Origin of the sequence: Streptomyces sp. NPDC020299, from assembly GCF_044387825.1 — a bacterium.
Lineage (GTDB): Bacteria > Actinomycetota > Actinomycetes > Streptomycetales > Streptomycetaceae > Streptomyces.
In genome coordinates this window covers 1-57,671 of sequence record NZ_JBIRWL010000004.1, presented here as the reverse complement: position 1 = coordinate 57,671, position 57,671 = coordinate 1, and the positions used below count along the sequence as shown (strand labels likewise).

46 protein-coding genes (1 of these 46 running past the window's edge) are annotated in these 57,671 nt (G+C 70.5%); 27 read left to right on the top strand and 19 right to left on the bottom strand.

Annotation, left to right across the window (positions count from 1 at the left end; translation table 11 throughout):
* On the bottom strand, positions 1–315 hold the 5' end (the start) of the coding sequence (locus ACH45E_RS11590) for a glycerophosphodiester phosphodiesterase family protein (RefSeq protein WP_361437103.1). It extends 558 nt beyond the left edge of the window; 315 of the gene's 873 nt are visible here — the first part of the coding sequence; the start codon lies at positions 313–315; the stop codon falls past the left edge of the window.
* Between the two features lie 309 nt (positions 316–624).
* Between ACH45E_RS11590 and ACH45E_RS11585 the strand changes: the two genes are divergently transcribed.
* From ACH45E_RS11585 to ACH45E_RS11555, 7 genes are all read left to right on the top strand, one after another.
* Positions 625–1,488 (top strand): MHYT domain-containing protein, encoded by an 864-nt coding sequence (locus tag ACH45E_RS11585; RefSeq protein WP_361437100.1) that lies wholly within the window; start codon positions 625–627, stop codon positions 1,486–1,488.
* A 40-nt stretch (positions 1,489–1,528) separates the two neighbouring features.
* The gene (uvrB, locus tag ACH45E_RS11580; protein ID WP_361437098.1) at positions 1,529–3,685 is read left to right on the top strand and encodes an excinuclease ABC subunit UvrB; all 2,157 of its coding nucleotides are present in this window, start codon (positions 1,529–1,531) and stop codon (positions 3,683–3,685) included.
* Positions 3,686–3,849: 164 nt separating this feature from the next.
* Entirely contained in the window at positions 3,850–4,428 is a 579-nt protein-coding gene (locus tag ACH45E_RS11575; RefSeq protein WP_361437096.1) for a TerD family protein, read from the top strand.
* 47 nt (positions 4,429–4,475) lie between these two features.
* Entirely contained in the window at positions 4,476–6,440 is a 1,965-nt protein-coding gene (locus ACH45E_RS11570; RefSeq protein ID WP_361437094.1) for a TerD family protein, read from the top strand.
* Between the two features lie 222 nt (positions 6,441–6,662).
* Positions 6,663–7,664, top strand: a complete 1,002-nt coding sequence (locus ACH45E_RS11565; RefSeq protein WP_361437092.1) for a TerC/Alx family metal homeostasis membrane protein — start codon at positions 6,663–6,665, stop codon at positions 7,662–7,664.
* Between the two features lie 129 nt (positions 7,665–7,793).
* Positions 7,794–8,096, top strand: a complete 303-nt coding sequence (locus tag ACH45E_RS11560) for a hypothetical protein (RefSeq protein WP_361437090.1) — start codon at positions 7,794–7,796, stop codon at positions 8,094–8,096.
* 110 nt (positions 8,097–8,206) lie between these two features.
* Positions 8,207–9,307 carry an ionic transporter y4hA gene (locus ACH45E_RS11555; RefSeq protein ID WP_361437088.1) on the top strand — a complete coding sequence of 367 codons (1,101 nt, stop codon included), beginning with the start codon at positions 8,207–8,209 and terminating at the stop codon, positions 9,305–9,307.
* Here ACH45E_RS11555 and ACH45E_RS11550 read toward each other — a convergent pair.
* Positions 9,297–10,586, bottom strand: a complete 1,290-nt coding sequence (locus ACH45E_RS11550) for an MFS transporter (RefSeq protein ID WP_361438190.1) — start codon at positions 10,584–10,586, stop codon at positions 9,297–9,299. The two genes, ACH45E_RS11555 and ACH45E_RS11550, sit on opposite strands and share 11 nt — an antisense overlap.
* Positions 10,587–10,680: 94 nt before the next feature.
* Positions 10,681–11,727, bottom strand: a complete 1,047-nt coding sequence (locus tag ACH45E_RS11545) for a S66 peptidase family protein (RefSeq protein ID WP_361437086.1) — start codon at positions 11,725–11,727, stop codon at positions 10,681–10,683.
* Between the two features lie 136 nt (positions 11,728–11,863).
* Here ACH45E_RS11545 and aroQ point away from each other — a divergent pair, with 136 nt between their 5' ends.
* Positions 11,864–12,307 (top strand): type II 3-dehydroquinate dehydratase, encoded by a 444-nt coding sequence (gene aroQ / locus ACH45E_RS11540; RefSeq protein ID WP_361438188.1) that lies wholly within the window; start codon positions 11,864–11,866, stop codon positions 12,305–12,307.
* 26 nt (positions 12,308–12,333) lie between these two features.
* Here aroQ and ACH45E_RS11535 read toward each other — a convergent pair whose 3' ends face one another.
* From ACH45E_RS11535 to ACH45E_RS11515, 5 genes are all read right to left on the bottom strand, one after another.
* Positions 12,334–13,086 (bottom strand): amino acid ABC transporter ATP-binding protein, encoded by a 753-nt coding sequence (locus tag ACH45E_RS11535; RefSeq protein WP_361437084.1) that lies wholly within the window; start codon positions 13,084–13,086, stop codon positions 12,334–12,336.
* The gene (locus ACH45E_RS11530; protein ID WP_361437082.1) at positions 13,083–13,988 is read right to left on the bottom strand and encodes an amino acid ABC transporter permease; all 906 of its coding nucleotides are present in this window, start codon (positions 13,986–13,988) and stop codon (positions 13,083–13,085) included. The genes ACH45E_RS11535 and ACH45E_RS11530 overlap by 4 nt, the downstream gene beginning before the upstream one ends.
* Complete coding sequence (locus tag ACH45E_RS11525) at positions 13,985–14,869, bottom strand: ABC transporter substrate-binding protein (RefSeq protein ID WP_361437080.1); 885 nt, start codon at positions 14,867–14,869, stop codon at positions 13,985–13,987. Before ACH45E_RS11525 ends, ACH45E_RS11530 begins: the two co-directional genes overlap by 4 nt.
* Before the next feature lie 310 nt (positions 14,870–15,179).
* On the bottom strand, positions 15,180–15,836 hold the full coding sequence (locus tag ACH45E_RS11520) for an MBL fold metallo-hydrolase (protein ID WP_361437078.1): 657 nt from the start codon (positions 15,834–15,836) through the stop codon (positions 15,180–15,182).
* Positions 15,837–15,882: 46 nt separating this feature from the next.
* The gene (locus tag ACH45E_RS11515; RefSeq protein WP_361437076.1) at positions 15,883–16,572 is read right to left on the bottom strand and encodes a maleylpyruvate isomerase family mycothiol-dependent enzyme; all 690 of its coding nucleotides are present in this window, start codon (positions 16,570–16,572) and stop codon (positions 15,883–15,885) included.
* 223 nt (positions 16,573–16,795) lie between these two features.
* Here ACH45E_RS11515 and uvrA point away from each other — a divergent pair, with 223 nt between their 5' ends.
* Positions 16,796–19,795 (top strand): excinuclease ABC subunit UvrA, encoded by a 3,000-nt coding sequence (gene uvrA, locus ACH45E_RS11510; protein WP_361437074.1) that lies wholly within the window; start codon positions 16,796–16,798, stop codon positions 19,793–19,795.
* Positions 19,796–19,855: 60 nt separating this feature from the next.
* On the opposite strand, the gene ACH45E_RS11505 is transcribed toward uvrA, so the two are convergent.
* The 3 genes from ACH45E_RS11505 to ACH45E_RS11495 all read right to left on the bottom strand — a co-directional run bounded on the left by ACH45E_RS11505 (position 19,856) and on the right by ACH45E_RS11495 (position 22,832).
* Positions 19,856–20,767: a carbohydrate kinase gene (locus ACH45E_RS11505; protein WP_361437072.1), complete on the bottom strand. Its 912-nt coding sequence runs from the start codon at positions 20,765–20,767 to the stop codon at positions 19,856–19,858.
* Positions 20,764–21,795 (bottom strand): LacI family DNA-binding transcriptional regulator, encoded by a 1,032-nt coding sequence (locus ACH45E_RS11500; RefSeq protein ID WP_361437070.1) that lies wholly within the window; start codon positions 21,793–21,795, stop codon positions 20,764–20,766. The genes ACH45E_RS11505 and ACH45E_RS11500 overlap by 4 nt, the downstream gene beginning before the upstream one ends.
* 86 nt (positions 21,796–21,881) lie before the next feature.
* On the bottom strand, positions 21,882–22,832 hold the full coding sequence (locus ACH45E_RS11495) for a hypothetical protein (RefSeq protein WP_361437068.1): 951 nt from the start codon (positions 22,830–22,832) through the stop codon (positions 21,882–21,884).
* Positions 22,833–23,137: 305 nt separating this feature from the next.
* Here ACH45E_RS11495 and uvrC point away from each other — a divergent pair, with 305 nt between their 5' ends.
* From uvrC to pgi, 12 genes are all read left to right on the top strand, one after another.
* On the top strand, positions 23,138–25,225 hold the full coding sequence (gene uvrC, locus ACH45E_RS11490) for an excinuclease ABC subunit UvrC (RefSeq protein ID WP_361437064.1): 2,088 nt from the start codon (positions 23,138–23,140) through the stop codon (positions 25,223–25,225).
* Positions 25,222–26,217, top strand: coding sequence for an RNase adapter RapZ (gene rapZ / locus ACH45E_RS11485; protein WP_361437061.1), 996 nt, complete (start codon positions 25,222–25,224; stop codon positions 26,215–26,217). Before uvrC ends, rapZ begins: the two co-directional genes overlap by 4 nt.
* Positions 26,214–27,281, top strand: coding sequence for a uridine diphosphate-N-acetylglucosamine-binding protein YvcK (yvcK, locus tag ACH45E_RS11480; RefSeq protein WP_361437059.1), 1,068 nt, complete (start codon positions 26,214–26,216; stop codon positions 27,279–27,281). The genes rapZ and yvcK overlap by 4 nt, the downstream gene beginning before the upstream one ends.
* Complete coding sequence (gene whiA, locus ACH45E_RS11475; RefSeq protein WP_361437057.1) at positions 27,272–28,261, top strand: DNA-binding protein WhiA; 990 nt, start codon at positions 27,272–27,274, stop codon at positions 28,259–28,261. The genes yvcK and whiA overlap by 10 nt, the downstream gene beginning before the upstream one ends.
* A gap of 150 nt (positions 28,262–28,411) precedes the next feature.
* Entirely contained in the window at positions 28,412–31,375 is a 2,964-nt protein-coding gene (locus ACH45E_RS11470; RefSeq protein ID WP_361437055.1) for a M14 family zinc carboxypeptidase, read from the top strand.
* Between the two features lie 252 nt (positions 31,376–31,627).
* Positions 31,628–32,635, top strand: a complete 1,008-nt coding sequence (gene gap, locus ACH45E_RS11465) for a type I glyceraldehyde-3-phosphate dehydrogenase (protein ID WP_361437052.1) — start codon at positions 31,628–31,630, stop codon at positions 32,633–32,635.
* 137 nt (positions 32,636–32,772) lie between these two features.
* Positions 32,773–33,984: a phosphoglycerate kinase gene (locus ACH45E_RS11460; protein WP_361437050.1), complete on the top strand. Its 1,212-nt coding sequence runs from the start codon at positions 32,773–32,775 to the stop codon at positions 33,982–33,984.
* Positions 33,985–33,990: 6 nt separating this feature from the next.
* On the top strand, positions 33,991–34,767 hold the full coding sequence (gene tpiA / locus ACH45E_RS11455; protein WP_361437048.1) for a triose-phosphate isomerase: 777 nt from the start codon (positions 33,991–33,993) through the stop codon (positions 34,765–34,767).
* Positions 34,768–34,875: 108 nt separating this feature from the next.
* Entirely contained in the window at positions 34,876–35,112 is a 237-nt protein-coding gene (gene secG, locus ACH45E_RS11450) for a preprotein translocase subunit SecG (RefSeq protein WP_361437046.1), read from the top strand.
* 223 nt (positions 35,113–35,335) lie between these two features.
* On the top strand, positions 35,336–35,671 hold the full coding sequence (locus ACH45E_RS11445) for an RNA polymerase-binding protein RbpA (protein ID WP_003976875.1): 336 nt from the start codon (positions 35,336–35,338) through the stop codon (positions 35,669–35,671).
* Positions 35,672–35,849: 178 nt separating this feature from the next.
* Positions 35,850–37,118: an MFS transporter gene (locus ACH45E_RS11440; RefSeq protein ID WP_361437043.1), complete on the top strand. Its 1,269-nt coding sequence runs from the start codon at positions 35,850–35,852 to the stop codon at positions 37,116–37,118.
* A gap of 73 nt (positions 37,119–37,191) precedes the next feature.
* Positions 37,192–38,844 (top strand): glucose-6-phosphate isomerase, encoded by a 1,653-nt coding sequence (gene pgi / locus ACH45E_RS11435; protein ID WP_361437041.1) that lies wholly within the window; start codon positions 37,192–37,194, stop codon positions 38,842–38,844.
* A gap of 83 nt (positions 38,845–38,927) precedes the next feature.
* Here the strand turns inward: pgi and ACH45E_RS11430 are convergent, their stop codons facing one another.
* From ACH45E_RS11430 to ACH45E_RS11420, 3 genes are read right to left on the bottom strand one after another with little or no spacing between them, the layout of a single operon-like run.
* Positions 38,928–41,210 (bottom strand): FtsX-like permease family protein, encoded by a 2,283-nt coding sequence (locus ACH45E_RS11430; RefSeq protein ID WP_361437038.1) that lies wholly within the window; start codon positions 41,208–41,210, stop codon positions 38,928–38,930.
* 6 nt (positions 41,211–41,216) lie between these two features.
* The gene (locus ACH45E_RS11425) at positions 41,217–41,969 is read right to left on the bottom strand and encodes an ABC transporter ATP-binding protein (protein WP_361437036.1); all 753 of its coding nucleotides are present in this window, start codon (positions 41,967–41,969) and stop codon (positions 41,217–41,219) included.
* On the bottom strand, positions 41,966–42,481 hold the full coding sequence (locus ACH45E_RS11420) for a PadR family transcriptional regulator (protein ID WP_361437034.1): 516 nt from the start codon (positions 42,479–42,481) through the stop codon (positions 41,966–41,968). Before ACH45E_RS11420 ends, ACH45E_RS11425 begins: the two co-directional genes overlap by 4 nt.
* Before the next feature lie 130 nt (positions 42,482–42,611).
* On the opposite strand from ACH45E_RS11420, the gene ACH45E_RS11415 reads away from it, so the two are divergent.
* The 5 genes from ACH45E_RS11415 (at position 42,612) to ACH45E_RS11395 (ending at position 49,421) form a co-directional block, all read left to right on the top strand.
* The gene (locus ACH45E_RS11415) at positions 42,612–43,883 is read left to right on the top strand and encodes an ABC transporter substrate-binding protein (RefSeq protein ID WP_361437032.1); all 1,272 of its coding nucleotides are present in this window, start codon (positions 42,612–42,614) and stop codon (positions 43,881–43,883) included.
* Positions 43,884–44,038: 155 nt separating this feature from the next.
* Entirely contained in the window at positions 44,039–45,817 is a 1,779-nt protein-coding gene (locus ACH45E_RS11410; protein ID WP_361437030.1) for a glycoside hydrolase family 13 protein, read from the top strand.
* A gap of 63 nt (positions 45,818–45,880) precedes the next feature.
* Entirely contained in the window at positions 45,881–47,206 is a 1,326-nt protein-coding gene (locus ACH45E_RS11405) for an ABC transporter substrate-binding protein (protein WP_361437028.1), read from the top strand.
* Positions 47,207–47,214: 8 nt separating this feature from the next.
* Positions 47,215–48,585, top strand: coding sequence for an ABC transporter permease subunit (locus ACH45E_RS11400; RefSeq protein WP_361437026.1), 1,371 nt, complete (start codon positions 47,215–47,217; stop codon positions 48,583–48,585).
* Complete coding sequence (locus ACH45E_RS11395; RefSeq protein ID WP_361437024.1) at positions 48,582–49,421, top strand: carbohydrate ABC transporter permease; 840 nt, start codon at positions 48,582–48,584, stop codon at positions 49,419–49,421. The genes ACH45E_RS11400 and ACH45E_RS11395 overlap by 4 nt, the downstream gene beginning before the upstream one ends.
* Positions 49,422–49,492: 71 nt before the next feature.
* Here the strand turns inward: ACH45E_RS11395 and pgl are convergent, their stop codons facing one another.
* From pgl to tkt, 5 genes are read right to left on the bottom strand one after another with little or no spacing between them, the layout of a single operon-like run.
* Positions 49,493–50,275 carry a 6-phosphogluconolactonase gene (gene pgl, locus ACH45E_RS11390; RefSeq protein ID WP_361437022.1) on the bottom strand — a complete coding sequence of 261 codons (783 nt, stop codon included), beginning with the start codon at positions 50,273–50,275 and terminating at the stop codon, positions 49,493–49,495.
* Positions 50,272–51,411: a glucose-6-phosphate dehydrogenase assembly protein OpcA gene (gene opcA, locus ACH45E_RS11385; protein ID WP_361437020.1), complete on the bottom strand. Its 1,140-nt coding sequence runs from the start codon at positions 51,409–51,411 to the stop codon at positions 50,272–50,274. Before opcA ends, pgl begins: the two co-directional genes overlap by 4 nt.
* Positions 51,408–52,946 (bottom strand): glucose-6-phosphate dehydrogenase, encoded by a 1,539-nt coding sequence (gene zwf / locus ACH45E_RS11380; RefSeq protein WP_361437018.1) that lies wholly within the window; start codon positions 52,944–52,946, stop codon positions 51,408–51,410. The genes opcA and zwf overlap by 4 nt, the downstream gene beginning before the upstream one ends.
* A 1-nt stretch (position 52,947) precedes the next feature.
* Entirely contained in the window at positions 52,948–54,066 is a 1,119-nt protein-coding gene (gene tal / locus ACH45E_RS11375; protein WP_361437016.1) for a transaldolase, read from the bottom strand.
* Between the two features lie 33 nt (positions 54,067–54,099).
* Complete coding sequence (tkt, locus tag ACH45E_RS11370; protein WP_361437013.1) at positions 54,100–56,187, bottom strand: transketolase; 2,088 nt, start codon at positions 56,185–56,187, stop codon at positions 54,100–54,102.
* Positions 56,188–56,565: 378 nt separating this feature from the next.
* On the opposite strand from tkt, the gene ACH45E_RS11365 reads away from it, so the two are divergent.
* Entirely contained in the window at positions 56,566–57,519 is a 954-nt protein-coding gene (locus tag ACH45E_RS11365) for a heme o synthase (RefSeq protein WP_361437011.1), read from the top strand.
* Positions 57,520–57,671 lie beyond the last annotated feature (152 nt).

Sequence of the window (57,671 nt, the reverse complement as noted above, 5' to 3'; positions counted from 1 at the left end):
CTTCACCTTCCAGGGCGCCCGGCCGGGGAAGACGTCCTCGACGTTCGTGGTGCGGGCGAGGCTGTCGTCGTGGATGACGACCAGTTCCCCGTCCCTGGTGCGCTGGACGTCGTTCTCGACCCAGGAGAAGCCCAGGCCGGCCGCCTTGTCGATGGCGGGCAGGGTGTTCTCCGGGGCGTAGGCGGAGGCGCCCCGGTGGGCGATGACCTCGGGGCGCCCGCCGACATCGTCCGTCCGGGCGTGGGAGGCGGGGGTCAGCAGGGCGGCCGCCCCCAGGAGTGCGGTGGTCGTGGCGGCGACTGCGCGCGCGTGCATGCGTACTCCTCGCGTCGAGGCGGATGCCGATGAATGCCGATGAATGCCGATCAATCCAGACAGCACCAGCCTGACAGCAGAGGGTCAACAGTGGCGGCGTGTTCGACGGTCACAGATCGAATGGACTTGTCCAAGTCCGCTCACCGGTGCCGCACAAGTGGGGCAAGGCTGTGTTTCTTTGCCGGAAAATCGTTCGACCATTCCGGTGGGGGTCATACTCTCAGCGACACCCCTGGGCGCCGGAGCGGTCCTGGGCGGGGGCGCTTGTCAAACATTCCGGGACGCAAGAGGGCGGAAGGGCAGCCGCGCATGCAAGGCACGGTCGACGGTTTCAGCTACGGGGTCGTCACCCCCCTGGTCGCCTATCTGATGGCGTGCCTGGGCGGCGCCCTCGGCCTGCGCTGCACCACACGCTCGATGCTGGTGGCCCACTCCTGGCGCCCCGCCTGGCTGGCCCTCGGCTCGGCCGCGATCGGTTCCGGCATATGGACCATGCACTTCGTCGCGATGATGGGCTTCAGCGTCAAGGAGACGCCGGTTCACTACGACAAACCGATGACGTACGCGAGCCTCGGCCTCGCCATCGTCATGGTCGGCGTCGGGATCTTCATCGTCGGCTACCGCGGCGCCACCGGCACGGCCCTGTTCACCGGCGGCACGATCACCGGTCTGGGCGTCGCCTCGATGCACTACCTCGGCATGGCGGGCATGCGCCTCAACGGCACGCTCGAGTACAACACGCTCACCGTCGCCGCCTCCGTGGTGATAGCGGTCGTGGCCGCCACCGCCGCCCTGTGGGCCGCCGGACAGGTCCGGGGATTCCTGTGGAGCGTGGGCGCGAGCCTGGTCATGGGCCTCGCGGTCAGCGGCATGCACTACACCGGCATGGCCGCCCTCAGCGTGCACCTGCACGGCACCGCCGGGACGCCCGGGGGCGAGTCGCCCGCCGCTCTGCTCGCGCCCATGCTGATCGGACCCCTCGCCTTCCTCCTCCTCGCGGGTGTCGTCGTGATGTTCGACCCGCTGATGATCATGGGCAAGCCCGACTGGACCCGCGTCGAGCACAAGCCGGGCGTCCCGGCCGGCGCCATGGCCTCCCCGGCCCACCGCCCGCCGCACCGTCCGGTCCGCCCGCAGGGCCACCGAAGCTCCCGCGTCCCGCAGAACCGCTGATCAGCCCCCGTTGTCAGTGCGGGGTCGTACGGTTGGTTCCATGCGGCCCGTTTCCCACATCGAACGCACGGTGGCGCCCTTCGAGGTCGTCAGCCCCTACCAGCCGAGCGGCGACCAGCCCACGGCCATCGCCGAGCTGGCCAAACGCATCGAGGCCGGTGAGAAGGACGTCGTCCTGCTCGGCGCGACCGGCACCGGCAAGTCCGCCACCACCGCGTGGATGATCGAGAAGCTCCAGCGCCCCACGCTCGTGATGGCACCGAACAAGACGCTGGCCGCCCAGCTGGCCAACGAGTTCCGCGAGCTGCTCCCGAACAACGCCGTCGAGTACTTCGTCTCGTACTACGACTACTACCAGCCCGAGGCCTACGTCCCGCAGTCGGACACCTACATCGAGAAGGACTCCTCGATCAACGAGGAGGTCGAGCGACTGCGCCACTCGGCGACCAACTCGCTGATCACCCGCCGCGACGTCGTCGTGGTCGCCTCGGTGTCCTGCATCTACGGCCTGGGCACCCCCCAGGAGTACGTGGACCGGATGGTCCCCCTCCGGGTCGGCGACGAGATCGACCGGGACGAGCTGCTGCGCCGCTTCGTGGACATCCAGTACACGCGCAACGACCTGGCCTTCACCCGCGGCACCTTCCGGGTCCGCGGCGACACCATCGAGATCTTCCCGGTGTACGAGGAGCTGGCCGTCCGCATCGAGATGTTCGGCGACGAGATCGAGGCGCTCTCCACGCTCCACCCGCTCACCGGCGAGATCATCAGCGACGACCAGCAGCTGTACGTCTTCCCCGCCACCCACTACGTGGCCGGCCCCGAGCGCATGGAGCGGGCCGTCAACGACATCGAGAAGGAACTCGGGGAGCGGCTGGCCGAGCTGGAGAAGCAGGGCAAGCTCCTGGAGGCCCAGCGCCTGCGGATGCGCACCACCTACGACATCGAGATGCTCCGCCAGATCGGCAGCTGCTCCGGTGTGGAGAACTACTCGATGCACTTCGACGGCCGTTCGCCCGGCTCGCCGCCCAACACCCTGCTGGACTACTTCCCGGAAGACTTCCTGCTCGTCATCGACGAGTCGCACGTCACGGTCCCGCAGATCGGCGCCATGTACGAGGGCGACGCGTCCCGCAAGCGCACCCTGGTCGACCACGGCTTCCGGCTGCCCTCCGCGCTGGACAACCGCCCTCTGAAGTGGGAGGAGTTCCAGGAACGCATCGGGCAGACCGTCTACCTGTCGGCGACCCCGGGCAACTACGAGCTGTCGCGCGGGGACGGCGTCGTGGAACAGATCATCCGCCCCACGGGCCTGGTCGACCCGGAGGTCGTCGTCAAGCCCACCGAGGGCCAGATCGACGACCTGGTGCACGAGATCCGCAAGCGCACGGAGAAGGACGAACGCGTCCTGGTCACCACGCTCACCAAGAAGATGGCCGAGGACCTCACGGACTACTTCCTGGAGCTCGGCATCCAGGTGCGCTACCTGCACAGCGACGTCGACACGCTGCGCCGCGTCGAGCTCCTGCGCGAGCTGCGCTCCGGCGAGTTCGACGTCCTGGTCGGCATCAACCTCCTCCGCGAGGGCCTCGACCTGCCCGAGGTGTCCCTGGTGGCGATCCTGGACGCAGACAAGGAGGGCTTCCTGCGCTCCGGAACCTCCCTGATCCAGACCATCGGCCGCGCGGCGCGCAACGTCTCCGGCCAGGTCCACATGTACGCCGACAAGATCACCCCGGCGATGGAGCGGGCCATCGAGGAGACCAACCGCCGCCGGGAGAAGCAGGTCGCCTACAACAAGGCCAACGGCATCGATCCGCAGCCGCTGCGCAAGAAGATCAACGACATCGTCGCCCAGATCGCCCGCGAGGAGGTCGACACCGAACAGCTGCTCGGCTCCGGCTACCGCAAGCTGAGGGACGGCAAGGGTGCCAAGGCCCCGGTGCCGGCGCTCGGCGACAAGGCGGCCAAGGGCACGAAGCCCGCCAAGCCCGCCAAGTCCGCGAAGGGCAAGGCCGAGGACGCGGTGCCCACCGACCGTCCCGCGGCCGAACTCGCCGAGCAGATCGAGGAGATGACCGAGCGTATGCGCGCCGCCGCCGCGGATCTGCAGTTCGAGATCGCGGCCCGGCTGCGTGACGAGGTCTCCGAGATGAAGAAGGAACTGCGCCAGATGAAGGAGGCGGGCCTGTCCTGAGCCCGGGCCGCCTCGTCCGGCCCCGGTCTCCGCGCGAAGTGCGCTGTGTTGCAACACCGACACAAAGCGCGGGGCGGGGGTCGGCACTGTCAGCGCCCCTGCGTAGGGTTTTGGTCAACCGCGCGCTCCGCGGCAACAGGGGAAATCCGAGAGGGGAAACCGCCGTGACCGTCAACATGACCAAGGGTCAGGCCATCAGCCTGGAGAAGAAGGACGGGGGCAGCCTGACCGCGGTTCGTATGGGTCTCGGCTGGCAGGCGGCTCCCCGACGCGGTCTGTTCGGCTCGCGCACCCGGGAGATCGACCTGGACGCCTCCGCGGTCCTCTTCGCCGACAAGCAGCCCGTGGACGTCGTGTTCTTCCGCCATCTGGTCAGCGACGACGGATCAGTGCGGCACACCGGCGACAACCTCGTCGGCGGTGTGGGCCAGGGCGGCGACGACGAGGCCATCCTCGTCGACCTTCAGCGCATCCCGGTCCACATCGACCAGATCGTCTTCACCGTCAACTCCTTCACCGGCCAGACCTTCCAGGAAGTGCAGAACGCCTTCTGCCGCCTGGTCGACGAGACCAACGGCCAGGAGCTGGCCCGCTACACACTGGCGGGCGGCGGGGCGTACACCGCCCAGATCATGGCCAAGGTGCACCGGTCGGGTTCGGGCTGGACGATGACCGCCCTGGGCACCCCGTCCAACGGCCGCACCTTCCAGGACCTGATGCCGGCCATCCTGCCGCACCTGTAGGCCGGCCCGACGACCTGCGCACGACATACGACCAGGGGGGACAGGCGATGACGGCCGAGCTGGTGCGGGGGCAGAACCACCCGCTCTCGCAGGTCCGGCTGGAGATCCGGATCGCGGGCGGGGTGCCGGTCGTGGCCGGGGCCACGCTCAGCGACGACAGCGGCAAGGTGCGGGGCGTCGAGTGGGTCGCCCACCCGGGCGCCCCCACCCTGCCCGGCCTGGAGGTGTCCCGTCAGGCAGCCGCCGAACACCGCCTCGCGGTGGACCTGGCCGCCATGCCCGAGCAAGTGCACCGCGTCGATGTGCTGCTGGCCCTGCCGACGGGGACGGGCGGGCCGCTCCGCTTCGGCGCCGTCGCCACCCCCTCCGTCGCAGTCACCGACCTGGACGGCACTCAGGTCGCGCGCTACACGATCACCGGCCTGGACGCGGAATCGGCCGTCGTCGCCCTGGAGCTGTACCGCAGACAGGGCGCCTGGAAGGTGCGTGCCGTCGGCCAGGGCTACGCGGGCGGCCTCGCCGCGCTCCTCACCGACCAGGGCCTGCCCCAGGCCGACGAACTCGCCGGCAGCATCCAGGAGGCGGTGGCGCGAGGCCTGGCCCGTTCCATACCGGCCCCCGAGCCGCATACGGCGGACGGGGACCGTTCGCGGCAGGCGGCCACTCCCGCGCCCGGCTTCGACCAGTCCGCCCCGTCACCCCAGGGCGCCCCGGAGGCGGTGCCGCCGTGGACCCCGCGGCCCTACGACGGCCAGACGCCGGCCGCGGGTGCCGACCCGTCCGGGTCCTCCGCCAACCTCATCGACTACACGCATCCCGGGCGCCACGCGACCCCGCCGCCTCCCGCACCCGAGCCGCCCCCTGTCCCGTCGGGACAGCCCGCGGTGCCGGTCGCGGGTGACGCGGTCGGCTGGTCCATGGACGAACGGCTCTACAACCAGGTCTGGGGCATGTTCGAGGACCTGGCCCGTACCACGGCCGCCTACCGCAGCGCGGTCGACTTCGCCGACGCGCGCCTTGAGAAGGAGTTCGACCAGGTCCTGTCCGATCCGCGCAGCCGGCTCGGTTCGGCGGGCGACGCGGCACGCGAGGCGGCCCGCGCCAAGCGCGACGGGATCGTCGACCAGGCGCGGGAGGCCCTCGACCGCGACCTCGACCAGCTCACCGCCGAGGCCGAGGTCGTCGAGCCCGCCCTCCCGCCGGCCTACGCAGCCTGGGACAACCCCGTCTGGCACGGTTACCAGGTTCCGACAGAGCAGCCGCTCGCCCTGCGCCTGGGCGACCTCCACCTGCCCGAGAGCGCCCCGCTGCGCGTTCCGATGCTGGTCCGGCTGCCGCTGGAGCGCGGCCTGTGGATCGACAGCGGCCGAATGACGGCACTCGACGGCACGGTCACCGAGCCGGACGAACTGCGGCACCTCGCCATGGAGGCGGCGGTGGCGCTCGCGACGCGGCTGCTCGCCGTGCATCCGGCGGGGGAGTTCGGCGTCCAGGTGATGGATCCGGCCGGTTCGGCGGCCCGGGCGCTGGTCCCGTTGGTGCGCAGCGGTGTCCTCGCCGCTCCGCCGGCGGCCGGTGCCGCGGGAGTGACGGCCGTCCTGGAGCACCTCACCCGGCGTGTCGACCTGGTGCAGATGGCGTTGCGCGGTGGCGCGGCCGAATCACTGCCGCCCGATCTGGACACGGCCCGGCAGCTGCTGATCGTGACCGACTTCCCGCACGGCTTCGACGACCGGGCAGTGACCGCCTTGCGTTATCTCGCGGACGAGGGCCCGGCCGTCGGAGTGCACCTGCTGGTGGTCGCCGACCGCGAGGACGCCGCCGCCTACGGCCCTTTGCTCGACCCGCTGTGGCGTTCCCTCATGCGACTTACCCCGGTGCCCGACGACCATCTCGCGGATCCCTGGGTCGGTCATGCCTGGACGTACGAGCCGTCGCTGGTGCCGCCGGGCAGCGAGGTGCTCCACCATGTGCTCACCAAGGTGGCAGCAGCTTCTCCCAAGCGTAGGTAAAGGGCATCTGGCCAGGGATTTTGATCCTTTCTTTGCCAATCGCTTTACTATTCCTTGGTGATTGGGGTATTGTCTTCCGTACGGAGGGGAGTACTCCCTGACTGCGGCGTACCCGTCAATACGGATCGGACGAGATCCCGGGGCGTCGGCCCATCGCGGGTGGAAGAGACCTCCGACAGCGATGACGCTGACCCTTTGCCGTTACGTACTGCCGGAGGCGCAGTGGAAGTTTCCGCCACCCTGTGGGCCCTGACCATCGTCGGCCTCGCCGCTCTCATCGCGGTCGACTTCTTCATCGGGCGCAAGCCCCATGACGTGTCCATCAAGGAAGCCGGCATCTGGACCGTCGTCTGGATCGCCCTGGCCGGGCTCTTCGGCGTCGGCCTGCTCGTCTTCGGCGGCGGACAGCCCGCCGGAGAGTTCTTCGCCGGCTTCATCACCGAGAAGTCGCTGAGCGTCGACAACCTCTTCGTCTTCGTCCTGATCATGGCGAAGTTCGCCGTGCCCTCGCAGTACCAGCAGCGGGTGCTGCTCGTCGGAGTGCTCATAGCCCTGGTCCTGCGGGCCATATTCATCGCCGCCGGAGCGGCTATCCTCGCCAGCTTCTCGTGGGTCTTCTACCTCTTCGGCGCCTTCCTGATCTGGACCGCCTGGAAGCTCATCCAAGAGGCCCGGGCCGACGAGGATGACGAGGAGTACGAGGAGAACAAGCTGCTCAAGGCAGTCGAGCACAAGTTCGGCGTGGCCGACCGCTACCACGGCACCAAGCTGTGGATCCAGCAGAACGGCAAGCGCGTCATGACGCCGATGCTCGTCGTGATGCTCGCGATAGGTACGACGGACGTGCTGTTCGCTCTGGACTCGATCCCCGCGATCTTCGGACTGACGCAGGACCCGTACATCGTCTTCACGGCCAACGCCTTCGCCCTGATGGGTCTGCGCCAGCTGTACTTCCTCATAGGCGGCCTGCTGAAGAAGCTGGTCCACCTCTCCTACGGTCTGTCCGTCATTCTCGGCTTCATCGGCGTGAAGCTGGTGCTCCACGCGCTGCATGAGTCCGGGGTGCACGTCCCGGAGATCAGCATCCCGGTCTCGCTCGGCGTGATCTGCGCGGTCCTGGCCGTCACCACCGCCACCAGTCTCATGGCGTCCAGGAAGCAGGCGGCGCTCGGGACGGCGCAGGCAGACGGCGAGAGCGCTCCGAAGGACAGCATCGACGCCTGACCTCGTCGGACGTAGGAACAACCAGCACGGGGAGGGGTGCGTGGCGCATTGCCGACCATCGCTCCCGGTGCTTCGTTGGGTGCTGAGCGCGTCCCCGGCCGGGGACGCCGTTGCCCGGCGGAGGCGTCCGTGAAGTTCGTTCAGATCATCGAGTTCGAGACCGACCGCATCGAGGAGATGAGGCAGCTTTCCGACGACATGGAGAACCGCTCTGCGAGCCGCGAGGGTGGCCCCGCCCGCCGGCTCGTCCTCGGAGACCGCAATCAGCCGGGCCGCTACCTCGCGGTGATCGAGTTCGACTCGTACGAGGAGGCCATGCGCAACAACGACGATCCCGAGACAAGCAAGTTCGCCGAGCAGATGGCCGCCCTGTGCACCCGGCCGCCCTCCTTCACCGACTGCGATGTCGTGGACAGGAGCGAGTTTGGGTGACCGACGCGCCGTACACCCGGTCCGCCGGGGGTTCGTACCGCGTCGGCAGCGGCCCCCGGCAACGAAAGGACTGGAATGCGAACCCTGTACATCTCTGCCACCATCACCGCATGATCGCTCGGCTCAGGTCGCTCACCACCCAGTGGACGTTCCTCGTGCCGGTGCTCGCGGTCGTCATCCTCGTTCTGACCTGGGGCAGGAGCCTGCCCGGTGCGGTCGTCGCGCTGGTCACCGTGGTCCTCGCCGGGTCGGTGCTGGCCGCGGTGCACCACGCCGAGGTGGTCGCCCATCGCGTCGGTGAACCCTTCGGCTCCCTCGTCCTCGCCATAGCCGTGACGGTCATCGAGGTCGCCCTCATCGTCACCCTCATGATCGACGGCGGCGACAAGAGCGCGACGCTCGCCCGGGACACGGTCTTCGCAGCCGTGATGATCACCTGCAACGGCATCGTCGGCCTGTGCCTGCTGGTCGGCTCGCTGCGGCACGGCACGGCGGTCTTCAACCCCGAGGGCGCCGGTGCCGCCCTCGCGACCGTGGCCACCCTGGCCACGCTCAGCCTCGTGCTGCCGACGTTCACCACCAGCAAGCCCGGCCCGGAGTTCTCCTCCGTGCAACTGACCTTCGCCGCGCTGACCTCGCTGATCCTCTACGGCCTGTTCGTCGCCACCCAGACCGTGCGGCACCGGGACTACTTCCTGCCCATCGCCCGGCAGGGCGGGGTGATCGAGGCGGACGACCACGCCGACGCGCCGACCGCCCGTACCGCGTGGCTCAGCCTGGCCCTGCTCGGCCTCGCCCTGATCGGCGTGGTGGGACTGGCCAAGGGGGTGTCGCCGACCATCGAGTCCGGCGTGGCGGCCGCCGGTCTGCACCCGGCCGTCGTCGGTGTGATCATCGCTCTGCTCGTGCTGCTGCCCGAGACGATCGCCGCCGTCCGCTCGGCCCGCCGCGACCGCGTGCAGACCAGCCTCAACCTCGCCTACGGCTCGTCGATGGCCAGCATCGGTCTCACCATCCCCGCCGTCGCCCTCGCCTCCGTCTGGCTCTCCGGTCCGCTCGTTCTCGGCCTGAGCGCGATCCACATGGTGCTGCTCACCCTGACGGTGGTGGTCAGTTCTCTGACGGTGGTGCCGGGCCGGGCCACACCGTTGCAAGGCGGCGTCCACCTGGTGTTGTTCGCCGCCTACCTGGAGCTGGCGATCAACCCGTAGCGGGCCGGCCGGTGACCGGCTCCACCGCCCCGGTCAACGGCACCGGACGTGTCTCGGGCAGCAGCGCGAAGCATCCGAGGCTGAACAGCGCGACACCGGTCAGATAGGCGCCCACGCCCCAGGGCACCCGACCCGAGTGCTCGGCGAGGGCGGTGGCCACGATGGGGGTGAGCGCGCCGCCGAGCACCCCGCCGAGGTTGTAGCCGACCGCGGCGCCGGTGCAGCGCACCCTCGGCTCGTACAGTTCGGGCAGGTACGCGGCGATCACCGCGAACATGGTGATGAACGCGAGGAGCGCCCCGAGGAAGCCGAGGAACATCAGCGCGGGCGCGCCGGTCGCCAGGAGAGCGACCATCGGGAACATCCACAGCGCCGTCGCCGTACACCCCGCCAGGCACAGGGGCCGCCGCCCGAACCGGTCGCCGAGCAGCGCCATCACGGGGGTGAGCGCCCCCTTCACCGCCACGGCGGCCATGACGCAGGTCAGCATGACGGTGCGGCTCACTCCCAGCCGTTCCGTCGCGTAGGCCAGGGACCAGGTCGTGACGGCGTAGAACACCGCGTAGCCGACCGCGAGCGCGCCGGCCGTCAGCAGCACCAGCCGCCCGTGGTGACGTACGACCTCGACGAGCGGCACGCGCGCGTGGTCCTCGATCTCCAGGAACCGGGGGCTCTCGGCCAGTGAGGAGCGCAGCCACAGCCCGGCCACGGCCAGCGCCCCGGCAGCCCAGAACGGCACCCGCCATCCCCACTGCGCGAACTGCGCGTCGGACAGCAGCGCCGACAGCGCCAGCATCAGGCCATTGGCCAGCAGGAACCCCAGGGAGGGCCCCACCTGCGGGAAGCTCGACCACAGCGCGCGCCGCCCGGGCGGCGCGTGCTCGGCCGTCAGCAGCACCGCCCCGCCCCACTCCCCGCCGAGCCCCAGCCCTTGCAGGAAGCGCAGGATCAGCAGCAAGAGGGGTGCGGCCACGCCGATCGTGCCGTACGTCGGCACGCAGCCGACCGCGACCGTGGCGGCGCCGGTCAACAGCAGTGAGGCGACGAGGACCGGCCGGCGCCCGTGCCGGTCCCCGATGTGCCCGAACAGCACCGAGCCCAGCGGCCGGGCCACGAATCCCACCCCGAAGGTCGCGAAGGCCGCCAGCGTCCCGGCCAACGGGGAGAACGTCGGGAAGAACAGCGGCCCCAGGACGAGGGCGGCTGCCGTTCCGTAGGCGAAGAAGTCGTAGAACTCGATCGCCGTCCCGGCGAGCGAGGCGGCCCCGAGCCGCAGCATGGAGGGCGCCCTTACGGTGCGTACGTCGTGCATGCCGCGTCAACTACCCACGGTGACGGGTGGTTACGGGGGTGTGCGGGGGCGTGTCCCTGTGTCAGTAGGTGACCGTGATGCGCCGGGCGGGGCCGTCGACGCGGACGGTGCCCCCGTAGGGAATGACGAGTTGGGGATCCGTGTGCCCGAGGTCCACGTCGAAGACGACCAGCGTGTCCGGGGCGTACGCGCTCAGCGCGCGCCGCACGGCCTCGCGCTGCTCGGCGGCGTACCGCGCGCCCTCCTCCGGACTGTTGGGGTGCTCGAAGGACCAGGTCTTCGCCCGGCCCATCAGGAGCGCCGGGAAGCGCCGCAACAGGCCGCGCTCGCCCATGCCGCGCAGGATCCGGAAGACCTCCGTGGCACTCGGCAGCTCTTCCGAGGTCTCCAGGAACAGCACGCCGCCGTCGTACACGGACAGGTCGTGCGACACCTCCCGGTCGGCCATCAGCAGCCAGGAGAGGATCTCCAGGTTGCCGCCCCAACTCCGGCCCTCCATTATGCGGTCGGCGCCCTGCCAGGTCCATCCGGTGCCCGGCCGGGACGCCGGTTCCGCCTCGAAGGTCGCCGGGTCGGCCCAGTCGCGGTCGACGTCGTTCCAGCGCTCGGCGGGCCGCAGTTCGTACGGACCCGAGGTGAACAGCGCCGCCCGCAGGGAGTCCACGGTCCGCGGGTGCATGGCTCCGGGACGGCCCAGTTCGCACATCACCCTCGCGCCGTGGTAGGCGACCACTCCGGCGTCGTACAGGAACGCGAGCAGGTTCGTGTTGTCGCTCATCCCGAAGAAGGGCTTCGGGTTGGCCCGCAGCAACTCCCGGTCCAGCAGCGGCAGGACGGTGATCTGGTCGTCGCCGCCGATCGACGCGATGACCGCCTTGACCGACGGGTCGGCGAAGGCCGCGTGGATGTCATCGGCCCGCTCCTGGGGTGTGGTGCCCATCTTCCGCGTTGTCGGGTACTCGACCGGTTCGAGGCCGAACTCCTCGCGCAGCCGTTCCAGGCCCAGTTCGTAGGGGCGCGGGAAGAGCTCGGGCAGGCCGCCGGAGGGCGAGACGACGGCTATAAGGTCGCCGGGCGAGGGCTTGGGAGGGTACGAGGGCGTGGTCATGCTCGGGAGCGTAGGGCCTGCGTCCCTGTCGTTTCACCGTGATAAACCGGGGGTGAGCAGCGGTCCCCGGTGGGCCGCGCACGCCGAACGGACCGGAGGAACCGTGACCACCCGCACCCTGGCCAACGCCCCGATCATGATCCTCAACGGGCCCAATCTGAACCTGCTCGGCCAGCGCCAGCCCGAGATCTACGGCTCCGACACGCTCGCCGACGTCGAGGCCCTGTGCGCCAAGGCGGCGGCCGCGCACGGCGGCACGGTCGACTTCCGGCAGTCCAACCACGAGGGGGAACTCGTCGACTGGATCCACGAGGCGCGGCTCGGCCACTGCGGGATCGTCATCAACCCCGGCGCCTACTCGCACACGTCGGTCGCGATCCTGGACGCGCTCAACGCCTGTGACGGCATGCCGGTGCTGGAGGTCCACATCTCCAACATCCACCAGCGCGAGGCTTTCCGGCACCACTCGTACGTCTCCCTGCGCGCCGACGGCGTCATCGCCGGATGCGGCGTGCAGGGCTACGTGTTCGGAGTGGAGCGGGTCGCGGCGCTGGTGGGGGCGGCGCGGGCCGAGGCGTAAGCCCCGAGCGCCATTGCGCCCGCCCCTTACAGGCGGCCCGCCTCCACGATCCGCCGCAGGAAGCGCCGCGTGCGCTCCTGCTGCGGATCGCCGAAGACCTGCTCGGCGGTGCCGCGCTCCAGCACGACCCCTCCGTCCAGAAAACAGACCTGGTCCGCGACATCACGGGCGAAGCCCATCTCGTGCGTCGCCAGCACCATGGTCATGCCGTCGTCCTTCAGATCGCGCACCACGGTGAGCACCTCGCCGACGAGTTCCGGGTCGAGGGCCGCGGTGATCTCGTCGAGCAGCAGCAGCCGGGGACGCACCGCCAGGGCACGCACGATCGCCACCCGCTGCTGCTGACCGCCGCTCAGCCGGTCCGGGTACGCGTCCGCCCTGCCGCCCAGCCCGAGCCGCTCCAGCAGCTCCCTGGCGCGTTCCTCGGCCTCCGCACGGGGCACGCCGTGCACCCGGCGCGGGGCGAGCGTGATGTTCTCCAGCACCGTCATGTGCGGGAAGAGGTTGTACGCCTGGAAGACCACGCCGATACGGCGCCGGACGGCGTCCTGGTCGGCCCGCGGGGCGGTGATCTCCTCGCCGTCCAGCCAGATCGCGCCGTCGTCGATCTCCTCCAGCAGGTTGGCGCACCGCAGCAGCGTGGACTTGCCGGAGCCGGAGGCACCGATCAGCGCGGTCACCGTGTGCGGGGCGACCTCGAGGCCGACGTCCCGCAGCACGACCGAGCCCCCGAAGGTCTTGCGGACGGACTCCATCCGCAGGACGGGCGCGTCGCTCATACGGCTCCTCCCTGGGCCCGCTGCCGGTCCATCCTGGCCGTCACCCAGTCGGTGAGACGGGTCATCGGAATGGTCAGCGCCACGAAGACCAGCCCGGCGACGATGTACGGCGTGTAGTTGAGGCTGCGTTGGGCGATGATGTCGGCCGCCCGTACGGCATCGATCGCGCCGCCGATCGAGACGAGCCCGGTGTCCTTCTGGAGCGACACCAGGTCGTTCAGCAGGGGCGGCACCTGACGGCGTACGGCCTGGGGGAGCACCACGTACCGCAGCGCCTGCCGATTGGTCAGACCCAGCGAGCGGGCCGCGGCGCGCTGCGAAGGGTGCACGGACTCGATGCCCGCGCGGAACACCTCGGCGACGTACGCGGAGTACGTCAGCGTCAGCGCCGTACCGCCCAGCAGCACGGGATCGACGGTCACGCCCTGGAGGCGCAGCGCGGGTACCCCGAAGACCACGATCATCAGGTTGATGATCAGCGGCAGACCGCGGAAGAAGTCCGTGTACGCCGCCGCCAGCACCCGCAACGGGAAGAACACCGGCCCCGGCAGTGTGCGTGCGACGGCGATCAGCATGCCCAGGACGAGCACCAGTACGCCGCAGATCAGCAGCAGCCGGACGTTGAGCCACAGACCGTCGAGAACCTTGGGGAAGGCCTCGCGCGCGTAATGCCCGTCGAAGAAGGTCTCCTTGGTGCGCTGCCAGCCCGGCGCGCTGACCACGACCACGTACAGGACCACGGCCGTGACCAGAGTCGACAGCGCGGCGATCGCGGTCGCGCGGCGGGAGCGGGCGCGCTTGTGGCGCTCCCGCTCCAGCCGTCGCTCCGAGGGGACGTAGGTGTCCCCTCGCATGTCGTCGTTGCCGGAGTCCTCTCCGGCCTCTTCCTTCGTGACCGTCACTTGAGCACCGGAGCGTCGACGGCGTCCGACAGCCACTGCTTCTCCAGCTTCGCCAGGGTGCCGTCCTCGCGCAGGGCGTCCACGGCCGACGTCACGCAGGAGGTGAGGCCGCTGCCCTTGTCCAGGACGAGCCCGAACTGTTCGGGCGTGCCGCCCTGGTTCTCGAACTGGCCGACGATCTCGGCACTCGTCACCTGGGCCGCGGTGACGTAGAAGGCAGTCGGCAGGTCGACGACGATCGCGTCCACCTGGCCGTTCTTGAGCGCCGAGACGGCCTGGTCGTTCTTGGAGTACGCGGCCGCCTCCTGAGACGGCTTCACCACGTCGTCGATGTAGTCGAGGCTGGTGGTGCCCACCTGGGCGCCCAGCTTGAGGTCCTTGAGGTCCGCGATGCCCGTCGCCTTCGCGGCCTTGCTGCCCTTGAGCGCGATGACGGCCTGGCGGACGTCGTAGTAACCGGAGGAGAAGTCCACGGCCTTCTTGCGCTCGGCGCTGATCGACACCTGGTTGATGTCGAAGTCGAAGGTCTTCACACCGGGCGCGAAGGCCTTGTTGAAGGGGACGCGCTGCCAGACGACGGCGCTCTTGTCATAGCCGAGCTGCTGCGCCACGGCGTAGGCCACCGCCGACTCGAAGCCCTTGCCGTTGGCGGGCTTGTCGTCCTTGAACCAGGGTTCGTACGCGGGCTCGTCGGTGGCGATGGTCAGCTTGCCGGAGGTCTTGGTGGCCAACTTGCCCTTCGCACAGCTCTTTCCGGCCGATGCGGACGGAGCGGCGGCTGCCTTCTCCTCGGGCTGCGGGGCGCAGCCGACAGCGGTGGCGAGCAGGGCTATGGCCGCGGAGGCGACGGCGCGGCGCAGTACGCGAGGGGCGGGTTGCATGGCGGGAGAGTGGCAGCACGACGCCCGTTTGTCGAGGTCAAAGCGCCAACTGTCCGCATATTGGGAGCGGGTGTTGCATTCGCGTGAACACGTCGCCGTGAGGGGCGCCCGGGCCGCCGGTCGAGGGCGGGGAAAGGTAGACCGGCGGCCCGATCCGCGCGGGTGCCGTCTTCCCGCGCGTGGCTCTTACCAGTTGAGCGCGCAACAACGCGCCCCGCGACCGCGCACGCGCCGTCAGCACGTGTGCGCGATTCACACGGGGCGCGCAAGAGGCCCGCGCGAGACGCTCGTACGCACGCGCGCGGGGGTCTCACCACCCGCGCGCGTGCCACTCCGGCAGATGCGGTCGCTCGGCGCCCAGGGTGGTGTCGTTGCCGTGGCCCGGATAGACCCAGGTCTCGTCCGGCAGCACGTCGAAGATCTTCGTCTGCACGTCGTGGATCAGGCTGGCGAACGCCTTCGGGTCCTTGCGCGTGTTGCCCACGCCGCCCGGGAAGAGGCAGTCGCCGGTGAAGACGTGCGGGTGGCCGTGCGGGTCGTCGTAGACCAGCGCGATGGAGCCCGGAGTGTGCCCCACCAGATGGCGTGCGGTGAGTTCCACGCGCCCCACCCGGATGGTGTCGCCGTCGCCGACGAGGACGTCCGTCGGCACGGGGATGCCGGCGGCGTCCTCACGGCCCGCGTACGTCCGGGCGCCCGTGGCCGCGACGACCTCGGCGAGCGCCTGCCAGTGGTCACCGTGCTGATGCGTGGTGACGACGGACGCGATGCCGTCGTCACCGATCATCCCCAGCAGCGTCCGCGCGCCGTTGGCGGCGTCGATCAGCAGCTGCTCGTCCGTGGCCCGGCAGCGCAGCAGATAGGCATTGTTCTCCATGGGACCCACCGCGATCTTGGTGATCATCAGGTCCTTGAGCTCGTGCACATCGGCCGGTCCGCCGACCGTCACCTCTCCGCTGTACGTCATGACGATCAGCCTATAGCGGGGAAGCGGTTCACCGGTCGCTCAGGCGCTACAGCGGGGGCAGCGACGGCAGTGCGCCGCCCTTCACCGCGAGCCCGGAGCCGTCACGGCGGCCGGCGAGCCAGCCGAGCAGATCGGCGGCCGAGCCCTCGATCTCGATCGGGCCTCCCTCGGCGCCGCCGCCGGTGGTCCAGATCCGGCCGTCGTCGGTACGCAGACCGGTCGAGGGCACCTCCTTGTGCCCGCCGAAGCGCTCCGCGAGGAAGTCGATCTCCCGCTCCGTGAACTCCGCCGGAAGGCCCTCCAGCTCGTATCCGATCCCGAGGTCCACATGGTGCAGCTCGACCTCGATCCAGCGCCGGAAGGGCACCCGGGCCGCGGAGTCGGTGACACCGTTGCGCAGCTCCACCGTGCGCGACCAGTCCGCGGGCGCGGCCCCCGTCGCCTGGAAGCGGGCGGCCGTCGCGCGCAGGTCGGCGAGCTGGACGTCCAGGGGGCGCGGGGCGTCCCGCTCGATGTCGGCGTCCCGGGCGGTCGCCGACTCGTACATGGGGCGGCCCTCCAGGACGTTGACGAGGGCGTCCGCGTTGCGGGCGAGGTGGGCCAGGATGTGGCCCCGGGTCCAGCCGGGCAGCCGTGACGACCCGGTCACAGCAGCGTTGTCCAGTCGGGCCGCTGCGGTGAGGAGCCGCTCGGTCGCCTCCTGTACAGAGGCCAGGTCACGCGCGTGATCAATCATGCTGCTGACCCTAGCCCCGCCACCCGTTCGGGTGAAGGTGGTGAAGCTGTGCCGTAAATCGAATGTGCGTGCTATATGGTCGTGGGTGGCGTCGGGCATGCTGGATGGCCGGGGATTGTTATGCAACCTGGAATCCGACCGGCGTTGTCAGTGGCTCCCCCTAGTCTGAAGAAGCACGGGGGCCCCGCCCCTGTCACTTCTCTCAAGAAAGGTGCGGACCGGCGTGGCCGACCGTCTCATCGTCCGTGGCGCGCGCGAGCACAACCTGAAGAACGTCTCGCTCGACCTGCCTCGGGACTCGCTCATCGTCTTCACGGGCCTGTCCGGGTCGGGCAAGTCCTCCCTGGCCTTCGACACCATCTTCGCCGAGGGCCAGCGGCGGTACGTGGAGTCGCTCTCCTCGTACGCCCGCCAGTTCCTCGGCCAGATGGACAAGCCGGACGTCGACTTCATCGAGGGTCTCTCCCCGGCCGTCTCCATCGACCAGAAGTCGACCTCGCGCAACCCGCGCTCGACGGTCGGCACCATCACCGAGGTCTACGACTATCTGCGTCTGCTGTTCGCGCGCATCGGCAAGCCGCACTGCCCCGAGTGCGGCCGCCCGATCTCGCGCCAGTCGCCGCAGGCCATCGTCGACAGGGTCCTCGAGCTGCCGGAGGGGAGCCGCTTCCAGGTGCTCTCGCCGCTGGTGCGCGAGCGCAAGGGCGAGTTCGTCGACCTCTTCGCCGACCTCCAGACCAAGGGCTACAGCCGCGCGCGCGTGGACGGGCAGACCATCCAGCTCTCCGAGCCGCCCACGCTGAAGAAGCAGGAGAAGCACACCATCGAGGTGGTCGTCGACCGCCTCACGGTGAAGGACAGTGCCAAGCGCCGGCTCACCGACTCCGTGGAGACCGCCCTCGGGCTGTCCGGCGGCATGGTCGTGCTCGACTTCGTCGACCTCCCCGAGGACGACCCCGAGCGCGAGCGCATGTACTCGGAGCACCTGTACTGCCCGTACGACGACCTGTCCTTCGAGGAGCTCGAACCCCGCTCCTTCTCCTTCAACTCGCCCTTCGGCGCCTGCCCCGAGTGCACCGGCATCGGCACGCGCATGGAGGTCGACCCGGAGCTGATCGTCCCGGACGAGGACAAGTCCCTCGACGAGGGCGCCATACACCCCTGGTCGCACGGCCACACCAAGGACTACTTCGGCCGTCTGGTCGGCGCCCTCGCGGACGCGCTGGGATTCCGGACGGACATCCCCTTCGCCGGCCTGCCGCAGCGCGCCAGGAAGGCCCTGCTGTACGGCCACAAGACGCAGATCGAGGTCCGCTACCGCAACCGGTACGGGCGCGAGCGCGTGTACACCACCCCCTTCGAGGGCGCCGTCCCCTTCGTCAAGCGCCGGCACAGCGAGGCCGAGAGCGACGCCAGCCGCGAGCGCTTCGAGGGCTACATGCGCGAGGTGCCCTGCCCCACCTGTGAGGGCACCCGCCTGAAGCCGATCGTCCTCGCGGTCACGATCATGGAGAAGTCGATCGCCGAGGTCTCCGCCATGTCCATCAGCGACTGCGCGGACTTCCTGGGCGAGCTGAAGCTGAGCGCACGCGACAAGAAGATCGCCGAGCGCGTGCTGAAGGAGGTCAACGAGCGGCTGCGGTTCCTGGTCGACGTCGGCCTGGACTACCTCTCGCTCAACCGCGCGGCCGGCACCCTCTCCGGCGGAGAGGCCCAGCGCATCCGCCTGGCCACCCAGATCGGTTCCGGCCTCGTCGGCGTCCTGTACGTCCTCGACGAGCCGTCCATCGGCCTGCACCAGCGCGACAACCACCGGCTGATCGAGACCCTGGTCCGGCTGCGGGACATGGGCAACACGCTGATCGTCGTCGAGCACGACGAGGACACCATCAAGGTCGCCGACTGGGTGGTCGACATCGGCCCCGGCGCCGGCGAGCACGGCGGCAAGGTCGTGCACAGCGGCTCCCTGAAGGAACTGCTCGCCAACGCCGAGTCGCAGACCGGCCAGTACCTGTCCGGCAAGAAGTCGATCCCCGTGCCGGACATCCGCCGCCCCCGCGACCCCTCGCGGCAGCTCACCGTGCACGGTGCCCGGGAGAACAACCTCCAGGACATCGACGTCTCCTTCCCGCTCGGCGTGTTCACGGCCGTCACGGGTGTGTCCGGCTCCGGCAAGTCGACGCTGGTCAACGACATCCTGTACACGCACCTGGCCCGCGAGCTGAACGGCGCGCGCAACGTCCCCGGGCGGCACACGCGCGTGGACGGCGACGACCTGGTCGACAAGGTGGTGCACGTCGACCAGTCGCCCATCGGCCGCACCCCGCGGTCGAACCCGGCGACGTACACCGGCGTCTTCGACCACGTCCGCAAGCTGTTCGCGGAGACGACCGAGGCGAAGGTCCGCGGCTACCTGCCCGGCCGCTTCTCCTTCAACGTCAAGGGCGGCCGCTGCGAGAACTGCGCCGGTGACGGCACGATCAAGATCGAGATGAACTTCCTCCCGGACGTCTACGTCCCGTGCGAGGTCTGCCACGGTGCCCGGTACAACCGGGAGACCCTGGACGTCCACTACAAGGGCAAGTCCATCGCCGACGTCCTGAACATGCCGATCGAGGAGGCCACGGACTTCTTCGAGGCCGTCCCGGCGATCGCCCGGCACCTCAACACGCTGAAGGACGTCGGCCTCGGCTACGTCCGTCTCGGGCAGTCCGCGACCACCCTGTCCGGCGGTGAGGCACAGCGCGTGAAGCTCGCCAGCGAGCTGCAGCGCCGCTCCACCGGCCGCACGGTCTACGTGCTGGACGAGCCGACCACCGGCCTGCACTTCGAGGACATCAGCAAGCTGCTCAAGGTCCTCTCCGGTCTGGTCGACAAGGGCAACACGGTCATCGTCATCGAGCACAACCTCGACGTGATCAAGACCGCCGACTGGATCGTGGACATGGGCCCCGAGGGCGGCGCCGGCGGCGGCCTCGTCGTCGCGGAGGGCACCCCCGAGCAGGTGGCCGGCGTTCCGGCCAGCCACACCGGCAAGTTCCTCCGGGACACCCTGCAGCCGGAGACGATCAGCGACGCCACGCCGCCGGTCAAGGCGACGGCGAAGAAGACGGCCACGGCCCGGACCGCCAAGGCCGCCAACAACACGGCGACCGGCAAGGCCGCCGCGACCACGAAGAAGGCGGCTCCCGCGAAGAGGACGACGCGGGCACGCAAGGCCTGAGAGTGACGCAAGAAGCGGTGCCCCGCGGCGACTTTCCGCGGGGCACCGCCCGTTCCACCGTCAGACGTCCCCCAGCTCGGCGGCGAACGGCGGCTCGGCTCCCGCCCGTGAGCAGGTGATCGCCGCCGCGCGCGCCGCGTACCGCAGCAGCCGCGTCCAGCCGTCCGCGCCGAGGGCGGCGACGGCCCCGGGGGAGAGGGCGCCCTGGCCGGCCAGACCGTGCAGCAGGGCGGCGTTCACCGTGTCACCGGCGCCGATGGTGTCCACGACGTCGACCTTCACACCCGGTACGGAGTGCTCCGCCCCCTCCCGGGTGAAGACGGTGAGACCGTCGCCGCCCCGGGTGATCACGACGGCCGAGGGGCCCGCGGCCAGCCAGTCGCCCGGGGTGCCGCCCAGCCACCGGGCGTCCTCCTCGGAGAGCTTGAGCAGGGTCACCGACGGCAGCCAGCTCTTGAAGCGCGCCCGGTAGGCGTCCGCGTCGGGGATCAGACCCGGCCTGATGTTCGGGTCGAGCGCGGTGAACAGGCCCTGCCCGGCCGCTGTCCGCATCAGCTCCTCGTAGGAGCTCGCCCCCGGTTCCAGGACGAGGGAGCAGGTGCCGAACGACACCGCGCGGGTGCCGGCCGGAAGGCGGGCGGGAGCCGTGAACAGGCGGTCGGCGGTGCCCTCGACGTAGAAGGAGTAGGCGGCCGAGCCGTCGGCGCCGACGGTGGCGACCGCCAGGGTGGTCGGTTCCGTGCCGCGCTGCACTGCCGAGACGTCCACCCCTGCCTGCCGCAGCCCGTCGAGCAGGGCCTCGCCGAAGGCGTCGAGGGAGGTGCGGGAGCAGAAGGCGGTGGGGGAGCCGAGGCGGCCCAGCGCCACGGCCGTGTTGTAGGGGCCGCCCCCGCGCGCCGGCTGCAGCCCCGCGAGGGGCCCCGGGCCCCGCGGTACCAGGTCGATCAGTGCCTCACCGGCGACGACGATCACGAGTCGGTTCCTTTCTCGGGGCACCCGCACGACGTGCGATGGATGAAGGAGCAGGGCAGCCGGACGGTCCGGGCGGGACCGTCCGGTGCGGTGAGGCGGTCGAGGAGCACCCGGACGGCCCGCGCCCCGATGTCCCTGCTGGGCTGGGCGACCGCGGTGAGCCGCGGGGAGAACAGATCGGCCCACGCGAATTCGTCGAAGCAGCACAGGGCGATGTCGCCGGGCACGGACAGACCCCGCGCGCGCAGGGCGCGCAGGGCGCCGATGGTCATCGCGTTGTTGGCGGTGACGAGCGCCGTGGGCGCGGGGGTGAGCGCCAGCAGGGCCGCGGTGGCCCGCTCGGCGCCCGCCGACTCGGAGTTGCCGCGGACCTCGAGGCGTTCGTCGCGGGCCAGCCCGGCGGCGGCCAGGCCGTGCCGGTAGCCGGCGATCCGCTCACTGGTGGTGCTCAGCCCGGGCAGTCCGGCGACCAGTCCGATCCGGCGGTGGCCGAGTTCGGCGAGGTGGGTCACGAGCCGGGTCATCGGTTCGGTGTTCTCCGCGCAGACCTGGTCGAAGCGCGGGCCGGTGCCGGCACCGTCGTCGATCACCCGGTCCAGGAACACCGCCGGTACGCCGTGCCGGCCGAGATAGGCGACGAGCTCGCGAGGGTCCGCGGACGGGGCGACGATCATGCCGTCGACGCGGCGCTCGTGGAGGAGCTGGACGACCTTGCGTTCGTGCGCGGGGTCGTCGTGCGGATCGGCGATGAGGAGGCTGTATCCCTCCTCCAGGGCGGCGGCCTCGACGCCCTGGAGGATCTCCGTGAAGTACGGGTTGCTGATCGCCGACACCGCGAGCCCGATGGAGCGGGTACGGGAGGTCACCAGGGAACGGGCGAGGGTGTTGGGCGTGTAGCCGAGCTCGTCGACGGCGTCCAGGACGGCCCGGCGCGTGTGCGGCAGCACCGGGCGCGTGCCGTTGAGCACGTGCGAGACGGTCGCCACCGAGACTCCTGCACTCCGGGCGACGTCGGCCATGGTGGGCATGGGACGGGTATATCCCAACCGGCCGCCTGACGTAAACGCTTGCGCAAACGCTTACGTCCCCACGCGTTCACGTAAGAGGCCGGCACTCAGCCCCAGTCCCAGCAGATGCCCACGATGCCCGGCCGGGTCCGCGGCTCGACCAGGTGCACCGAGCGGTGCAGCCCGCTGAGCGGCAGCTCCTGCCGCCCGCCGCGCGGGGCCGCCGTCGAATGCTGGGTGAACCGGTGGCACCGCACCGGCACCGCCCCTGCGGCGAAGCGCACCTGGAGGGCGTACTGGCCGCCGGGGAAGCCGAAGCCGCGCGCGTACTCGCGGGACATTCCGGCCGTGCCGTCCTCGACGCCGTACCGGAAGAGGAAGGTGTCGCCGGACCGCAGCCGGGTGTCGAAGAGCAGCTCGGCGACGAGCAGCCCGCTGTCCCGGTCCCAGCGGATCCGGCCGGTGCGGCAGTTCTCCAGGGCGTGCATCGTCATGCGCTGCGGCGCGCAGCCCGGGTCCCCGTGGTGGACGGCCACGAAGCGGTCCACGCCGTCCCGGTGGGCGCGCACGATGTGGTGCGACTCGCGTCCGGCCAGTTCACGGCGCGCGCCGATCCGTATCCGCTCGTGGTGGCCGAGGGTGTGCAGCCCGCCGTCGAGGGCCCAGCCCAGGTCGGCCTGGAGCCGGTCCAGGACGTCGGAGGCCTCGACCAGGGAGCGGTACGACCGGGCAGCCGCCGGGCGTGCGGCGGCCCGGCTCTCCTCGGACTCGGCGAGCAGCCGGATCAGCGACTCGTCCGGCAGCTGAAGGATCTCCTCCAGGGCCCGCACGGCGCGCAGCGACTCGGGGCGCTGCGGGCGCCGGGCGCCCTGCTGCCAGTAGCTCAGGCTGGTCACGCCCACCTTGACCCCGTGGCGCGAGAGGTGGTGCTGCACGCGCTGGAGCGGAAGCCCGCGGGCGGCGATCGCGGCGCGCAGGGCGACATGGAAGGGGCCGCCCCGCAGGGCCGTGTCCAGTTCCGCGGTGGCGACGTCCGCGCGCTGTGTGACGTGCGGCATGCAGAGGGGCCTTTCTGTGAAGGTTCACTACGGCTGGTCAGACCGTGCGCAACAGGCCCTCGGGCCCGGTCGGGGCCACCCCGTCGGCGCCGGTGCGTCCGCACATCTGTACGCCGTATCCGTGCGCCGTCGTTCACGGTCCCCGAGTTCCCCCGCATTGAAGCGTGTTGACCTTGCTCCGACAACACCTCGCGTTCGGCCGCCGTACATACCTGGCCGAGGCGCGACCCCCGGGCGGACGGGAGGCGCACGGCGTCGTCCACAGGCCCGTCGCGGTGTCGGTCCTCGCCAGTAGGGTGTGAGACATGGCCGACCCCTCCAGCTACCGCCCCACCCCGGGAGACATCCCGGACACTCCCGGGGTCTACAGGTTCCGAGACGAGCACCGCCGGGTGATCTACGTCGGAAAGGCGAAGAGCCTGCGCCAGCGCCTGGCGAACTACTTCCAGGACTTGGCGAACCTCCACCCCCGCACCAGGACGATGGTCACCACCGCCGCGTCCGTGGAGTGGACCGTGGTGTCCACGGAGGTCGAGGCGCTCCAGCTGGAATACTCGTGGATCAAGGAGTACGACCCCCGGTTCAACGTCAAGTACCGCGACGACAAGAGCTACCCGTACCTCGCGGTGACGATGAACGAGGAATTCCCCCGGGTGCAGGTGATGCGCGGTCACAAGAAGAAGGGCGTCAGGTATTTCGGCCCGTACGCGCACGCGTGGGCGATCCGTGACACCGTCGACCTGCTGCTGCGCGTCTTCCCGGTGCGCACCTGCTCGGCCGGCGTCTTCAAGAACGCCTCCCGCACCGGCCGTCCCTGCCTGCTCGGCTACATCGGCAAGTGCTCGGCCCCCTGCGTCGACCGGATCTCCGCCGAGGAGCACCGCGAACTGGCCGAGGAGTTCTCCGACTTCATGGCCGGCCGCACGGGCACGTATCTGCGCCGTCTGGAGAAGCAGATGATGGCGGCGGCCGACGAGATGGAGTACGAGCGGGCCGCCCGCCTGCGCGACGACATAGAGGCCCTGAAGAAGGCCATGGAGAAGAACGCGGTCGTGCTGGCCGACGCGACCGACGCCGACCTGATCGCCGTGGCCGAGGACGAGCTGGAGGCGGCCGTCCAGATCTTCCACGTCCGCGGCGGCCGGGTGCGCGGCCAGCGTGGCTGGGTGACCGACAAGGTCGAGGAGGTCACCACCGGCGCCCTGGTCGAGCACGCCCTCCAGCAGCTCTACGGCGAGGAGAGCGGCGACGCGGTCCCCAAGGAGGTCCTGGTCCCCGCCCTGCCCGAGCCGGTCGAACCGGTCCAGGAGTGGCTGACCGGCCGCCGCGGCTCGAACGTCTCGCTGCGCATCCCGCAGCGCGGCGACAAGAAGGCGCTCATGGAGACCGTGCAGCGCAACGCCCAGCAGGCCCTCACCCTGCACAAGACCAAGCGCGCCTCCGACCTCACCACCCGCTCCCGCGCCCTGGAAGAGATCGCCGGGGCCCTCGAACTGGACAGCGCCCCCCTGCGGATCGAGTGCTACGACATCTCGCACCTCCAGGGCGACGACGTTGTCGCCTCCATGGTCGTCTTCGAGGACGGCCTGCAGCGCAAGAGCGAGTACCGCCGCTTCCAGATCAAAGGCTTCGCGGGGCAGGACGACGTCCGTTCCATGCACGAGGTGATCACCCGCCGCTTCCGGCGCTATCTCGCCGAGAAGGAGCGGACCGGCGAGTGGGTCGACGAAGGCTCCGAGGACGGCATCACGGGCGACGGAGCCATGGGGAACGGCGACGTCAGGGAGGGACTCAAGGACGACGACGGCCGCCCCAGGAAGTTCGCCTACCCCCCGCAGCTCGTCGTCGTCGACGGCGGGCAGCCGCAGGTCGCGGCCGCCCAGCGGGCCCTGGACGAGCTCGGCATCGACGACATCGCTGTCTGCGGCCTCGCCAAGCGCCTGGAAGAGGTCTGGGTGCCGGGCGAGGACGACCCGGTGGTCCTGCCCCGCACCAGCGAAGGCCTTTATCTGCTCCAGCGCGTCCGCGACGAGGCGCACCGGTTCGCGATCACCTACCAGCGGACCAAGCGCGCCAAGCGGTTCCGCGCCGGCCCCCTCGATGAGGTGCCCGGCCTCGGTGAGACCCGCAAACAGGCGCTGATCAAGCACTTCGGCTCGGTGAAGAAGCTGCGGGCCGCCACCGTCACGCAGATCCAGGAGGTGCCCGGCATAGGCCGCAAGACGGCCGAGACCATCGCCGCGGCACTCGCGCAGGCGGCCCCGGCCGCACCCGCCGTGAACACGGCGACCGGAGAGATCATTGAAGACGAGGAACCCGAGACGACGGCGGGTGACTCGGGGGAGCCCGTGCCCGCGGGCGCCCCGGACGAACGACGGGGGCAGGAGACATGAACGAGCACGACGCACAGCCCACAGCGGACCGAGATCCGGCACACAAGGACACCGGTGAGGATCAGCAGCAGGTCCAGGACAACGGAGCACAGGTGAGTACGGGCAGCGAGACAGCCGGGGCCCCCGACACGGCCATCCCCGAGCTGGTGATCATCTCCGGCATGTCCGGAGCCGGCCGTTCGACGGCCGCCAAGTGTCTGGAGGACCTCGGCTGGTTCGTCGTCGACAACCTCCCGCCCGCCCTGATCCCCACCATGGTGGAACTCGGCGCCCGCTCCCAGGGCAACGTGGCGCGGATCGCGGTCGTCGTCGACGTACGCGGCCGGCGTTTCTTCGACAATCTGCGCGAGTCCCTCGCGGACCTCGACACCCGGGGCGTCACCCGCCGGATCGTCTTCCTGGAGTCCTCCGACGAGGCCCTGGTGCGCCGCTTCGAGTCGGTGCGCCGCCCGCACCCCCTCCAGGGCGACGGCCGGATCGTCGACGGCATCGCCGCAGAGCGGGAACTGCTGCGCGAGCTGCGCGGTGACGCCGACCTGGTGATCGACACCTCCAGCCTCAACGTGCACGAACTGCGCGCCAAGATGGACGCCCAGTTCGCCGGTGAGGAGGAGCCCGAGCTGCGGGCCACCGTGATGTCGTTCGGCTTCAAGTACGGCCTCCCCGTCGACGCCGACCTGGTCGCGGACATGCGCTTCCTGCCCAACCCGCACTGGGTTCCGGAGCTGCGCCCGTACACCGGCGTCAACGAGGAGGTGGCCGCGTACGTCTTCAACCAGCCCGGCGCCAAGGAGTTCCTCGACCGGTACGCCGAACTGCTGCGGCTCATCGCGGCCGGCTACCGCCGTGAGGGCAAGCGCTATGTGACCATCGCGATCGGCTGCACCGGCGGCAAGCACCGCTCGGTCGCCATGTCGGAGAAGCTCGCCGCGCGTCTCGCGGCCGAGGGCGTGGAGACGGTGGTCGTCCACCGGGACATGGGACGGGAATGACGGAACGTACACCGCGGCTGAGCAGGCTGCGCCGGATGGTGCCCGAGGCCAGGGCCGGCCGGCCCGCGGAGGTCCGCGGCGGCCGGCCGCGGCGCCGCGGCACCCAGCCCAAGGTCGTCGCCCTCGGCGGCGGCATGGGCCTGTCCGCCTCGCTCGCCGCGCTGCGCCGGATCACCGGCGACCTCACCGCCGTCGTCACCGTCGCCGACGACGGCGGCTCCAGCGGGCGCCTGCGCGACGAGCTGGGCGTGCTGCCGCCCGGCGACCTGCGCAAGGCGCTGGCCGCGCTGTGCGGCGACGACGACTGGGGGCAGACCTGGGCCCGGGTCATCCAGCACCGCTTCCAGTCCCAGGGCGACCTGCACGAGCACGCGGTCGGCAACCTGCTGATCGTCGCCCTGTGGGAGCAGCTCGGCGATCATGTGCAGGCCCTGGACCTGGTCGGCAAGCTGCTGGGCGCGCATGGGCGCGTGCTGCCCATGTCCGCCGTGCCGCTGGAGCTCCAGGCCCTGGTCAAGGGACACGACCCGGAGCGCCCGGAGGAGGTCGACACCGTGCGCGGCCAGGCCACCGTCGCCCTCACCCCGGGCGAGGTGCAGTCCGTGCACCTGGTGCCGCACGACCCGCCCGCCGTCCCGGAGGCCGTCGCCGCCGTCCTGGACGCCGACTGGGTGGTGCTCGGCCCCGGCTCCTGGTTCTCCTCGGTCATCCCGCACCTGCTCGTCCCCGAACTCCTGGACGCGCTCACGGAGACGAAGGCACGCCGGGTACTCTCGCTGAACCTCGCCCCGCAGCCCGGAGAAACCGAGGGCTTCTCTCCGCAGCGTCATTTGGAGGTTTTGGGGCGACACGCCCCTAAACTCGCCCTGGACGTGGTGCTGGCCGACGAGGCCGCCGTGCCCGACCGCGACTCGCTCACCGAGGCCGCCAAGCGGCTGGGAGCGGCGGTCGAGCTGGCGCCCGTGGCCCGGACCGACGGGACCCCGAGGCACGACCCGGAGCTGTTGGCCGCCGCGTACGACCGTATTTTTCGGATGCATGGAAGGATCGGCCCATGGCGATGACGGCAGCGGTGAAGGACGAGATCTCCCGGCTCCCCGTCACCCGGACCTGCTGCAGGAAGGCGGAGGTCTCCGCCATTCTGCGGTTCGCCGGCGGCCTCCACCTGGTGAGCGGGCGCATCGTGATCGAGGCGGAGCTGGACACTGCGATGGCGGCCCGCCGCCTCAAGCGGGACATCCTGGAGATCTTCGGCCACACCTCCGAGCTGATCGTGATGGCGCCCGGCGGGCTGCGCCGCGGCTCGCGGTACGTCGTGCGGGTGGTCGCCGGCGGCGACCAGCTGGCCCGGCAGACCGGTCTGGTGGACGGCCGGGGCCGCCCGATCCGCGGCCTGCCCCCGCAGGTGGTCTCCGGCGCGACCTGCGACGCCGAGGCGGCCTGGAGAGGGGCCTTCCTGGCGCACGGCTCGCTGACCGAGCCCGGGCGTTCCTCCTCCCTGGAGGTGACCTGCCCGGGGCCGGAGGCCGCGCTGGCGCTGGTCGGCGCCGCTCGCCGGCTGTCCATCGCCGCCAAGGCCCGCGAGGTCCGGGGCGTGGACCGGGTGGTCGTCCGTGACGGCGACGCGATCGGCGCCCTGCTCACCCGGCTCGGTGCGCACGAGTCCGTGCTGGCCTGGGAGGAGCGCCGGATGCGCCGCGAGGTGCGGGCCACCGCGAACCGGCTCGCCAACTTCGACGACGCCAACCTGCGCCGCTCGGCCCGTGCCGCCGTCGCCGCCGGTGCCCGCGTCCAGCGGGCCCTGGAGATCCTCGCCGACGAGGTCCCCGAGCACCTCGCGGCCGCCGGGCGGCTGCGCATGGAGCACAAGCAGGCCTCCCTGGAGGAGCTGGGCGCCCTCGCGGACCCGCCGCTGACCAAGGATGCCGTCGCCGGCCGTATCCGCCGTCTGCTGGCGATGGCCGACAAGCGCGCCTCGGACCTCGGCATCCCGGGGACGGAGGCCAACCTCTCCGAGGAGCTGGCAGACAACCTGGTCGGGTGATTGACGACTTGTCAGATCGCCGGTGTCCGAGCCCACTTGGGTGATCGGCACCGGCGTTTTGCTGTCCGTGTGGCGCCCTTGACTCGATCATGATGTGTCATGAGCCTGGCAGATGTTCGCCGCTGTGGCGGACCACGGCAAGGGGGGTTCATGAGTCACAGAGCGAGATCGATCCTCGCTGTCGGCGCGCTCCTCATCGGCGGAGCGAGCCTCGCACCCATCGCCCAGGCACAGAGCGGCACCCCGACCAAAGCTGACGCCAACAGCGACAACGAGGTCAAGGTGTTCCGCGCCGAAGTCACCCAGAAGCAGGTGCCGCTGCTGCTCGCGGCCGGACAGGACGGCAACGAACTCGGCGAGCAGACGGCCGGGCCCGGCAAGCACACCGTCGAGGTCTATCTCACCGACCAGCAGGCGAAGAAGCTCGAGAAGCAGGGCGTCGACCTCACCGAACACACACTTTCCGCCAGGGCCGCGACCCGCGTCGAGGACGCGGCCCAGGGCGTGTTCCGCCCCTACGGCGGCAGCGGCGGACTGAAGGAGGAGATCCTCCGGACCGCCCAGCAGAACCCCGGCCTCGCCAAGGTCGAGTCCATCGGGAAGACCACCAACGGCCAGGACATCCTCGCGCTCAAACTGACCAAGAACGCGAAGAGGTCCAAGGACGGCTCCAAGCCCTCCGTGCTGTATATGTCCAACCAGCACGCGCGCGAGTGGATCACGCCGGAGATGACCCGTCGGCTGATGCACTACTACCTCGCCGGCTACAAGACGGACAAGCGGATCAAGAAGATCGTCGACTCGACCGAGCTGTGGTTCGTCCTCTCGGCCAACCCCGACGGCTACGACTACACCTTCAAGAACTCCGCCACCCGCCTGTGGCGCAAGAACCTGCGGGACGTCAACGGCGACGGGGTCATCACCACCGGCGACGGCGTCGACCTCAACCGCAACTTCGCCTACAAGTGGGGCTATGACGACGAGGGTTCGTCCCCCAACCCCACCAGCGAGACCTACCGCGGCGCGAGCCCCGAGTCCGAGCCCGAGACCAAGGCCCTCGACGGCTTCGAGAAGCGCGTCGGCTTCACGTACGCCATCAACTACCACTCCGCCGCCGAACTGCTCCTCTACGGCGTCGGCTGGCAGGTCGCCACCCCGACCCCGGACGACGTCCTCTACAAGGCACTCGCCGGAACCCCCGACCACTCCGCGATCCCGGGCTACCACCCGCAGGTCTCCTCGGAGCTGTACACCACCAACGGCGAGGCTGACGGCCACGCCTCCAACGTCAACGGCATGGCGATGTTCACCCCCGAGATGTCGACCTGTCAGACCGCGTCGAACCTCGACCCGAACGACGCCTGGAAGGCCTCCGACTGCCAGTCGGTCTTCAACTTCCCCGACGACGAGAAGCTGATCCAGCAGGAGTTCGCCAAGAACATCCCGTTCGCGCTCTCCGTCGCCGAGACCGCCGCCCATCCCGACAAACCGGCCTCCTCGGTCGGGCTGAGCGCCGCCGACTTCACCCCGGCGACATTCCCGGCGTCGTACTCGCGCGGCGCCGACCAGCAGGTCTCGGTCGTCGTCCGCAAGTCCGTGCGCGACAAGGAACTCAAGTACCGCGTCAACGGCGGCCGCACGAGGGACCAGGCGCTCAGGCACTGGAAGGGCGGCGACACCTACGGCGGTGAGGACAACCTCTACTTCGACGAGTACCGGGCCAAGGTCCAGGGCGGCAAGCCCGGCGACAAGGTCGAGGTGTGGTTCACCGGCAGGGCGAGGGACGGCAAGCGCACCTCCAGCACGCACTTCACGTACACGGTGGCCAAGCGGCCCGCGGCGGACACCCTCGTGGTCGCCGAAGAGGGCGCTGCCGCCACCCAGGCGCAGAAGTACGTGGACGCGCTGAAGGCGGCCGGCCGCAAGGCGATCGTCTGGGACGTCGCCACGCAGGGAGCGCCCGACGCGCTCGGCGTGCTGAAGTACTTCAGCACGGTCGTGCACTACTCCGGCACGACCGGCCCGGGCAACGCCACCCAGCTCCAGCTGCGCGCCTACCTCAACGAGGGCGGCAAGCTGATCGAGGCCGGTGAACTGGCCGGCGGCAGCGTCGCCCTCGCCGACGGCACCCCGTCCGACGACTTCAGCCAGTACTACCTCGGCGCCTACTCGCGCACGTCGCTCACCGGGGCCACCGGCTTCACCGGCTCCGGCGCGCTCGGCGGCTTCACCGGCTCCCTCGGCGACGCGCCCGGCAACCCGCTCGACAAGGCCGGCACCTACTCCGTCACCTCCGACGAGCTGTCCACGGCCGCCTACCCGCAGTTCGCCAGCGCGGGGGCGGGCCAGTTCGCCGGGACCGTCAACCCGTACGGGCCGTACACGGGCTCGTACATGGCCGCGGCGGTGCACACCGACGACGCCTACAAGCGACTCACCCGCACCATCGACCTCACCGGTGTCAGCGCGGCCGACAAGCCGACGCTGCGCACCCGCCTGCTGTGGGACACCGAGCCCGGCTACGACCACGCGGTGGTCGAGGCGCACACCACCGGCGCCGACGACTGGACGACGCTCCCGGAGGCGGGCGGCGCCACCTCCACGGCGGTGCCGGCCGAGTGCGAGGCCGGGTTCCTGGTCAGCGAGCACCCGTGGCTCAAGCACTATCTGACCGTCGCGGCCGGCGGCTGCACGGCGACCGGCAGCAGCGGCTCCTGGAACAGCCTCACCGGCAGCTCGAACGGCTGGCGGTCGGTCGGCTTCGACCTGAGCGCCTACGCCGGGAAGTCCGTCGAGCTCTCGATCGCCTACATCACCGACCCGGGCACCGGCGGACACGGCGTACTCGCCGACGACGCCTCGCTCGTCGTGGGCGGCACGGCCAAGGAGACCGAGGGCTTCGAGACCTCGCTCGGCGCGTGGAAGGCCTCCGGACCGCCTCCGGGCAGCCCCGCGGTCCTGAAGGACTGGACGCGCACTGGAGCCTTGTTCAAGACGTACGGAGCGGTCACCACGGACCGGACCGTGCTGCTCGGCTTCGGCCTGGAACAGGTCCCGGCGGCGGCCGACCGGAAAGCCCTGGTGAAGAAGGCCCTCGCGGCACTCGACAAGTGAGCCGACGCGCTCACGAACGAGTGATCCGGGCACCCGGCCGGCACTGACACTCCCTGACGAAACGGGGTGATCCCGGCGCAGAACCGGGGCGGTCCGTACCCCTACTGGCGGGTACGGACCGCCCTGCCGTGTATGAGGCATCTGGATGTCACCACCGGGGCCCCAGGGAGGTAGGGTCGGGGGTGGTCGGGGACATCCCAAACACAGCTCGCCGGCACCGCATGGCCGGCGTACCAACGAGGAGATCGGTTCGTGACGATCCGCGTAGGCATCAACGGCTTCGGCCGCATCGGACGTAACTACTTCCGCGCGCTGCTGGAGCAGGGTGCAGACATCGAGGTCGTGGCTGTCAACGACCTGGGTGACACCGCGACCACCGCCCACCTGCTCAAGTACGACACGATCCTGGGCCGCCTCAAGCAGGAGGTCTCCCACACCGCCGACACGATCACCGTCGACGGACACACCATCAAGGTGCTCTCCGAGCGCAACCCGGCCGACATCCCGTGGGGCGAGCTGGGCGTCGACATCGTCATCGAGTCGACCGGCATCTTCACCAAGAAGGACGACGCCGCGAAGCACATCGCCGGCGGCGCGAAGAAGGTCCTCATCTCGGCCCCGGCCAAGGACGAGGACATCACCATCGTGATGGGCGTCAACCACGACAAGTACGACGCGGCGAACCACCACGTCATCTCCAACGCCTCCTGCACCACCAACTGTGTGGCGCCGATGGCGAAGGTCCTCGACGAGAACTTCGGCATCGTCAAGGGCCTGATGACGACGGTGCACGCCTACACGAACGACCAGCGCATCCTGGACTTCCCGCACAAGGACCTGCGCCGCGCCCGTGCCGCCGCCGAGAACATCATCCCGACCACCACGGGTGCCGCCAAGGCCACCGCGCTGGTCCTGCCGCAGCTCAAGGGCAAGCTGGACGGCATCGCGATGCGCGTCCCGGTCCCGACCGGCTCGGTCACCGACCTCGTCGTCGAACTCGGCCGTGAGGTCACCAAGGAAGAGGTCAACGCCGCCTTCCAGAAGGCCGCCGAGGGCGAGCTGAAGGGTCTCCTCGAGTACACCGAGGACGCGATCGTCTCCTCCGACATCGTCAACGAGCCGGCCTCCTGCACCTTCGACTCCTCCCTGACCATGGTCCAGGAAGGCAAGAACGTGAAGGTCATCGGCTGGTACGACAACGAGTGGGGCTACTCCAACCGCCTCGTCGACCTGACGGTCTTCGTCGGCAACCAGCTCTGATCGCCGAAGCAGGCATCTCGGTGTGAGGACAGGGCTCGGGCAGCGCACAGGCGCGCTGCCCGAGCCCTGACTCACGTACGGAACAGGCCCTCTTTACGATCACGAGCATCACGAGCCCTCCTCTAGGAGTCCCCTCAATGAAGACGATCGACGAACTTCTCGCCGACGGCGTGGACGGCAAGCGGGTCTTCGTCCGCGCCGACCTCAACGTGCCGCTCGCCGACGGCACCATCACCGACGACGGCCGTATCCGGGCCGTCCTGCCCACCGTCAAGGCCCTCGCCGACGCGGGCGCCAAGGTGGTCGTCGCCTCGCACCTGGGCCGCCCCAAGGGCGCCCCGGACCCGGCCTTCTCGCTGCTGCCCGCCGCCGAGCGGCTCGGTGAACTCCTCGGCGCGCCGGTCGCGTTCGCCCAGGACACGGTCGGCCCCGCCGCCCACGACGCCGTGAACGGCCTCCAGCCCGGCCAGGTCGCGGTCATCGAGAACCTGCGCTTCAACCCCGGCGAGACCTCCAAGGACGACGCCGAGCGCGGCGAGTTCGCGGACCGGCTCGCCGCCCTCGCGGACGTCTACGTGGGCGACGGCTTCGGCGCGGTCCACCGGGGGCACGCCTCCGTGTACGACCTCCCGGCCCGCCTGCCGCACTACGCCGGCTACCTCATCGCCACCGAGGTCGGCGTCCTGAAGAAGCTCACCGAGGACGTCAAGCGCCCCTACGTCGTCGCGCTCGGCGGCGCCAAGGTCTCCGACAAGCTCGCCGTCATCGACCAGCTGCTCGGCAAGGCCGACCGCCTGCTCATCGGCGGCGGCATGGCCTACACCTTCCTCAAGGCCAAGGGCTACGAGGTGGGCGTCTCCCTCCTCCAGGAGGACCAGATCCCGGCCGTCAGCGAGTACCTGGAGCGCGCCGAGAAGCAGGGTGTCGAGCTGGTGCTCCCGGTCGACGTCGTGGCTGCCCGGGAGTTCCCGGACCTGAAGGCCAAGGCACCCACCGAGCACACCGTGGTCGACGCGGACAAGATCCCCGCCGACCACCTGGGCCTGGACATCGGCCCCAGGTCCGGCGAGCTCTACGCCGCGAAGCTCGCCGACGCCGCGACCGTCTTCTGGAACGGTCCGATGGGCGTCTTCGAGCACCCCGACTACGCCGAGGGCACCAAGGCGGTCGCCCAGGCCCTCGTCGACTCGAACGGCTTCTCCGTCGTCGGCGGCGGTGACTCCGCCGCGGCCGTGCGTACGCTCGGCTTCGACGAGAACGCGTTCGGCCACATCTCGACCGGTGGCGGCGCCTCCCTCGAATACCTCGAGGGCAAGACGCTCCCCGGCCTCGCCGCACTGGAGGACTGACCCCGCATGACCACTCGCACGCCGCTGATGGCGGGCAACTGGAAGATGAACCTCAACCACCTCGAGGCCATCGCCCACGTCCAGAAGCTCGCCTTCGCCCTCGCGGACAAGGACTACGAGGCCGTAGAGGTCGCCGTCCTGCCGCCCTTCACCGACCTGCGCTCGGTCCAGACCCTGGTCGACGGCGACAAGCTGAAGATCAGGTACGGCGCCCAGGACATCTCGCAGCACGACTCCGGCGCCTACACCGGAGAGATCTCGGGCCCGATGCTGGCCAAGCTGAAGTGCACGTTCGTGGTCATCGGCCACTCCGAGCGCCGGCAGTACCACAACGAGACCGACGAGCTGGTGAACGCCAAGGTCAAGGCCGCCTACAAGCACGGCCTGACCCCGATCCTGTGCGTCGGCGAGGAGCTGGACGTCCGCGAGGCCGGCGACCACGTCTCCCACACCCTCGCCCAGGTCGAGGGCGGTCTGAAGGACCTCCCGGCCGAGCAGGCCGAGTCGGTCGTGATCGCCTACGAGCCCGTCTGGGCCATCGGCACCGGCAAGGTCTGCGGCGCGGAGGACGCCCAGGAGGTCTGCGCCGCCATCCGCGGCAAGCTCGCCGAGCTGTACTCGCAGGAGGTGGCCGACCAGGTCCGCATCCAGTACGGCGGCTCCGTGAAGTCCGGCAACGTCGCCGAGATCATGGCCAAGGCCGACATCGACGGCGCCCTGGTCGGCGGCGCGTCGCTGGACGCGGACGAGTTCGTCAAGATCGTGCGTTTCCGCGATCAGTGAGCCCGGCCGTGAGTAGGCGGTAGCGGCGATCCGTCGTACTCTTGCGGGGGCACGGCCAGTGCGCCGTGCCCCCGTCGTCCATCCGAATCCGAGGAAGTTGGTCCAGCCGTGGTTTTGGGGTTCTCGATCGCCCTGATCGTCTTCAGCCTGCTGATGATGCTGCTGGTGCTGATGCACAAGGGGAAGGGCGGCGGCCTCTCCGACATGTTCGGTGGCGGCATGCAGTCCTCCGTCGGCGGCTCCTCGGTCGCCGAGCGCAACCTCGACCGGATCACGATCGTGATCGGTCTGCTGTGGTTCGCGTGCATCGTCGTCCTCGGCCTCCTGATGAAGTCGAACAGCTGATCCCAGCTGATCGGCGCCTCACAAGCACACATATTCCGTACGCAAGGCCCCATGTTGGGTACGCGCTCCAGAGTGCGGCCTATCATGGGGCTTGCGTCTGCAGAGCGGGGCTCTTGTAACTCCAATCACTGGACGCGCGTTGGGCCTTACGTAAACTGAGGCGCTCGCAGCGAAGCGAAACGCCGACTCGCTTCGCGGCACCATCACGCAGGGAGTTACGACCGTGGCAAGTGGCAACGCGATCCGAGGTAGCCGGGTCGGGGCGGGGCCGATGGGCGAGGCCGAGCGCGGCGAGTCCGCGCCGCGTCTGCGCATCTCCTTCTGGTGCTCCAACGGGCACGAGACACAGCCCAGCTTCGCCAGCGACGCGCAGGTGCCCGAGACCTGGGACTGCCCGCGTTGCGGCTTCCCGGCCGGTCAGGACCGGGACAACCCGCCGGACCCGCCGCGCACCGAGCCCTACAAGACGCACCTCGCGTACGTCAGGGAGCGGCGCAGCGACGCGGACGGCGAGGCGATCCTCGCCGAGGCGCTCGCCAAACTGCGGGGCGAGATCTAGGAGTTGAGAACCGGCCGGGTGCCTGCGGGCGCCTGGCCGGAGCTGTTTCTCCTGCCGGTTCATCCGCCGTTTCCTCCGCCGGTTCCCCGCCGGTGCTTCGTCGGTCCTCCCTCTGCCGACGGCCGATTGTCAGTGGTGCCCTCTACGGTTTGTGTCAGGCCAGCCGTGAGGGGGAGTCGTGACGACGGTCGAGAGTGCGGGCAAGGCCGCGCCCGCGTGGCGTGGGGGCTTCGGGCGGCTGTGGACGGCCGCCGTCGTGTCCCGGTTCGGGGACGCGTTACGGACGGCAGCGCTGCCCCTGCTCGCCGTGCGCCTCAGCGACGAGCCGCTCGTCGTCGCCTCGGTGACCGCCTGCGGGTACGTCCCCTGGCTGCTGTTCGGGCTGCTGGGCGGCGCCGTCGCCGACCGAGTGGACCAGCGGCGCGCCATGTGGGTGGTGGACACGGCACGCGGCCTGATCGTCGCCGGTTTCGCCCTCGCCGTGGGACTCGGGCATGCCTCGATCCCCCTGCTGCTGGCGCTCGCCTTCGCGCTGACCACCCTCCAGACCCTCTTCGACAACGCCTCCACGGCCCTCCTCCCGTCCCTGGTGGACAAGGAGGCCCTGGGCGCCGCCAATGCCCGCCTGATGACCGGGCAGCAGCTCGCCGGCGGCCTCCTGGCGGGCCCCTTCGTGCCGCTGCTGCTCACCGCGGGGGCCTTCATGCCGTTCGCGGCCGACGCGGGTACGTACCTGGTGGGCGCCGCGCTCGTGGCCTCCCTGCGGATACGGCCGGCCGAGCGGGAGCCGCGCCCGTCCGGCAGCACCCTGCGCGCGGAGATCGGCGCAGGCCTGCGCGCCCTGTGGCGGGACCGGGCGCTGCGCGCGGTCTGCGTGGCCACGCTGCTGTGCAACATCGGCATGGGCGCACTGATCGCCACGCTGGTGCTGCACGTGACCCGCTGGCTGGACGCGGGCAACGCGGGATACGCGGCCGGGATGACGGCCTACGCGGCCGGAAGTCTGCTCGGCGGCTTCGCCGCCCAGCGGATCGCGCGGCGCACCGGGCGGGTCGGGGCGCTGCTGGTCGCGGGCGTGGTGCAGACCTCGTCCCTCGTCCTCATCGGCACCGTCCGGCACCTAGGCGCCCTCCTCGCCGGGATGCTGCTGCTGGGCGCGATGAACATGGTGTGGAACGTCAACCAGGTCACGCTGATGCAGCAACGCAGCCCCGCGGCGATGGTGGGGCGCGTCGCGTCCGCCTTCCGCACCGCCTCGACCTCCGGCGCGCCGCTCGGCGCCCTGCTCGGCGGCGCCGTGGCCCGGGCCTGGGGGCTGAACGGGCCCGCCCTGTTCGCGGCCGTGCTCTTCGCGCTGGCCGTCACCTCGTTGATACCGGCGCGTCGGCCGGACGTACCTGTTGTTGCGGCGGACGACGGTGCGACGACCGCTCACGTCACTCGCTGATCAACTAGGTTGGAACCGGCAGCGGGGCAAGGTACGCAGCAGGGACGGGTAGGAAAGAAGGCTGAAGTCCGAAATGAACGCAGACGGCCGTACCAGGCTCAACCAGACGCCCGAGTGGACCGCTCTCGCCAAGCACCGGGAGGAACTCACCGACACCCATCTGCGGGACCTGTTCGCCGCGGAACCGGGGCGTGGCGCGGGGTACACCCTCCAGGTCGGTGACCTGTACGTCGACTACTCCAAGCACCTGGTCACCGACGAATCGCTGCGGCTGCTGCGCGAGCTGGCCGCCGCCACCGGCGTCTTCGGCCTGCGGGACGCCATGTTCCGCGGCGAGAAGATCAACACGACCGAGGACCGGGCGGTCCTGCACCTGGCGCTGCGGGCCCCGCGCGACGTGGTGATCGAGGTCGACGGGGAGGACGTCGTCCCCGCGGTGCACGCCGTGCTCGACAAGATGAGCGACTTCGCCGAGCGGGTCCGTTCGGGTCAGTGGACGGGGCACACCGGCAAGCGCATCAAGAACGTCGTCAACATCGGCATCGGCGGCTCGGACCTGGGTCCGGCGATGGCCTTCGAGGCGCTGCGCGCCTACACCGACCGCGGCCTCACCGTCCGCTTCGTGTCGAACGTCGACGGGGCGGACCTGCACGAGGCCACGCGTGATCTGGACGCGGCGGAGACGCTGTTCATCATCGCCTCCAAGACCTTCACCACCATCGAGACCATCACCAACGCCACCTCGGCCCGCGCATGGCTGCTGAGCGAGCTCGACGCCGGCCAGGACGCCGTCGCCAAGCACTTCGTGGCCCTGTCGACGAACGCCGGGAAGGTCGGCGAGTTCGGCATCGACACGGTCAACATGTTCGAGTTCTGGGACTGGGTCGGTGGGCGGTACTCGTACGACTCGGCGATCGGGCTGTCCCTGATGATCGCCATCGGCCCGGCCCGGTTCCGGGAGATGCTGGACGGTTTCCGGATCGTCGACGAGCACTTCAGGACCGCGCCCGCGGAGTCCAACGTGCCGCTGCTGCTGGGGCTGTTGGGCATCTGGTACAACAACTTCTTCGACGCCCAGTCGCACGCGGTGCTGCCCTACAGCCACTACCTGTCCAAGTTCACCGCCTACTTGCAGCAGCTGGACATGGAGTCCAACGGCAAGTCCGTGGCGCGGGACGGGCAGGAGGTCGAGTGGCAGACGGGGCCGGTGGTGTGGGGGACGCCGGGCACCAACGGGCAGCACGCCTATTACCAGTTGATCCACCAGGGTACGAAGCTGATCCCGGCGGACTTCATCGGCTTCGCCGAGCCGGTCGCGGAGCTGCGTGACGAGCTGAAGGCGCAGCACGATCTGCTCATGGCCAACTTCTTCGCCCAGACCCAGGCGCTCGCCTTCGGCAAGACGGCGGACGAGGTGCGGGCCGAGGGGGTGTCCGAGGAACTGGTGACGCACAAGACCTTCCAGGGCAACCGGCCGACGACGACGATCCTCGCGCGTGAGCTGACGCCGTCCGTGCTCGGTCAGCTCGTCGCGCTGTACGAGCACAAGGTGTTCGTACAGGGGGCGGTGTGGAACATCGACTCCTTCGACCAGTGGGGCGTGGAGCTCGGCAAGGTCCTCGCCAAGCGGATCGAGCCCGCGCTGACGGAGGGGGCGGAGGTGGCGGGGCTGGACGGGTCGACGACGGCGCTGGTCGCCAAGTACCGGGCGCTGCGGGGGCGCTGACGCTCGTCTGGGCGGGGTCCGTGGGCTCCGCCCAGCCTGCTGCACCCCCGGCTGGGGTTCGCCCCGGACCCCGGCAGCCTCCCTCAGGCCACCGCGCTCAACGTGTCCGCCAGCCTCCGGCGAGCCGCGCGGGCAGCCGGGAGGGTGGACAGGGTGGCGGCGCCCAGGACTGCGGCCAGTGCGAAGGGCAGGAGGAGCAGCGCGGACGGAGTCTGCGCGATGCCCGCGCCGATGCCGCTGGAGCGGCCCTGGGTGTTGATCAGCCAGTGGGCGAGGGGGAGGCCCAGGGCTGTGGCGGTGAGGACCGCGGCCAGGGCCGTGCAGCTGGTCGCGGTGACGGTGATCGCGGTGATCTGGCGCGGGGACATGCCGATCGCCTTGAGCGCCAGCAGGTCCCGCTCGCTCTCACGGACCGTGCCGCCGATCGCGGTGAGCAACTCGATGAGGCCGATCAAGGCCAGGACGGCGATCAGCCCGACCACGACTCCGCGCAGCGGGGACAGCCCGTCGGCCGGGTTCGTCACGGCGTGCACGTCCAGGTGGCCGAGTCCGGCCGACGCGAGGGCGGTGGCGACGTGGAGCGGGTCGGCGCCGGGGTTCAGCCGCAGCTGGTAGAGGGTCGGGGCCAGAGCGGGGTCGTTCTCGCGGAGGGTGTCCAGGGAGGTGGAGATGACCCGGCCGGCGTTCTCCGGCTCGATGCTGCGGCCCACGATGTGCAGGATCTGCGGCTGGTCGCCGACCGTCATCCGCACCCAGTCGCCGACGCGCACGTCCAGCAGGTCCAGCAGGCCCTGGCCGGCCACCGCCTCGTCGGGGCCGGTCGCGGGGCGGCCCGCGGCGAGCGCGTACGGGTAAGGGTCGTGGCGGGTGCCGAGACCCCGTAGGGCGATGGTGGCGGTCTGGCCCGGGACGAGGGCGGCCACCTCGACGCCCGGGTAGACGGCGGCGACCCGGGGGTCGTGGTCCAGCAGGGCCCGGGCCTCCCCGTCGCTGATGCCGCTGTCCGAGCGGACGGTGAGCGCCGCGGGGAGGCCCATCCGCTCGGGGCTGCGGTGGAAGCGGTCGATGGTGGTCCAGGCGCTCATCGCGACCACGATCAGCAGCAGGGGCAGGGCAAGTCGCCCGACCGTGGCGAGCGTGCGCGGACGGCGGGTGAACGCCTGGTGCCAGCCCAGGACGAGCGCCGGTGGCAGGCGTAGGCCCAGGGCCCGGCGCGCCAGGCCCGTCAGACGTCCCCCGGCCGGAGCGGCGGGCCGGGGCACCGGCACCGGGGGCACCCGTCCCGACCGCCAGGCCGCGAGCCCGGTGACCGCGCCGATGAACAGCACCGCGCCCACCGGCACCGCGACCAGGGCGACCGTGTGCCCGGGCAGCCCCTGCCACACGCCGATCGCGTCGCCGAGCCGGCCGGGGATGGCAGTGCCCAGCGCCTGGATCAGCCCGGCGGCGGCCACGGCGCCCAGCAGGGCGTACGCGACGTGCTGGAGCAGGAAGATCCGGACGACCTGGGCAGGGGTGAAGCCGATCGCCTTCAGCACCGAGATGTCCCGCAGATGACCCCGGATCCGGGTGCCGATCGCGCCGTGCACCGCGAAGCCCGCGGCGAGCAGCGCGCCGAGGCCGAACAGGCCCAGCACCTGGCCGAGCAGCCGGTTGTCGCCCTGCGCCTCGGCCCGCGCCTGCTGCCAGGTGGAGACCTCGCCGACCGCACCCGCGCCGAGCACGGTGACGGCACGCTGGACGGCGTAGTCGGTGTCGCCGGGGTCGGTGAGGCGAAGCCCGATCACCCGGCCGCCCGGTCCGCGCAGGGCGGACGGCGGGGCCCAGACCAGTCCGGGCTGCTCGCCCGCCCGGTAGCGGGGCTCGGCGCTGTCGGCGACGCCCACGACGGTCAGCTTCCGGGAGGTGCCGGGCAGGGTGAGCGTGTCCCCGGGCTCGGCCAGCAGCGCACGGGCGAAGCGGCTCTCCAGGACGACACCGTCGGGGTCGCCGGGGTCCAGCCAGTGGCCCGAGGTGAGCAGCGGGCGGCCCACGGAGGGCTTCCCCGACGTGGCACGCAGTTCCACGGAGGCGCGGGTGCCGCGCGAGGAGACGGTGGCGGACTCGGTCCGGTAGGGACCGGCGACGGATGCCACGCCGTCCAGTGAGGCGAGGCGGCCGGTGTCCGCGGACCGTACGGTGTGGATCCACACATGGGCGCCGCGGGACTGGGTGAAGACCCGCTGCCAGGGGTTGGTCGCATAACCGAACAGCGCCGTGGCCAGCAGCAGCGCGCCGACGATGCCGGCGGTGGCCAGCACGATGAACAGCGCCTCACCGCGATGCGTGCGCAGATCCGAGTGCGCCCAGCGCAGGGTGGCTCGCACGGGTGGTCAGTCCTTCAGTTCCAGCACGCCGGCCGTCCCCGGACGACGGCGCGACGGTGTGCCGTCCAGTTCCGCGTCGTCGGCGATCCGCCCGTCGAAGAAGCTGATCACGCGGTCGGCGGCGCTCGCCAGCCGGGCGTCGTGGGTGACGAGTGCGATGCTCTGCCCGCGCTGGTGGAACCGGGACAGCAGCCGCATCACCTCACGGGTGCCCTTGCTGTCCAGGCTGCCGGCGGGCTCGTCGGCCAGCAGCATCGGGGGATGGTTGACCAGGGCGCGAGCGAGCGCGACCCGCTGCTGCTCGCCGCCGGACAGCTCGCCCGGCATGCTGCGCTCCTTGCCCTCGAGGCCCAGCTCGGCGAGCAGCTCCTCCCGCTCGGCCCGCGCCTGCTTCGGCGAGCGGCCGACGAGCAGCGCGGGCAGCTCGACGTTGTCGGCGACCGACAGATTGGAGACCAGGTTGAAGAACTGGAAGACGATCCCGATCCCTTTCCTGCGCTCCTCGGCCCAGCGCGCCTCGCTGTAGCCGTCCGTGCACCGGCCGTCCAGCCAGATGCTGCCCTCGTCGGGCCGTTGAAGCCCGCCCAGCAGGTGCAGCAGCGTCGACTTGCCGGCCCCGGACGGGCCGGTGATCGCCACGAACTCGCCCTGCCGCACGGTCAGGTCGACCCCGCGCACGGCCCGGGCGGGCGCGCCCTCGCCGTAGTGGGTCTTGACCAGGCCCTCGGCACGCAGCAGCGGAGCGGGACTCTCGCTCACTCCAGCTCCTCCAGTTCCTCCTGGCACCGTTCCAGCCAGTCCAGGTCGGCCTGCAGGTGCAGCATCGCGCCCTCGATCAGCAGTTGGGCGATTCGGTTGTCCCGGCTCTCGGCCGCGGCCAGCTTCGACAGATCACGCATGGTGTTGAGGTACTGGCGCCGCTGCTTGTTGATGAGGGCGATCTGGTCGGCGAGACCGGCCTGCGGGGCGAGGGCGAGTTTCATGAAGAACTCGTCCCGCACCCGCGGTTCGTCCTCGGGCTCCTCGAACCAGACGCGCAGCGCCTCACGCCCGGCTTCGGTGAGGCGGTAGACCTTTTTGTTGGGCCGGCTGGACTGCTCGACGTCCTCGCCCTCGATCAGTCCCGACTTCTCGAGGCGGCCGAGTGTCACATAGATCTGGCCGACGTTCGGCTGAGGGTACGCGGAGCCCAGCAGTTGCTCAAGGCCCTGCTTCAGCTCGTAGCCGTGGGCGGGACGGCGCGCGAGGAGTGCCAGGAGGGGCAGGCGCACTCGTGCTCTCCTCCTAGTCTGCGTAATGTGCTCCAGGCCCTAGTATCGCCCATACCTAACAGGTATACATGGCCTCTGACCCAACGGCGAGGATGCCTTTGGGCCGGTGTACGTGTTCAGGGAGGAACCTATGCGGTGGATACGCGCCGCCGGTAGGGGCCTTCTCGTCCTCGTCGTGGTCATGACCGGGTACACCGTCTCGGGTGCCCGCTCCGACGAGGGCGGCACCGGTGGTCGCGGCCCGCTCACCCTGGCCACCGCCGGTGACCTCACCGGCTATCTCGGGCCTCTCCTCGAGGGCTGGAACCGCACCCACCCCGGCGAGAAGGTCAAGCTGGTCGAGCTGCCGGACTCCGCCGACGAGACCCACGCCCAGATGACCACCGACCTGCGCGGCGGCGACCGCAGCCGGTTCGACGTGCTCAACATCGACGTCAACTGGACCTCGGAGTTCGCCGCCGCCGGCTGGATCCGGCCCCTGCCGAGAGACCGCTTCCCCCTCGGCACCTTCCTGAAGCCGGTCGTCGGCACGGCCACCTACGACGGGCAGCTGTACGCCGTCCCGTACGTCACCAACGCCGGCCTGCTCCTGTACCGCAAGGACATCCTGGACAAGGAGGGCGTGCCGCCGCCGCGCACCTGGGCCGAGCTGGAACACGACGCCAAGACCATCGCGCCGAAGTACGGGCTCGACGGGTACGCGGGCCAGTTCCTGCCGTACGAGGGCCTCACGGTCAACGCGGCCGAGGCCGTCTACTCGGCGGGTGGGAGCATCCTCGGCGGCGAGGGCACCCGCGTCACCGTGAACTCGGCGGCGGCCCGTGAGGGCATCGGGTTCCTCGCCCGCGGCTTCCGTGAGGGCTGGATCCCGAAGCAGGCGCTGACGTACAAGGAGGAGGAGTCCAAGGACGCCTTCCAGGACGGCCGGCTGCTCTTCCTGCGCAACTGGCCCTACGCGTACGCCGTCGCCTCGGCCAGGGGCTCCAAGGTCGCCGGGAAGATCGGTGCCGTACCGCTGCCCGGACCGCACGGGCCCGGAACGAGTGTCCTCGGCGGCTCCAACCTGGCTGTGAACACCCACGCGCAGCACCCCGACTCCGCCGCGCGCCTCATCTCATACCTCACCAGCGAGCCCGTCCAGCGCCAGGTCCTCACGCGCGGTTCGCTGCCGCCCGTACGCGCCGCGCTGTACAAGGACCCCGAGCTCGTACGGAAGTTCCCGTACCTGCCGACGCTGCGTGCCGCTCTGCGCGACGCCGAGCCGCGCCCCAAGAGCCCGCGCTACGACCAGGTCTCCCTGGTGGTGCAGGCGGTCGTGCACGACGCGCTGACCGGGCAGGAGACGCCCAGGGCCGCGGTGCGGCGGCTGGCGCGGGAACTCGACGCCGTCGCCCGTCGATAGTCACTCGGACACTCGGTCACTTAGTTACTTGTTAGGTAACGCGGACGTCTCATCTGGGTTCATTGCGCCCCGATAAGTCCGGATTTCAGCCACCAACTCCTCAGTAGCCTCTGTTCTTTTCATTGACACCTCTGTGAAGCGCCTACCTAACATGCATGCATAACTGCTGCCCTTCACAGAGACAGGCCCCAGGGTTGAACAGGCATCATTGGTGGCGTGACGCGGTGATCTACCAGGTCTACGTCCGCAGCTTCCTCGACAGCACCGGCGACGGCATCGGCGATCTGGCCGGCGTCCGGGCCGGGCTGCCGTACCTGAAGAAGCTCGGCGTCGACGGCATCTGGCTGAGCCCCTTCTACCCCTCGCCGCAGCACGACCACGGCTACGACGTGGCCGACTACTGCGGGGTCGACCCGCTCTTCGGTGACCTGGTCGAGTTCGACCTGCTGGTGGCCGCGGCCCGGCGGCTGGGCATCAAGGTGCTCCTCGACATCGTCCCCAACCACTGCTCCAGCGATCACCCGTGGTTCCGCGAGGCGCTGGACAGCGCACCCGGCAGCCCGGCCCGAGCCCGCTTCCACTTCACCGACGGCCGTGGCCCGGACGGCGGCGAGCCGCCCAACAACTGGCACGCGATGTTCGGCGGCCCGGCCTGGACCAGGGCCGGCGACGGCCAGTGGTACCTGCACATGTTCACGCCCGAGCAGCCCGACTGGAACTGGCGCGACCCCGAAGTGCCCGCCGAGTTCGACCGGGTCCTGCGCTTCTGGCTGGACCGGGGCGTCGACGGCTTCCGTATCGACGTGGCCGCCGGCCTGTTCAAGCACCCGGACCTGCCCGACTCCGACGACCCGGAGGCCGACGCCCGCACCCGCGACTCCGTCAACCCGCTCGCCTGGAACCAGCCCGAGGTGCACGACGTGTGGCGGCACTGGCGGTCGGTCTGCGAGGAGTACACGGCACGCGACGGCCACGAGCGCCTGCTCGTCGGCGAGGTCTCGGTCCCTTCCGCCCGCGAACACGCCCAGTACGTCCGCCCCGACGAACTCCACCAGGCCTTCTTCTTCGACCTGCTCAGCGCCCCCTGGGACGCCGAGGCCTTCCGCAAGGTCATCTCCGAGGCCATGGCGGACATCGCCGGCACGGGCTCCACGGTCACCTGGGTCCTCAACAACCACGACCAGGTCCGCACCGTCACCCGCTACGGCGAACCCGCCATCGGCGGCAGCGGCCCAGGGCCTGCGTCGGAAGTGGCGCCTGCCGGGCGACGCCTGGCACGCTCCCCCAGCCTTCGGCCGGGGGGACCCCCATCGCCGCCGCCCGGCCCGCCCTTCGGGCGGACGACGCCACTTCCGACGCAGGCCCTCGGCCCCGCCCGCGCCCGCGCCGCCGCGCTGCTGATGCTGGCGCTGCCCGGAGCCGCGTACATCTACCAGGGCGAGGAGCTGGGCCTGCCCGAGGTCGTCGACCTGCCCGACGACGTGCTCACCGACCCGATCTTCCGGCGCACCGGCAGCCGCGCCCGCATCCGCGACGGCTGCCGGGTGCCGCTGCCCTGGTCCGGGCAGGCCTCCCCGTTCGGCTTCACGCCGGGAGCGGAGAGCGCCAAGCCCTGGCTGCCGCAGCCCGAGTACTTCGCCGAGTACGCCACCGACCGCGCCCTCGCCGACACCCGCTCCTTCTGGCACCTGTACCGCGACGGCCTCCAACTGCGAGCCGCACTCCCTCAGTTGGGTGAGGGCTCGCTGCGCTGGCTGGACACCCCGCCGGGCGTCCTCGGTTTCGTCCGCGGCGACGGCCTGGTCTGCGCCGTCAACTTCGGTACGGCGCCCACACCCGCGCCGGTCTCCGGCACCCCCCTGTTGTCCAGCGGCCCCTGCCCGGCCGGGGTGCTCCCCGGTTCCACGGCCGCCTGGTGGATCAACGATCTCTGATCGCCCGTCATTTCGCCCGTCAACTCGCCCGTCATTTCTTCACCCCTCGAAGGGACATCAACGATGATGCGACGACGCACCACCCTGCTCACCGGCTGCACCGCCCTCGTCCTGGCGCTCGGCGCGACCGCCTGCGGCGGCGGCCCGGTCTCCTCCGGCGGCGGCGACAAGGCCCTCAGCGGCCAGACCGTCACCGTGGCCGGTGTCTGGTCCGGCAGCGAGCAGAAGAACTTCCAGAAGGTGCTGGACGCGTTCAGCGCGAAGACCGGCGCCAAGACGCAGTTCGTGTCCACGGGCGACAACGTCTCCACCGTCGTCGGCAGCAAGATCGAGGGCGGCAACGCGCCCGACGTCGTCATGGTCCCGCAGGTCGGCGTGCTCCAGCAGTTCGCCAAGAAGGGCTGGCTCAAGCCGCTGTCCGCCACCACCGAGAAGTCCGTGGACGCGGGCTACGCGCCGGTCTGGAAGAAGTACGGCAGCGTCGACGGCAAGCTCTACGGCCTGTACTTCAAGGCCGCCCACAAGTCGACCGTCTGGTACAGCCCCGACGCCCTCACCCAGGCCGGGGTCAAGCCGCCGAAGACGTACGCCGAGCTGCTGAAGGCCGGGCACACCGTCTCCGACTCCGGGCTCGCCGCCTTCTCGGTCGCCGGGCAGGACGGCTGGACCCTGACCGACTGGTTCGAGAACATCTACCTCTCCCAGGCCGGCCCCGAGAAGTACGACGCCCTCGCCGCCCACAAGCTGAAGTGGACCGACGCCAGCGTGGTCAAGGCGCTCGGCACGCTCGGCAAGCTGTTCAAGGACAAGCAGCTGATCGCGGGCGGCCAGAAGGAAGCCCTCAACACCGACTTCCCGGGTTCGGTGGAGAAGGTGTTCGGGCCCAAGCCCGAGGCGGGCATGGTCTACGAGGGCGACTTCGTCGCGGGCGTCGCCCACGACCAGTTCGGCAAGACCATCGGCAAGGACGCGAACTTCTTCCCGTTCCCGGCCGTCGACGGCGGCAAGGCGCCCGTCGTCAGCGGCGGTGACGCGGCCGTGGTGCTGAAGGACGGCAAGAACTCCAAGGCCGGCATGAAGCTCCTGGAGTACCTGGCCACCCCCGAGGCCGCCGCCGTGTGGGCGAAGGCGGGCGGCTTCCTGTCCCCGAACAAGGCACTCGCCCTGAGCTCCTACGGCGACGACGTCACCCGTGCCACCGCCAAGTCCCTGATCGCGGCGGGCGACACGGTCCGCTTCGACATGTCCGACCAGGCACCCGCCTCCTTCGGCGGCACCAAGGGCGTGGGGGAGTGGAAGCTGCTCCAGGACTTCCTGCGTGACCCGTCCGACCCGAAGGGGACCGCGGCGAAGCTCGAGGCCGCCGCGGCCAAGGCCTACCAGGACTGAGCCGGCAGATGACCGCAACCACACTCGTGAAGCAGAAGGGGGCGGGCTCTCCGCCGCCGGGCCCGCTCGCCGACCGCGCCCGGCGCTCGCGGCGGCGCGGCCGGATCATCGCCCTGCTCTTCGTCTTCCCCGCACTGCTCCTGCTCGGCGCGCTCGTCGTCTACCCGGTGCTGTTCTCCGTCGGCCGGAGCTTCTTCGACGCCTCCGGCTCGCGCTTCGTCGGCGCGGACAACTACACGGAGATGTTCCGCGACCCGGCGACGCTCAAGGCCATCCGGAACACGACCATCTGGGTGGTCGTCGCCCCCGCCCTGCTGACCGGGCTCGGCCTGATCCTCGCCGTCCTGGTGGAGAAGGTCCGCTGGGCCACCGCGTTCAAGCTGCTGCTGTTCATGCCGATGGCGGTGTCCTTCCTCGCGGCGGGCATCATCTTCCGGCTCGCGTACGACGAGGACCCCGGCAAGGGTGTGCTCAACGCCGCCGTGGTCTCGGTGCACGACGCCTTCAAGGGCGCCTCGACCTATCCGACGGCACGCGCTCGGGTGGGACAGGACCTGACCCAGGGGAGCGACGGCTCGTACGAGACGAAAACCGGTGTGTCACCGGGCGGCCTGGTGACGCTCCCCATGGTCGGCGTCCTGCCGGGGGACCTGCCGAAGGGCGCCGCGCCCGCCTACCCGGCGGCCGGTGGCAAGGCCCCGTCCGGTGAACTGCGCGGCGTCGTCTACCTGGACTTCACTCCCGGCGGCGGAGGCAGGCAGGGCAAGGTCGACCGGCGGGAGAGCGGGCTGCCCGGCATGAAGGTCGAGGCGGTGCGCGGTGGGCAGTCGGTCGCGAGCACGACGACCGCGTCCGACGGCTCCTTCCGCTTCGCCGGGCTGCACGCCGGCTCGTACACGCTGAAGCTGCCCGAGTCGAACTTCGCACCGCCCTACCAGGGCGTCTCCTGGCTCGGCCCGACCCTCGTCACGCCCGCGATCATCGGCGCGTACCTCTGGATCTGGACCGGTTTCGCGATGGTGCTGATCGGTGCCGGGCTGTCCGCCCTGCCCCGGGACGCGCTGGAGGCGGCCCGGATGGACGGGGCGAACGAGTGGCAGATCTTCCGCAGGATCACGGTCCCGCTGCTGGCCCCCGTGCTGACCGTCGTGTTCGTGACCCTGGTCATCAACGTGATGAAGGTCTTCGACCTCGTCTACATCATCGCGCCCGGCCCGGTGCAGGAGGACGCGACCGTCCTCGCGACCCAGATGTGGCTGGTGTCCTTCGGCGGCGGCAACAACCAGGGGCTGGGCAGCGCGCTCGGTGTGCTGCTCCTGCTCCTGGTGATCCCCGCGATGGTCTTCAACGTCCGCCGCTTCCGAAGGAGTCAGCGATGAACGCGGTCAGGCGCGGCCTGGGCAACGGTCTGGTCCAGGCGTTCCTCGTGGTGATCGGCCTGGTCTGGCTGACTCCGCTGGCAGGGCTGTTCGTGTCCTCGCTGCGCTCGGCGCAGGACACCGCCAACGGCGGCTGGTGGACGGCGCTGCAGAGCCCCGGGCAGCTGTCCTTCGACAACTACTCGGCGCTGCTGAAGAACTCCGGGATGACGCAGGCCTTCTGGAACACGGTGCTGATCTCGGTGCCGGCGACCGTCCTCGTCGTCGTCATCGCCTCCCTCGCCGGATACGCCTTCGCCTGGCTGGACTTCCCGGGCCGGGAGTCCGTCTTCCTGCTGGTGGTCGCCCTGTTGGTGGTGCCCGTGCAGATCGGTCTGCTGCCGGTCGCCAAACTCTTCGGTCAGCTCGGTCTGTTCGGCACGATTCCCGGCGTCGTCCTCTTCCACGTCGCCTACGGACTGCCGTTCGCGGTGTTCCTGTTGCGCAACTACTTCGCCGAGATGCCCAAGGAGATGCTGGAGGCGGCCCGCATGGACGGCGGCAGCGAGTGGCGCATCTTCACCCGGCTCGTCCTGCCCGTCGGCCGGCCCGCCATCGCCAGCCTTGCCATCTTCCAGTTCCTCTGGGTCTGGAACGACATGCTGGTGGCCCTGCTGTTCGCGGACAGTTCCTCCCAGCCGCTGACGGTCGAACTCCAGTCGCAGGTACGCCAGTTCGGCAGCAACATCGACGTCCTCGCACCCGGGGCGTTCCTGTCGCTGATCGTGCCGGTGGTCGTGTTCTTCGCGTTCCAGCGGCACTTCGTGCAAGGAGTGATGGCCGGGTCCGTGAAGTAGGGGCGAGGCCAAGACGGAAGGGGCGGCGCGGGAATCCCCGCGCCGCCCCTTCTCTCATGACGAGACCGGCCTCACGGCGAAGCCGGCGGATAAAGCGACCGAGGCAGCTGGGAGGCAGCCGCCGAGTCCAGCAGCCACAGGGTCCGGGAACGGCCCCGGGCACCCGCGGCCGGGGCCTGGATCTCACCCGCACCCGACAGGGCGATCGCTGCGGCCTGGGCCTTGTCCTCGCCGGCGGCCAGGAGCCAGACCTCGCGGGCCGCGCGGATCGCCGGCAACGTGAGGGTGATCCGGGTCGGCGGCGGCTTGGGCGCGCCGTGCACGCCGACCACCGTCCGCTCGGTCTCCCGGACGGCGGGCAGCTCCGGGAAGAGCGAGGCCACATGGGTGTCCGGCCCGACGCCCAGCATCAGCACGTCGAAGGAGGGAACGCTGCCGTGGTTCTCGGGGCCCGCGGCCTTGGCCAGCTCCGACGCGTACGCCTCCGCCGCCGCCTCCACGTCAACGCCGTACGGACCGTCCGAGGCGGGCATGGCGTGCACGCGCTCCGGGTCCAGCGGCACCGCGTCGAGCAGCGCCTCGCGGGCCTGGGTGACATTGCGCTCCGGGTCCCCCTCGGGGAGGAAGCGCTCGTCGCCCCACCACAGGTCCAGCCGCGCCCAGTCGATGGCGTCCCGGGCGGGGGCCGAGGCCAGCGCGGCCAGCAGGCCGTTGCCGTTGCGGCCACCGGTGAGCACCACGGACGCGGAGCCGCGCGAGGACTGCGCGTCCACGATCTTGGTGATCAGCCGGGCCGCCGCGGCCTGCGCCATCAGCTCCTTGTCGTGGTGGACGACCAGTTGCGGGGCACTCACTTCGACGCCGCCTTCTTTTTTACCGGAGCCTGCGCCGTCGCTTCCTTCGCGGGAGCTTTCGCAGCGTCTTCGACAGGGGTCTCGACGGCGACCGCGTCTCCTTTGGGCGCCGCGTCCGGCGTCGGAGCCGCGGCGGGAGCTGAGGCCGGGGCCGCAGCCGGGGCCGCAGCGGGAGTCGCCGTCGGAGCCTGGTCGGTGGTGCCGCCGCTCGACGCGGCCAGCCGCTCCACCCCGAACCGCAGCGCCGACGCGTACGTGTCGTCCGGGTCGAGCCGCCGCAGTTCCTCCGCGATCAGCTCGGCCGTGTCACGCCGCTTCAGCGCCACCGCGCGGTCCGGCTGGCCCTCGATGGACAGCGTGGCCAGCGAGCCGTCCGCGCGGTCCAGCGTTATCGGGCCGCCGCTGGTGTCCATGCGGACCGCGGTGAGCCCGGGGCCGGACGACAGGGAGCGCTTGACGGGCACGTCCAGCCGGTCCGCGAGCCACATCGCCAGCAGCTCGCAGCTAGGGTTGAACTCCTCGCCCTCCACCTCGACGCCCTTGACCTCGCACACGACCTGGTCCAGGGCGGCGGCCAGCATCGACCGCCAGGGCGTGATCCGGGTCCAGGACAGGTCCGTGTCGCCGGGCGTGTACGCGGCGGCCCGGGCGGACAGGTCCCGCACCGGCTGCTCGGCGGCGTAGGTGTCGGTGACCCGGCGCTGGGCGAGGGCGCCCAGCGGGTCGTTGGCCGGGTCGAGCGGGGCGTCCACCGGCCACCAGACGACGACCGGGGCGTCCGGCAGCAGCAGCGGCAGCACCACGGAGTCGGCGTGGTCGGACACCTCGCCGTACAGCCGCAGCACCACCGTCTCGCCGGTGCCCGCCTCCGCGCCCACCCGCACCTCGGCGTCCAGCCGGGACTGCGTGCGGTCGCGGGGGGAGCGGGAGACGCGCTTGATGACCAGCAGCGTGCGCGAGGGATGCTCGCGAGAGGCGTCGCCGGCCGCCTTCAGCGCGTCGTAGGCGTTCTCCTCGTCGGTGACGATCACCAGGGTGAGCACCATGCCCACGGCGGGCGTGCCGATGGCCCGGCGGCCCTGCACCAGCGCCTTGTTGATCTTGCTGGCCGTGGTGTCCGTGAGGTCTATCTTCATGGGCGGCGCCAGCTCCGTCCTTCTCGTGCGAGCATCTCGTCGGCCTCCGCGGGACCCCAGGTACCCGACTTGTACTGCGCGGGCCTGCCGTTCTTGTCCCAGTACTCCTCGATCGGGTCGAGGATCTTCCAGGACAGCTCGACCTCCTCGGTCCGCGGGAAGAGGTTGGAGTCGCCCAGCAGCACATCCAGGATCAGCCGCTCGTACGCCTCCGGGCTGGACTCCGTGAAGGACTCGCCGTACGCGAAGTCCATGGAGACGTCCCGGATCTCCATCGAGGTGCCCGGCACCTTGGAGCCGAACCGGACCGTGATGCCCTCGTCGGGCTGGACACGGATGACGACCGCGTTCTGGCCCAGCTCCTCCGTCGCCGAGTGGTCGAAGGGGGAGTGCGGGGCCCGCTGGAAGACCACCGCGATCTCGGTGACCCGGCGGCCCAGCCGCTTGCCGGTGCGCAGGTAGAAGGGGACGCCCGCCCAGCGGCGGTTGTCGACCTCCACCTTGATCGCCGCGTAGGTGTCGGTCTTCGACTTGGCGTTGATGCCGTCCTCTTCGAGGTAGCCGATGACCTTCTCGCCGCCCTGCCAGCCCGCCGCGTACTGGCCGCGCACGGTGGCGCTGCCCAGGTCCTTGGGCAGCCGGACCGCGCCGAGCACCTTGGTCTTCTCCGCGGCCAGCGCGTCCGCGTCGAAGGAGGAGGGCTCCTCCATGGCCGTGAGCGCCATGAGCTGGAGCAGGTGGTTCTGGATCACGTCACGGGCGGCGCCGATGCCGTCGTAGTAACCCGCCCGGCCGCCGATGCCGATGTCCTCGGCCATGGTGATCTGCACATGGTCCACGAAGGACCGGTTCCAGATCGGCTCGAACATGGTGTTGGCGAAGCGCAGCGCCAGGATGTTCTGGACGGTCTCCTTGCCGAGGTAGTGGTCGATCCGGAACACCTGGTCGGACGAGAACACCTCGTGCACGACCTGGTTCAGCTCCTCGGCCGACTTCAGGTCGTGGCCGAAGGGCTTCTCGATGACCGCGCGCCGCCAGGAACCGCCGGTCTGGTCGGCCAGACCGTGCTTCTTCAGCTGCTGGATCACCACGGGGAAGGACTTCGGCGGCACCGACAGGTAGAAGGCGAAGTTGCCCCCCGTGCCCTGCGCCTTGTCGAGCTCCTCGATGGTGGAGCGCAGCCGCTCGAAGGCGTCGTCGTCGTCGAAGGTGCCCTGCACGAAGCGCATCCCCTGGATGAGCTGCTGCCAGACCTCCTCGCGGAACGGGGTCCGGGCGTGCTCCTTGACGGCGTCGTGGACCTCGGCGGCGAAGTCCTCGTTGGCCCACTCGCGGCGGGCGAAGCCGACCAGGGAGAAGCCCGGCGGCAGCAGACCCCGGTTGGCGAGGTCGTACACGGCCGGCATCAGCTTCTTGCGGGACAGGTCACCGGTGACACCGAAGATGACCAGGCCCGACGGCCCCGCGATACGCGGGAGCCGTCGGTCGGCGGGATCACGGAGCGGGTTGGCCCCGGAGCCGGAAGAGGGGGACAATTCAGCCCTCCGAGGGAGCGAGGCGCTGCAGCTCCGCCTCGGTCGACTTGAGCAGGTCGTTCCAGGACGCCTCGAACTTCTCGACGCCCTCGTCCTCCAGCACCTGGACCACGTCGTCGTACGCGATCCCGAGCTTCTCCAGCGCGTCGAGGTCGGCGCGCGCCTGCTCGTAGGTGCCGGCGATGGTGTTGCCGGTGATCTCGCCGTGGTCCTCGGTGGCCTCCAGCGTGGCCTCCGGCATGGTGTTCACCGTGTTCGGCGCCACCAGGTCGGTGACGTACATGGTGTCCTGGTACGCCGGGTCCTTCACGCCGGTCGACGCCCACAGCGGACGCTGCTTGTTGGCGCCCGCGCTCTCCAGCGCGTTCCAGCGGTCCGAGGAGAAGACCTCCTCGTACGCCTGGTAGGCGAGCCGGGCGTTGGCGACGGCGGCCTTGCCGCGCAGCGCCTTGGCCTCGTCGGTGCCCAGCGCGTCGAGCCGCTTGTCGATCTCGGTGTCCACGCGGGAGACGAAGAAGGACGCCACGGAGTGGATCTTCGACAGGTCCAGGCCGCGCTCCTTGGCCTTCTCCAGGCCGGTGAGGTACCCGTCCATGACCGCGCGGTAGCGCTCGAGGGAGAAGATCAGCGTGACGTTGACGCTGATCCCGTTGCCGATGGTCTCGCTGATCGCCGGGACGCCCGCCATGGTGGCCGGGATCTTGATCAGCGTGTTCGGGCGGTCGACCAGCCAGGCCAGCTGCCTGGCCTCGGCGACGGTCGCCTTCTCGTTGTGCGCCAGGCGCGGGTCGACCTCGATGGAGACCCGGCCGTCCTGGCCGCCGGTGGCGTCGAACACCGGGCGCAGGATGTCGGCGGCGTCGCGGACGTCCGCCGTGGTGATCATGCGGATGGCCTCTTCGACGGTGACCTTGCGGGCGGCGAGGTCGGACACCTGCTGGTTGTAGCCGTCGCCCTGCGAGATCGCCTTCTGGAAGATCGTCGGGTTGGTGGTGACGCCCACGACGTGCTGCTGGTCGATCAGCTCGGCGAGGTTGCCGGACGTGATCCGCTTGCGCGACAGGTCGTCCAGCCAGATCGCGACGCCTTCTTCGGAGAGGCGCTTGAGTGCGTCTGTCATGGAATTACATCTCCTACGTGTCGTATATGAGCGTCAGCGCTGGGCGGCCGCGAGCGATTCCCGGGCCTTGTCGGCCACGTTCTCGGCAGTGAAGCCGAACTCGCGGAAGAGGACCTTGCCGTCGGCGGAAGCACCGAAGTGCTCCAGGGAAACGATGCGACCGGCGTCCCCGACGTACTTGTGCCAGGTCAGACCGATACCGGCTTCCACGGCGACACGAGCCTTCAGGGACGGGGGCAGGACGCTGTCCCGGTACCCCTGGTCCTGCTGCTCGAACCACTCCACGCACGGCATGGACACGACCCGCGTGGGGACCCCGTCGGCCTGCAGCCGCTCGCGCGCCTCGACGGCGACGTGCACCTCGGAACCGGTGGCGATCAGCACGACCTGCGCCTCGCCGCCGTCGGCCTCGAACAGGACGTAACCACCGCGCGCGGCATCCTCGTTGGGCTCGTACGCGGGCACGCCCTGGCGGGTCAGCGCCAGTCCGTGCGGCTGGCCCTTGCCGAACTCCTTCGTCCAGCGCCCCAGGATCTCGCGCCAGGCGATCGCGGTCTCGTTGGCGTCGGCCGGGCGGACCACGTTCAGGCCCGGGATGGCGCGCAGCGAGGCCAGGTGCTCGACGGGCTGGTGGGTGGGGCCGTCCTCGCCGAGGCCGATGGAGTCGTGCGTCCACACGTACGTCACCGGCAGGTGCATCAGGGCCGACAGGCGTACGGCGTTGCGCATGTAGTCGGAGAACACCAGGAAGGTGCCGCCGTAGATGCGGGTGTTGCCGTGCAGGGCGATGCCGTTCATCTCCGCGGCCATGGAGTGCTCGCGGATGCCGAAGTGGACCGTGCGGCCGTACGGGTTCGCCTCCGGCAGCGGGTTGCCCTCGGGGAGGAAGGAGCTGTCCTTGTCGATGGTGGTGTTGTTCGACCCGGCGAGGTCGGCCGAGCCGCCCCACAGCTCGGGGACGATCGCGCCCAGCGCCTGCAGCACCTTGCCGGACGCGGCGCGGGTGGCGACGGACTTGCCGGGCTCGAAGACCGGGAGCTTCTCCTCCCAGCCGGTGGGCAGCTCGCCCGCGGCGATCCGGTCGAAGTCGGCGGCACGCTCGGCGTTGTTCTCACGCCACAGCTGGAACGACTTCTCCCACCCGGCCTTGAACTCGCGGCCCCGGTCGAGGGCCTGGCGGGTGTGGGCCAGGACCTCGTCGGCGACCTCGAAGCTCTTCTCGGGGTCGAAGCCGAGAACGCGCTTGGTGGCCGCGACCTCGTCGTCGCCGAGCGCGGAGCCGTGGGCGGCCTCGGTGTTCTGCGCGTTCGGGGCCGGCCAGGCGATGATCGAGCGCATCGCGATGAACGACGGCCGGTCCGTGACCTGCTTCGCCGCCTCGATCGCGTTGTAGATCGCGTGCGGGTCGAGGTCGCCGTCGGGCTTCGGGGCGATCCGCTGCACGTGCCAGCCGTAGGCCTCGTACCGCTTGGCGGTGTCCTCGGAGACGGCGGTCTCGGTGTCACCCTCGATCGAGATGTGGTTGTCGTCCCACAGCAGGACCAGGTTGCCCAGCTTCTGGTGCCCGGCCATCGAGGACGCCTCGGCGGAGATGCCCTCCTGGAGGCAGCCGTCACCGGCGATGCAGTAGACGAAGTGGTCGAAGGGCGACTCGCCCTGCGGGGCCTCGGGGTCGAACAGGCCACGCTCGTAGCGGGCGGCCATCGCCATGCCCACCGCGTTGGCGACACCCTGGCCGAGCGGGCCGGTCGTCGTCTCGACACCCCTGGTGTGCCCGTACTCCGGGTGACCCGGGGTCTTCGAGCCCCAGGTACGGAAGGACTCCAGGTCCTGAAGTTCCAGGCCGAAGCCGGCCAGGAACAGCTGCGTGTAGAGGGTCAGGGACGAATGGCCGGCGGACAGCACGAAGCGGTCACGCGCCACCCAGTCGGGGTCGGCGGGGTCGTGCCGCATCACCTTCTGGAAGAGGGTGTAGGCGGCGGGCGCCAGGCTCATTGCCGTACCCGGATGGCCGTTGCCGACCTTCTGTACGGCGTCGGCGGCCAGGACGCGGGCGGTGTCCACGGCCCGCTGGTCCAACTCGGTCCACTCGAGGTCTGTGGTGGTCGGCTTGGTGCTCACCCTGAGTCAGGGCTCCTCTCCACATGATCGAATTCCGGCTTCTGGGCGCGCGCCCACCGGCTGCCGGTGTGCACTGGGTGCCCACCGGCCGTTGTCGAGCCTACCCCTGTAGGTACGTGCGTTTTTTCGAGCCATTCCAGACTGACGGGCATGTCGGCGATCCGCCTCCCGACTGGCCGGAACGGCATTCGGCACATGAATACGGAGCCGCTCATCTGACTGCTCAATCGAGCCGTCGCACGCACGCCCGGCGGCCCTCGCCAACACGAACGGACCCCCGCGAATGTCCGGGTCTGGGCAACGTCTAAAGTGGCGTGGTACGCGCGAGCCTTTACCGTCGGTTCACACGGAAGGGCTCGCTGGGAGTCTCTGTCAGGGGTGTGCGTGACGGCCGTCGAATCCCGTCCAGTGGGGGTGCTCGGTGCGAGCGAGAGCCCGGTTCACCGGCCGTTCGGGGCCCGTGTCAAGGCGTTCGTGGCTCTGACCAAGCCGCGGATCATCGAGCTGCTGCTGATCACCACCGTTCCGGTGATGTTCCTGGCGCAGCAGGGCGTGCCCGACCTGGGCCTGGTGCTGCTGACCTGCCTCGGCGGCTACCTCTCCGCGGGCGGCGCCAACGCGCTGAACATGTACATCGACCGTGACATCGACGCGCTCATGGACCGCACCTCGCAGCGCCCCCTGGTCACCGGAATGGTCAGCCCGCGCGAATGCCTCGCCTTCGGCATCACGCTGGCGGTCGTCTCGACGCTGCTGTTCGGACTCACCGTCAACTGGCTGTCGGCCTGGCTGTCGCTCGGAGCGCTCCTCTTCTACGTCGTCGTCTACACGATGATCCTCAAGCGGCGTACGTCGCAGAACATCGTCTGGGGCGGCATCGCCGGCTGCATGCCGGTGCTGATCGGCTGGTCCTCCGTCACGAACTCGATGTCCTGGGCGCCGGTCATCCTCTTCCTCGTCATGTTCTTCTGGACGCCGCCGCACTACTGGCCGCTGTCCATGAAGGTCCGCGAGGACTACGCGCGCGTGGGCGTGCCGATGCTGCCGGTCGTCGCCTCCAACAAGGTCGTCGCCAAGCAGATCGTGCTCTACAGCTGGGTCATGGTCGCCGTCTCGCTGCTGCTGACGCCGCTCGGCTACACCGGCTGGTTCTACACGGCGGTCGCGCTGCTCGCGGGCGGCTTCTGGCTGTGGGAGGCGCACGCGCTCCAGAACCGGGCCAAGGCCGAGGTGACGGGCGCGAAGCTGAAGGAGATGCGCCTGTTCCACTGGTCCATCACCTATGTGTCGATCCTGTTCGTGGCGGTCGCGGTGGACCCGTTCCTTCGGTAGCCCCGTTCATACGCCGGTACGGGCGGGGGGGGGGGGGGAAGGCCCCCCCCCCCCCCCCCCCCCGGGGGGGCCCCCCCCCCGCGCGCCCCCCCCCCCCCCCCCCCCCCCCCCCCCCCCCCCCCCCCCCCCCCCCCCCCCCCCGCCCGCCCCCC

Excerpts from the sequence above, each read along its gene's own strand:
- ACH45E_RS11585 (WP_361437100.1), top strand. The coding sequence starts at position 625 with ATGCAAGGCACGGTCGACGGTTTCAGCTACGGGGTCGTCACCCCCCTG.
- uvrB (WP_361437098.1), top strand. The coding sequence starts at position 1,529 with ATGCGGCCCGTTTCCCACATCGAACGCACGGTGGCGCCCTTCGAGGTC.
- ACH45E_RS11570 (WP_361437094.1), top strand. The coding sequence starts at position 4,476 with ATGACGGCCGAGCTGGTGCGGGGGCAGAACCACCCGCTCTCGCAGGTC.
- ACH45E_RS11555 (WP_361437088.1), top strand. The coding sequence starts at position 8,207 with ATGATCGCTCGGCTCAGGTCGCTCACCACCCAGTGGACGTTCCTCGTG.
- ACH45E_RS11550 (WP_361438190.1), bottom strand. The coding sequence starts at position 10,586 with ATGCTGCGGCTCGGGGCCGCCTCGCTCGCCGGGACGGCGATCGAGTTC.
- ACH45E_RS11545 (WP_361437086.1), bottom strand. The coding sequence starts at position 11,727 with ATGACCACGCCCTCGTACCCTCCCAAGCCCTCGCCCGGCGACCTTATA.
- aroQ (WP_361438188.1), top strand. The coding sequence starts at position 11,864 with ATGATCCTCAACGGGCCCAATCTGAACCTGCTCGGCCAGCGCCAGCCC.
- ACH45E_RS11535 (WP_361437084.1), bottom strand. The coding sequence starts at position 13,086 with ATGAGCGACGCGCCCGTCCTGCGGATGGAGTCCGTCCGCAAGACCTTC.
- ACH45E_RS11525 (WP_361437080.1), bottom strand. The coding sequence starts at position 14,869 with ATGCAACCCGCCCCTCGCGTACTGCGCCGCGCCGTCGCCTCCGCGGCC.
- ACH45E_RS11520 (WP_361437078.1), bottom strand. The coding sequence starts at position 15,836 with ATGACGTACAGCGGAGAGGTGACGGTCGGCGGACCGGCCGATGTGCAC.
- ACH45E_RS11515 (WP_361437076.1), bottom strand. The coding sequence starts at position 16,572 with ATGATTGATCACGCGCGTGACCTGGCCTCTGTACAGGAGGCGACCGAG.
- ACH45E_RS11500 (WP_361437070.1), bottom strand. The coding sequence starts at position 21,795 with ATGCCCACCATGGCCGACGTCGCCCGGAGTGCAGGAGTCTCGGTGGCG.
- ACH45E_RS11495 (WP_361437068.1), bottom strand. The coding sequence starts at position 22,832 with ATGCCGCACGTCACACAGCGCGCGGACGTCGCCACCGCGGAACTGGAC.
- uvrC (WP_361437064.1), top strand. The coding sequence starts at position 23,138 with ATGGCCGACCCCTCCAGCTACCGCCCCACCCCGGGAGACATCCCGGAC.
- rapZ (WP_361437061.1), top strand. The coding sequence starts at position 25,222 with ATGAACGAGCACGACGCACAGCCCACAGCGGACCGAGATCCGGCACAC.
- yvcK (WP_361437059.1), top strand. The coding sequence starts at position 26,214 with ATGACGGAACGTACACCGCGGCTGAGCAGGCTGCGCCGGATGGTGCCC.
- whiA (WP_361437057.1), top strand. The coding sequence starts at position 27,272 with ATGGCGATGACGGCAGCGGTGAAGGACGAGATCTCCCGGCTCCCCGTC.
- ACH45E_RS11470 (WP_361437055.1), top strand. The coding sequence starts at position 28,412 with ATGAGTCACAGAGCGAGATCGATCCTCGCTGTCGGCGCGCTCCTCATC.
- ACH45E_RS11460 (WP_361437050.1), top strand. The coding sequence starts at position 32,773 with ATGAAGACGATCGACGAACTTCTCGCCGACGGCGTGGACGGCAAGCGG.
- tpiA (WP_361437048.1), top strand. The coding sequence starts at position 33,991 with ATGACCACTCGCACGCCGCTGATGGCGGGCAACTGGAAGATGAACCTC.
- pgi (WP_361437041.1), top strand. The coding sequence starts at position 37,192 with ATGAACGCAGACGGCCGTACCAGGCTCAACCAGACGCCCGAGTGGACC.
- ACH45E_RS11415 (WP_361437032.1), top strand. The coding sequence starts at position 42,612 with ATGCGGTGGATACGCGCCGCCGGTAGGGGCCTTCTCGTCCTCGTCGTG.
- ACH45E_RS11410 (WP_361437030.1), top strand. The coding sequence starts at position 44,039 with ATGCATAACTGCTGCCCTTCACAGAGACAGGCCCCAGGGTTGAACAGG.
- ACH45E_RS11405 (WP_361437028.1), top strand. The coding sequence starts at position 45,881 with ATGATGCGACGACGCACCACCCTGCTCACCGGCTGCACCGCCCTCGTC.
- ACH45E_RS11400 (WP_361437026.1), top strand. The coding sequence starts at position 47,215 with ATGACCGCAACCACACTCGTGAAGCAGAAGGGGGCGGGCTCTCCGCCG.
- ACH45E_RS11395 (WP_361437024.1), top strand. The coding sequence starts at position 48,582 with ATGAACGCGGTCAGGCGCGGCCTGGGCAACGGTCTGGTCCAGGCGTTC.
- opcA (WP_361437020.1), bottom strand. The coding sequence starts at position 51,411 with ATGAAGATAGACCTCACGGACACCACGGCCAGCAAGATCAACAAGGCG.
- tal (WP_361437016.1), bottom strand. The coding sequence starts at position 54,066 with ATGACAGACGCACTCAAGCGCCTCTCCGAAGAAGGCGTCGCGATCTGG.